The organism is Chitinophaga ginsengisoli (assembly GCF_003014595.1).
Classification (GTDB): domain Bacteria; phylum Bacteroidota; class Bacteroidia; order Chitinophagales; family Chitinophagaceae; genus Chitinophaga; species Chitinophaga ginsengisoli.
Genome location: NZ_PYGK01000023.1, coordinates 1 through 57,671, shown reverse-complemented (window position 1 = coordinate 57,671; position 57,671 = coordinate 1). Strand labels below are relative to the sequence as shown.

The 57,671-nt window shown below is 45.1% G+C and carries 51 protein-coding genes (1 of these 51 running past the window's edge); 21 read left to right on the top strand and 30 right to left on the bottom strand.

What is annotated here, in order from left to right; all coding sequences use genetic code 11:
• From CLV42_RS32055 to CLV42_RS34080, 7 genes are all read left to right on the top strand, one after another.
• Window positions 1–9,804 carry the 3' portion of a non-ribosomal peptide synthetase gene (locus CLV42_RS32055; RefSeq protein WP_106606033.1) on the top strand. Its footprint begins 5,442 nt before the window's first position, so 9,804 of the gene's 15,246 nt are visible here — the last part of the coding sequence; the start codon falls outside the window, past its left edge; it ends in the stop codon at window positions 9,802–9,804.
• Window positions 9,805–9,836: 32 nt separating this feature from the next.
• Entirely contained in the window at window positions 9,837–11,435 is a 1,599-nt protein-coding gene (locus CLV42_RS32050; RefSeq protein ID WP_106606032.1) for an MBL fold metallo-hydrolase, read from the top strand.
• A 26-nt stretch (window positions 11,436–11,461) separates the two neighbouring features.
• Window positions 11,462–12,427, top strand: a complete 966-nt coding sequence (locus tag CLV42_RS32045) for a TauD/TfdA family dioxygenase (protein ID WP_106606031.1) — start codon at window positions 11,462–11,464, stop codon at window positions 12,425–12,427.
• Window positions 12,428–12,474: 47 nt separating this feature from the next.
• A complete protein-coding gene (locus CLV42_RS32040) occupies window positions 12,475–13,794 on the top strand; it encodes a KamA family radical SAM protein (RefSeq protein ID WP_106606030.1) in 1,320 nt (439 codons plus the stop codon).
• A 204-nt stretch (window positions 13,795–13,998) separates the two neighbouring features.
• A complete protein-coding gene (locus CLV42_RS32035; protein ID WP_106606029.1) occupies window positions 13,999–14,583 on the top strand; it encodes a Crp/Fnr family transcriptional regulator in 585 nt (194 codons plus the stop codon).
• Between the two features lie 81 nt (window positions 14,584–14,664).
• The gene (locus CLV42_RS32030; protein WP_106606028.1) at window positions 14,665–15,636 is read left to right on the top strand and encodes a quinone oxidoreductase family protein; all 972 of its coding nucleotides are present in this window, start codon (window positions 14,665–14,667) and stop codon (window positions 15,634–15,636) included.
• Window positions 15,637–15,673: 37 nt separating this feature from the next.
• Window positions 15,674–15,811: a hypothetical protein gene (locus tag CLV42_RS34080; RefSeq protein ID WP_170117726.1), complete on the top strand. Its 138-nt coding sequence runs from the start codon at window positions 15,674–15,676 to the stop codon at window positions 15,809–15,811.
• Between the two features lie 31 nt (window positions 15,812–15,842).
• Here the strand turns inward: CLV42_RS34080 and CLV42_RS32025 are convergent, their stop codons facing one another.
• From CLV42_RS32025 to CLV42_RS31960, 14 genes are all read right to left on the bottom strand, one after another.
• Window positions 15,843–16,169 (bottom strand): MGMT family protein, encoded by a 327-nt coding sequence (locus tag CLV42_RS32025; RefSeq protein WP_245901793.1) that lies wholly within the window; start codon window positions 16,167–16,169, stop codon window positions 15,843–15,845.
• A gap of 128 nt (window positions 16,170–16,297) precedes the next feature.
• Complete coding sequence (locus CLV42_RS32020) at window positions 16,298–17,266, bottom strand: zinc-binding alcohol dehydrogenase family protein (protein ID WP_106606027.1); 969 nt, start codon at window positions 17,264–17,266, stop codon at window positions 16,298–16,300.
• A 21-nt stretch (window positions 17,267–17,287) separates the two neighbouring features.
• Window positions 17,288–17,689, bottom strand: a complete 402-nt coding sequence (locus tag CLV42_RS32015; protein ID WP_106606026.1) for a YybH family protein — start codon at window positions 17,687–17,689, stop codon at window positions 17,288–17,290.
• A gap of 83 nt (window positions 17,690–17,772) precedes the next feature.
• Window positions 17,773–18,378: a Crp/Fnr family transcriptional regulator gene (locus CLV42_RS32010; protein ID WP_106606025.1), complete on the bottom strand. Its 606-nt coding sequence runs from the start codon at window positions 18,376–18,378 to the stop codon at window positions 17,773–17,775.
• Window positions 18,379–18,437: 59 nt separating this feature from the next.
• Window positions 18,438–19,757 (bottom strand): sensor histidine kinase, encoded by a 1,320-nt coding sequence (locus tag CLV42_RS32005; RefSeq protein WP_106606024.1) that lies wholly within the window; start codon window positions 19,755–19,757, stop codon window positions 18,438–18,440.
• A 7-nt stretch (window positions 19,758–19,764) separates the two neighbouring features.
• Complete coding sequence (locus CLV42_RS32000; protein WP_106606023.1) at window positions 19,765–20,439, bottom strand: response regulator transcription factor; 675 nt, start codon at window positions 20,437–20,439, stop codon at window positions 19,765–19,767.
• A 5-nt stretch (window positions 20,440–20,444) separates the two neighbouring features.
• The gene (locus CLV42_RS31995) at window positions 20,445–21,317 is read right to left on the bottom strand and encodes an outer membrane protein (RefSeq protein ID WP_106606022.1); all 873 of its coding nucleotides are present in this window, start codon (window positions 21,315–21,317) and stop codon (window positions 20,445–20,447) included.
• A 22-nt stretch (window positions 21,318–21,339) separates the two neighbouring features.
• Window positions 21,340–21,684 carry a hypothetical protein gene (locus tag CLV42_RS31990; protein WP_146154541.1) on the bottom strand — a complete coding sequence of 115 codons (345 nt, stop codon included), beginning with the start codon at window positions 21,682–21,684 and terminating at the stop codon, window positions 21,340–21,342.
• A gap of 20 nt (window positions 21,685–21,704) precedes the next feature.
• Window positions 21,705–22,331, bottom strand: a complete 627-nt coding sequence (locus tag CLV42_RS31985; protein ID WP_106606020.1) for a hypothetical protein — start codon at window positions 22,329–22,331, stop codon at window positions 21,705–21,707.
• A gap of 169 nt (window positions 22,332–22,500) precedes the next feature.
• Window positions 22,501–23,853: an alkaline phosphatase family protein gene (locus CLV42_RS31980; RefSeq protein ID WP_106606019.1), complete on the bottom strand. Its 1,353-nt coding sequence runs from the start codon at window positions 23,851–23,853 to the stop codon at window positions 22,501–22,503.
• 4 nt (window positions 23,854–23,857) lie between these two features.
• The gene (locus CLV42_RS31975) at window positions 23,858–25,279 is read right to left on the bottom strand and encodes a tetratricopeptide repeat protein (RefSeq protein WP_146154540.1); all 1,422 of its coding nucleotides are present in this window, start codon (window positions 25,277–25,279) and stop codon (window positions 23,858–23,860) included.
• 10 nt (window positions 25,280–25,289) lie between these two features.
• Window positions 25,290–28,505, bottom strand: coding sequence for a TonB-dependent receptor domain-containing protein (locus CLV42_RS31970; RefSeq protein WP_211303571.1), 3,216 nt, complete (start codon window positions 28,503–28,505; stop codon window positions 25,290–25,292).
• Window positions 28,506–28,646: 141 nt separating this feature from the next.
• Window positions 28,647–29,609: a FecR family protein gene (locus CLV42_RS31965; RefSeq protein WP_106606017.1), complete on the bottom strand. Its 963-nt coding sequence runs from the start codon at window positions 29,607–29,609 to the stop codon at window positions 28,647–28,649.
• Between the two features lie 55 nt (window positions 29,610–29,664).
• A complete protein-coding gene (locus tag CLV42_RS31960; protein WP_170117725.1) occupies window positions 29,665–30,264 on the bottom strand; it encodes an RNA polymerase sigma factor in 600 nt (199 codons plus the stop codon).
• A 127-nt stretch (window positions 30,265–30,391) separates the two neighbouring features.
• Between CLV42_RS31960 and CLV42_RS31955 the strand changes: the two genes are divergently transcribed.
• Window positions 30,392–30,862 (top strand): DinB family protein, encoded by a 471-nt coding sequence (locus CLV42_RS31955; protein ID WP_106606015.1) that lies wholly within the window; start codon window positions 30,392–30,394, stop codon window positions 30,860–30,862.
• Between the two features lie 10 nt (window positions 30,863–30,872).
• On the opposite strand, the gene CLV42_RS31950 is transcribed toward CLV42_RS31955, so the two are convergent.
• Window positions 30,873–31,094: a hypothetical protein gene (locus CLV42_RS31950; RefSeq protein ID WP_106606014.1), complete on the bottom strand. Its 222-nt coding sequence runs from the start codon at window positions 31,092–31,094 to the stop codon at window positions 30,873–30,875.
• 181 nt (window positions 31,095–31,275) lie between these two features.
• On the opposite strand from CLV42_RS31950, the gene CLV42_RS31945 reads away from it, so the two are divergent.
• Window positions 31,276–32,001 carry an SDR family oxidoreductase gene (locus tag CLV42_RS31945; RefSeq protein WP_106606013.1) on the top strand — a complete coding sequence of 242 codons (726 nt, stop codon included), beginning with the start codon at window positions 31,276–31,278 and terminating at the stop codon, window positions 31,999–32,001.
• A gap of 154 nt (window positions 32,002–32,155) precedes the next feature.
• Here the strand turns inward: CLV42_RS31945 and CLV42_RS31940 are convergent, their stop codons facing one another.
• Entirely contained in the window at window positions 32,156–32,833 is a 678-nt protein-coding gene (locus CLV42_RS31940; RefSeq protein ID WP_106606012.1) for a DUF1361 domain-containing protein, read from the bottom strand.
• A gap of 21 nt (window positions 32,834–32,854) precedes the next feature.
• On the bottom strand, window positions 32,855–33,601 hold the full coding sequence (locus tag CLV42_RS31935; RefSeq protein WP_106606011.1) for a hypothetical protein: 747 nt from the start codon (window positions 33,599–33,601) through the stop codon (window positions 32,855–32,857).
• A gap of 457 nt (window positions 33,602–34,058) precedes the next feature.
• On the opposite strand from CLV42_RS31935, the gene CLV42_RS31930 reads away from it, so the two are divergent.
• Window positions 34,059–35,150: an amidohydrolase family protein gene (locus CLV42_RS31930; protein ID WP_106606010.1), complete on the top strand. Its 1,092-nt coding sequence runs from the start codon at window positions 34,059–34,061 to the stop codon at window positions 35,148–35,150.
• Window positions 35,151–35,171: 21 nt separating this feature from the next.
• Here CLV42_RS31930 and CLV42_RS34515 read toward each other — a convergent pair whose 3' ends face one another.
• Entirely contained in the window at window positions 35,172–35,291 is a 120-nt protein-coding gene (locus CLV42_RS34515; protein WP_317048025.1) for a DUF6717 family protein, read from the bottom strand.
• A gap of 225 nt (window positions 35,292–35,516) precedes the next feature.
• Window positions 35,517–36,317 carry an alpha/beta fold hydrolase gene (locus CLV42_RS31925; protein ID WP_106606009.1) on the bottom strand — a complete coding sequence of 267 codons (801 nt, stop codon included), beginning with the start codon at window positions 36,315–36,317 and terminating at the stop codon, window positions 35,517–35,519.
• Window positions 36,318–36,402: 85 nt separating this feature from the next.
• On the opposite strand from CLV42_RS31925, the gene CLV42_RS31920 reads away from it, so the two are divergent.
• The gene (locus CLV42_RS31920; RefSeq protein WP_106606008.1) at window positions 36,403–36,792 is read left to right on the top strand and encodes a winged helix-turn-helix transcriptional regulator; all 390 of its coding nucleotides are present in this window, start codon (window positions 36,403–36,405) and stop codon (window positions 36,790–36,792) included.
• Window positions 36,793–36,882: 90 nt separating this feature from the next.
• Here CLV42_RS31920 and CLV42_RS31915 read toward each other — a convergent pair whose 3' ends face one another.
• Window positions 36,883–37,266: a hypothetical protein gene (locus CLV42_RS31915; RefSeq protein ID WP_106606007.1), complete on the bottom strand. Its 384-nt coding sequence runs from the start codon at window positions 37,264–37,266 to the stop codon at window positions 36,883–36,885.
• 160 nt (window positions 37,267–37,426) lie between these two features.
• On the opposite strand from CLV42_RS31915, the gene CLV42_RS31910 reads away from it, so the two are divergent.
• Window positions 37,427–39,409, top strand: coding sequence for a histidine kinase (locus CLV42_RS31910; RefSeq protein ID WP_170117724.1), 1,983 nt, complete (start codon window positions 37,427–37,429; stop codon window positions 39,407–39,409).
• The gene (locus CLV42_RS31905) at window positions 39,399–40,034 is read left to right on the top strand and encodes a response regulator transcription factor (RefSeq protein WP_106606005.1); all 636 of its coding nucleotides are present in this window, start codon (window positions 39,399–39,401) and stop codon (window positions 40,032–40,034) included. The genes CLV42_RS31910 and CLV42_RS31905 overlap by 11 nt, the downstream gene beginning before the upstream one ends.
• 3 nt (window positions 40,035–40,037) lie before the next feature.
• Here CLV42_RS31905 and CLV42_RS31900 read toward each other — a convergent pair whose 3' ends face one another.
• Window positions 40,038–40,298, bottom strand: coding sequence for a hypothetical protein (locus tag CLV42_RS31900; protein WP_106606004.1), 261 nt, complete (start codon window positions 40,296–40,298; stop codon window positions 40,038–40,040).
• A 27-nt stretch (window positions 40,299–40,325) separates the two neighbouring features.
• Between CLV42_RS31900 and CLV42_RS31895 the strand changes: the two genes are divergently transcribed.
• The 6 genes from CLV42_RS31895 (at window position 40,326) to CLV42_RS31870 (ending at window position 46,436) form a co-directional block, all read left to right on the top strand.
• On the top strand, window positions 40,326–40,880 hold the full coding sequence (locus CLV42_RS31895) for an RNA polymerase sigma factor (RefSeq protein ID WP_106606003.1): 555 nt from the start codon (window positions 40,326–40,328) through the stop codon (window positions 40,878–40,880).
• Window positions 40,858–41,517: a hypothetical protein gene (locus CLV42_RS31890; protein WP_106606002.1), complete on the top strand. Its 660-nt coding sequence runs from the start codon at window positions 40,858–40,860 to the stop codon at window positions 41,515–41,517. The genes CLV42_RS31895 and CLV42_RS31890 overlap by 23 nt, the downstream gene beginning before the upstream one ends.
• A gap of 8 nt (window positions 41,518–41,525) precedes the next feature.
• Window positions 41,526–42,632, top strand: a complete 1,107-nt coding sequence (locus CLV42_RS31885; RefSeq protein WP_106606001.1) for a hypothetical protein — start codon at window positions 41,526–41,528, stop codon at window positions 42,630–42,632.
• An 81-nt stretch (window positions 42,633–42,713) separates the two neighbouring features.
• Window positions 42,714–43,532 carry an AraC family transcriptional regulator gene (locus tag CLV42_RS31880; RefSeq protein WP_106606000.1) on the top strand — a complete coding sequence of 273 codons (819 nt, stop codon included), beginning with the start codon at window positions 42,714–42,716 and terminating at the stop codon, window positions 43,530–43,532.
• 97 nt (window positions 43,533–43,629) lie between these two features.
• Window positions 43,630–44,013 (top strand): VOC family protein, encoded by a 384-nt coding sequence (locus CLV42_RS31875; RefSeq protein WP_106605999.1) that lies wholly within the window; start codon window positions 43,630–43,632, stop codon window positions 44,011–44,013.
• A gap of 47 nt (window positions 44,014–44,060) precedes the next feature.
• On the top strand, window positions 44,061–46,436 hold the full coding sequence (locus CLV42_RS31870; protein WP_106605998.1) for a GAF domain-containing protein: 2,376 nt from the start codon (window positions 44,061–44,063) through the stop codon (window positions 46,434–46,436).
• A 120-nt stretch (window positions 46,437–46,556) separates the two neighbouring features.
• Here the strand turns inward: CLV42_RS31870 and CLV42_RS31865 are convergent, their stop codons facing one another.
• From CLV42_RS31865 to surE, 9 genes are all read right to left on the bottom strand, one after another.
• Window positions 46,557–47,033: a Dps family protein gene (locus tag CLV42_RS31865; protein ID WP_106605997.1), complete on the bottom strand. Its 477-nt coding sequence runs from the start codon at window positions 47,031–47,033 to the stop codon at window positions 46,557–46,559.
• A gap of 528 nt (window positions 47,034–47,561) precedes the next feature.
• On the bottom strand, window positions 47,562–48,623 hold the full coding sequence (locus tag CLV42_RS31860) for an aminotransferase-like domain-containing protein (protein WP_106605996.1): 1,062 nt from the start codon (window positions 48,621–48,623) through the stop codon (window positions 47,562–47,564).
• A gap of 32 nt (window positions 48,624–48,655) precedes the next feature.
• Window positions 48,656–49,822 (bottom strand): MFS transporter, encoded by a 1,167-nt coding sequence (locus CLV42_RS31855; protein ID WP_106605995.1) that lies wholly within the window; start codon window positions 49,820–49,822, stop codon window positions 48,656–48,658.
• 6 nt (window positions 49,823–49,828) lie between these two features.
• Entirely contained in the window at window positions 49,829–50,512 is a 684-nt protein-coding gene (locus CLV42_RS31850; RefSeq protein ID WP_106605994.1) for an HAD family hydrolase, read from the bottom strand.
• Between the two features lie 10 nt (window positions 50,513–50,522).
• Window positions 50,523–51,545 carry a zinc-dependent alcohol dehydrogenase gene (locus tag CLV42_RS31845; RefSeq protein WP_106605993.1) on the bottom strand — a complete coding sequence of 341 codons (1,023 nt, stop codon included), beginning with the start codon at window positions 51,543–51,545 and terminating at the stop codon, window positions 50,523–50,525.
• A 12-nt stretch (window positions 51,546–51,557) separates the two neighbouring features.
• A complete protein-coding gene (locus CLV42_RS31840; protein WP_106605992.1) occupies window positions 51,558–52,790 on the bottom strand; it encodes an aspartate aminotransferase family protein in 1,233 nt (410 codons plus the stop codon).
• A gap of 539 nt (window positions 52,791–53,329) precedes the next feature.
• On the bottom strand, window positions 53,330–53,842 hold the full coding sequence (locus CLV42_RS31835) for a hypothetical protein (protein WP_106605991.1): 513 nt from the start codon (window positions 53,840–53,842) through the stop codon (window positions 53,330–53,332).
• A 126-nt stretch (window positions 53,843–53,968) separates the two neighbouring features.
• Complete coding sequence (locus tag CLV42_RS31830; protein ID WP_106605990.1) at window positions 53,969–54,514, bottom strand: hypothetical protein; 546 nt, start codon at window positions 54,512–54,514, stop codon at window positions 53,969–53,971.
• Window positions 54,515–54,764: 250 nt separating this feature from the next.
• Window positions 54,765–55,496, bottom strand: a complete 732-nt coding sequence (gene surE, locus CLV42_RS31825; protein ID WP_106605989.1) for a 5'/3'-nucleotidase SurE — start codon at window positions 55,494–55,496, stop codon at window positions 54,765–54,767.
• Window positions 55,497–55,558: 62 nt separating this feature from the next.
• Here surE and CLV42_RS31820 point away from each other — a divergent pair, with 62 nt between their 5' ends.
• Window positions 55,559–56,452, top strand: coding sequence for a diacylglycerol/lipid kinase family protein (locus CLV42_RS31820; RefSeq protein WP_106605988.1), 894 nt, complete (start codon window positions 55,559–55,561; stop codon window positions 56,450–56,452).
• 68 nt (window positions 56,453–56,520) lie between these two features.
• Window positions 56,521–57,504 carry an ABC transporter ATP-binding protein gene (locus tag CLV42_RS31815; protein WP_106605987.1) on the top strand — a complete coding sequence of 328 codons (984 nt, stop codon included), beginning with the start codon at window positions 56,521–56,523 and terminating at the stop codon, window positions 57,502–57,504.
• Window positions 57,505–57,671: the final 167 nt, after the last annotated feature.

The following is a 57,671-nucleotide window of genomic DNA, read 5'->3' as shown; positions in this document are numbered from 1 at the left end:
GAGGAACTGGATTTTACTATCGTTACGCACGATCTTAGTGGTGACAATAGCACAGTGGAAGAATATAAACAGTTGCTGGCTGCAACGCCGTACTCCCTTAGTCAGGGGCCGTTGTTACGTGTCTGGCTGCTGAAATTATCCGCAGATCAGCATACCCTTTTGCTGGCTGTACATCATATTATTTCTGATGAATGGTCAATACAGGTATTGGTGAAAGAGGTAATTACTGCGTATAATGCCATGCATCGTGGAGAAGCGTACCAACATAAACCACTGCCACTACAGTATAAAGATTATGCAGTATGGCAACAGGAACAACTAAGTGGCGACCTGTTGAAAGATCACCAGAATTTCTGGCGCAATGTACTTTCCGGAGAATTACCCGTATTAGAATTGCCGCTTGATCATCCCCGGGGTAACAATCGCACGTACAATGGAGAGCAGCTACGCTTTCATCTCCCTGCTGCACTCAGAACCTCCCTCGAAGAGGTTACCGGAGCAACAGGTGCTACTTTATTTATGGGATTAGTGGCAGTAGTAAAAGCGCTGCTTTACCGCTACACAGGACAGCATGACCTCATTGTAGGAACCACTGTGGCTGGAAGAGAGCACTTGCAATTGGAAGAGCAGATCGGTTTCTATGTTAATACACTGGCACTGAGAACTATTATTGATGGCGATGCCACTTTCCCCGTATTGCTGGAGCAGGTTAAACGGGTTATGTTGGAGGCATTTGACCACCAGGTATATCCGTTTGATAAGTTGGTGGATGAACTGGATATTCCCCGTGATCTCAGCCGCTTCCCGGTTTTTGATGTGGCCGTGGTAATGCAACAGGGCATGCAGATGGAAGAAAGTGTACCGCAGATGGATGGCCTGCAGGTAGGAGAGGAGAGGGTAGGCGTTACTACCAGCTTATATGATCTTACTTTCTGGTTCCTGGATCGTGGAGATGGCATTACACTGACATTGGAATATAACACAGATCTTTTTTTAAGAGAAAGGATTGAACTGATGGGCCGGCATTTCGAAAATCTGCTGGAACAATTATGTGATGGGGTTACTGTTATGGATGCTGATTTCCTGGAGATAGAGGAGAAGGATAAGCTGTTACATGTATACAATAAGACAATAGCACCAGTTAGCAAAGATACTTTGCCGGAACTCTTCAGTAGTCGTAGTCTGGCATGGGCCGGGCAACCTGCAATAGTATGCGAAGGCCGGCTGCTATCTTTTGCTATACTGGATGACTATACTAACCGTATGGCCGGGTATCTTATCAGCCATTGTGGGGTAAAACCTGGTAATATAGTAGCCCTGCTCTTGCCACGGAATGAGTGGGCAGTTGTATCTATGCTGGCAGTATTGAAAGCCGGTGCGGCCTACGTACCGATGGATATAACTTATCCTGCCCAAAGGGTCAGTTATATACTGAAGGATACGGCGGCAACATTGATGATTACAGAGGAGGATATCCCCGTGGCCGGTGTGCCGGTATTATATACAGCTGTTATCCGCACAGAGATCGCAAAATGGGAGGGTGTTGTATTGCCACTTGTTTCCCCGGATGATGTGGCTTATGTGATGTATACCTCCGGCTCTACAGGGAACCCGAAAGGCGTTATTATACAACATAAAGCATTACTGAATTACCTGTTATGGGCGAATACCTGGTATTTTGATGATCTGCGGGGAAACATTTTCAGTGTGTTTACATCACTATCTTTCGACCTTACTATTACAGGACTCTTTTCGGGATTACTGAGAGGAGATAGTGTACATCTCTTCCCCGGAGAAAATATAGAACAGGTATTGTCTGATACTTTCAACAGTGCTGCTATAAATGCCGTGAAACTGACACCATCCCATATCAGTGTCCTGGAGCTGCTGAATATTGACGCGACTGGCGTGAAAACAATCATCGCCGGAGGTGAAGAACTGCATAACGGACATATCAGCATATTAAGGCAACTCAACCCCGACATAAGGATCTTCAATGAGTACGGTCCTACGGAAACAACAGTAGGATGTACTGTTTATGAGGTGAAAGAAGAGAACCGTATATACATAGGAACGCCTGTGGCCAATGCGCAGATCCTCGTACTGGACGATGAGTTAAGGTTATCGCCCGTAGGTATTGAAGGTGAGATCTTCATTGGAGGTATGGGTGTAGCGGCCGGCTATCTTGGGCAGCCACAGCTCACCGCTGAGAAATTTATACATCATACGTTAACGGATCATCGGTTATATCGCAGCGGCGACCGTGGACGTTGGTATTTCAATGGCCAATTGGGATATGCAGGCAGAAGGGACGAACAGCAGAAGATCCGTGGCTATCGCATAGAAACGGGCGAAATTGCGCAGGCACTGTCTGCTTACTCTGGAGTGAATGAAGTCTTTGTTACAGTGCTGACGCAAAAAGAGGATAAGCAGCTGGTAGCTTATTACACAGCAGCTCATAGTATAGCCGCAACAGACTTGAAGACGCACTTGTCCCGGTCATTGCCTGAATACATGATCCCCACCTGGTATGTACAGCTGGACGCCATGCCACTGAACAATAACGGAAAGGTGGATAAGGCAAAATTACCAGCCCCACTGGCTGCTGCCGGGGGCTCATATATAGCACCCCGCAATAAACTGGAAAAACAGCTGGCAGCAATATGGAAAGACATTCTCGGTGTAGCACAGGTGAGTGTGAACGATGACTTCTTTGTCTGTGGAGGGCATTCATTAAAAGCTATGCAGCTGATAGCAAGGGTATATAAAGAGCTTTCTGTGAAGATTACCCTGAAAGATGTGTTTAAATACCCGGTGCTGGAAGCACAGGCATCCTTTATACAAAGTTCCAGACGTGAACAATATGTTGCCATACCATTAGCAACACCTGCGGCTTATTATCCTGTCTCTTATGCACAGCATAGACTGTGGGTATTACATCAGTTTGATGGTATTGATCTGGCTTATTCTATCACGGAGATATTTGAATACGAGGGCAAGTTAGATACAGTACGTCTTGCGGCTGCATTCGACATCCTTATCAACCGTCATGAAATATTACGTACTGTATTTGATATTGTAGATGGCAAACCGGTGCAGGTGGTGAGAGGAAGTACCGGTTTCCATCTGCATAGTGAATCTGCAGATAGTAACCTACAGGCAAAGATCGCTGCATTCACCCGGCAACCATTTGATCTTGGCAATGGCCCCTTGTTAAGAGCTGCTGTATTTAGTGACAGTGATACTCATCACTATCTGGTGCTTGTTATCCACCACATCATTGCAGATGAATGGTCGCTGCAGGTATTAAAACGTGAGCTGACAACTATTTATACAGCGCTGGAGAATAAGGAAGAGATCCGTTTGCCGGTATTGCCCGTTCAGTATAAAGATTATACAAGTTGGCAGCGGAATAACCGCCATAGTGACTCGCTGTTGGCTCAGCAGGCATATTGGAAGAATAAGTTGCAGGATGATCTGCCCGTACTGGAACTACCTGCAGATTTTCCCCGTCCGCCAGTACAGCGTTTTGAAGGAGGGAATTACTATCATACTATTCCTGCCGAAGTACTCGGCGGATTACAGTCACTGGTGGCCGGTAGCCAGGCTACTTTGTTCATGGGATTAGTAACAGCAGTGAAGTCCCTCCTGTATCGCTATACAGGGCAAACGGATATTGTTGTAGGCACCCCTGTAGCCGGAAGGGAACATCCTGACCTGGAAGACCAGATAGGGTTGTATGTGAATACGCTGGTACTACGCACAACGCTGACAGCAGATGAAGGTTTTACCAGCAATCTGTCGGCTGTAAGAGAAACAGCGTTGGAAGCTTACGCCAACCAGGAGTATCCTTTTAACCTGCTGGTAGAGGATATAGACATTAACCGGGATGTGAGCCACTCAGCTATCTTCGATGTGATGATCGTGCTCAGGGATGCAGATGAGGAAGTACCGGTACGGGGAACGGAGCGTCGTGACGAAGAGCTGGACATGCATCTGGGAGGCAGCAAGTTTGATATTACCTTCTATTTTAAACAACAATCTGACGGGCTGCAATTGCAGATAGAATATAACAGGGAGTTGTTTACACATGCGCGTATCAAACGTATGGGGCAACACCTGCATCAGCTCATGAAAGCAGCAGTGGCTACACCGGGTACGCCTATCTCCAGATTACCGTACCTGAGCGCTGAAGAACAACAGGCATTATTGCATAGTTATAATAATACGGCAGCGGTATTCCCGCCTTTTACGCCACTGGGTACATTGATTGGCAGGCATGCGGCAGCTACACCGGAAGCGATAGCACTTATTACCAGCAACCGGCAAATAACATATGCAGCACTCAATAAACGTGCTGAAAGATTGGCCGCCTACCTGCAGAACAACGGTTACGCAGGCACTAATAAGGTGGTGGCTGTAATGGTAGATCGTAATGAATGGTTGATGATTGCGATACTGGGTATATTGAAATCCGGTGCAGGTTATCTGCCACTTGACATTACTGCTCCGGCAGAAAGATTAAAGTACCTGCTTGAAACCAGTGGAGCAACTGCTGTTGTGGCAGGAGTGGAAGAAGTACCCCTGCTTTCCTTTTATGAAGGAAGCATCATCACAGAAGCATTGTTGTCTGATGCAGTCGTTTGTGATCATGAGATCCAACCAGCTGATCTGGCTTATGTGATCTATACCTCCGGTTCTACTGGTAAGCCCAAGGGAGTAATGATCTCCCATGGATCAGTGTATAATCTGTTCCAGGGGCTAAGCGCGAAGACAGGCATCAGCCATACAGATAAATTACTGGCTGTTACGACAGCCTCGTTTGATATGTCTGTGCTGGAATTGTTGTTGCCATTAATAAATGGGGCTACGGTCGTATTGGCCAGCAGGGAAGAGGTGTATTCTCCTGAAGCACTGCAATTGATGATGCAACAGGGAATCACTTTTATGCAGGCAACGCCAGGTATGTGGCACCTGTTGACTGAAAGCGGCTGGAATGGAACCGAAGGACTGACCATCATCACCGGCGGAGATACGCTGAGTGCATCGCTGGCACAACGCCTGCTGGATAGATGTAAGGTGCTGTGGAATATGTATGGCCCCACGGAGACTACCATATACTGCACATGGCACAGGCTTAACAAAGCGGATGAATCCCCATTATTAGGCGGCGGCTTATCCAACATGTCGGCATATATCCTGGATGCCAACCTGCAATTGTTACCAGCAGGTGTTCCTGGAGTAATATATTTCAGCGGACCAGGTATTGCTACAGGTTACCTGGGGCAACCGGAACTGACAGCCAGTCGCTTTATTGATAATCCTTACAACCCAGGTACAGTAATGTACAATACCGGTGATGTTTGTTCATGGACGGAAGATGGATTGATCCGGTTTAGTGGCAGGGCAGATTTCCAGGTCAAGATCCGTGGTTATCGTATTGAGCCGGGAGAAATTCAGGCATCGATGATAAAGCTGGAGGGTATTACCCATGCTATTGTACTGACCTACGGAAATGGCGCCGATAAATACCTGGCGGCTTACTACGCTACCGACAGAGATATACAGCCGGATACCGTCCGTGAATACCTGCAACGTTTCCTGCCGGATTATATGGTGCCAGCTCACCTGGTACTGTTGGATGCTATTCCACTAAATAGGAATGGGAAAGTGGACCGTGCCCGCCTGCCGGTGCCCGGGCTCACCAAGGTTGCTTATATGGCGCCCGAAACACCAACAGAGAAAGTGCTGGCCGGGATATGGGAAGATGTACTCGGTACAAAGAACATAGGCAGGAATGACAACTTCTTCACTTTGGGAGGGCATTCGCTGAAAGCAATACAAACAGCCTCCCTGATCTATAAACGCCTGGAAGTAAAAGTGCCGCTGAAAGAAATATTCTTGCGGTCAGTATTGTCTGACCTCGCTGCAATGATAGATCAGAGTGGCAAACAGTTGTTCAGTGCTATACCATTGGCGCCTGTACAGGAATATTATCCGCTCTCCAATAGCCAGGAACGCTTGTGGATCCAGCAACAGATGCTCAACAACCTGGAAACGTTCAATATGCCGTATACCTACTGGCTGAGAGGACCGTTTGACCGAACTGCATTTGAAGCCGCTGTGCGTTTGCTGGTGGAGCGTTATGAAATATTACGCTCGGTGATGTTCTTGGTAAATGATAAGCCCGTACAACAGGTAAAACAATATGAAGATTTCGACAACTGGTTGGGCTTTGAAGACCTGAGAGCGCTTCCTGATGCGGAAGAGCAGGGGCTTATCGCGGTGGAAGAATGGGCGGGCATTCCTATCAATCTCAGGAAAGGACCGCTATTAAGACTGAAGTTATGGCAGGTAAAAGATGATCAATACCTTTTCCTGCTATGTATACATCATATTATCGCAGACGAATGGTCCATGCAGGTAATGATGCGAGAACTGGTAATACTGTATTCCGCCTGCCTGGAAGGTAAACAGCATCCGCTTGAACCGCTGCCATTGCAGTTTAAGGACTTTGTGATGTGGACGAAGAACGAAGAGAACGTAGCCCTTATGTCAGAACACCGGGAATACTGGGTGAACCGTTTCTCCGGGGATGTTCCGGTACTGGAACTGCCGGCAGACAGACCAAGACCAGCGGTACCCGATAATACCGGTACCAGGTACTATAGCAGAATGCAGGGGGTACTTAACGGAAAGTTATTCTCACTGATAAAGGAACAGGAAGCCACCCTCATGATGGGACTCGCTGCTATCGTCCAACTCCTGATATACCGTTATACAGGAGATAAGGATATTGTGCTGGGATTGCCTGTTACGGGCAGGGAGCATCCGGACCTGCAAAACCAGATAGGATTCTTCCTGAATACCATACCACTTCGTTCGCAGATCGATGAAGAACACGGATTTGATGAACTGCTCAGGAAGGTAAAGGCTGATGCTATTGCGGCTTATGACCGTATATCTTTCCCCTTTGAAATGCTGGTAGATGCCGTGAATGAATATAAGCCGCTCAATAAGCGTTCGCTGTTCAATGTTATGCTGGTATTACAGGATGAAGACCGGAAAGAAGAAGACTTACTGAACCTGCAGGATATGCTAGTGGAAGAAGCCTCAGTAGCCACTGAGATCAGTAAGTTTGACCTGACATTCTTCTTCAGAAAACAGGGCGATGATCTTTTACTGACGTTGGAATATAGTACGGTATTGTTTGATGAGGTCAGAATGGTTCATCTCTGCGAACATATGCATCAGTTGATCATCAATGCAGGGGAACAACCTGCTTTACCACTGAACCGTATTAAATACCTGCCTGCACAGGAAGAAACGCTGCTGCTGACAACACTGAATGATACCAGCACAAAAATCCTTTCAGGTACTATTGTAGACGCCTTCAGAAAAGTAGCCGCTGCCCTTCCTGATAGTAATGCGCTTGTTACAGGCAAAACAGCTTACACATTCGCAGCATTGGACTTGTTGTCTGATAAACTGGCTGCTTATCTCATACAACACTATCATGTAAAAGCAGGGAATGTGGTTGCAATGATGGTCAGCAGGAATGAGTGGGCACTCATCAGTATTCTGGCCATCCTCAAAGCCGGAGCAGCGTATCTTCCGATAGACAGTTCTCTGCCTGAAGACAGGATCAATTATATCCTGGATGATGCGGCAGCTACATTGCTGATAACGGACCATGACAGATTCTCCTGGAATGGAAGCGTATTGGCGCTGAAGGAGCTTGTAAATGATATAGATCAGATAACACCCCGAACACTGCCAGTAATTAACCAGGCAGCACCTGCCTATGTTATTTATACTTCGGGTTCTACAGGTATGCCGAAAGGAGTGCTGATCTCTCATGCCTCCCTCATGAACTACCTGACATTCGTTAACCGTCATTACTTCGGCAATACTGCCGGTCATGTATTCGGCGTATTCTCTTCATTGTCTTTCGACCTCACCGTTACCAGCCTGCTGAGTGGTTTACTGCGTGGCGATGAAGTGTACCTGACACCGGAAGAAGACATACTGACAGCCCTGAAAGAGGTCTTTACAAATGACAGGCTCACGGCCGTAAAGATCACTCCTGCACACATCCGTGTACTGGCCACCTTACAATTAGAGGAAACAGCTATTAACACGGCGATTGTGGGTGGAGAAGCGCTGTTACCAGACCATGTGCTCATCCTGAGGAAGCTGAATCCACAAATGAGGATCTTCAATGAATATGGTCCGACGGAAACAACAGTAGGTTGTACAGTCAGTGAGATAACAGGAGCAGAGCATATCACCATCGGTAAGCCTATAGATAATACACAGATCTATATTCTCGATGAGTTGCAACAGTTGCAGCCTGTAGGTGTGGAAGGGGAGATCTATATCGGTGGTGCTGGTGTGGCTATAGGATACCTCAACAGGGAGGAACTGACTGCTGCCCGCTTTATTCCTGATCCTTTCGGCCCTGGCAAATTATATCGCAGTGGTGACAAGGGCAGATGGAATCATCAGGGTGAAATTGAGTACGCCGGAAGGGCTGATGAACAGATCAAACTGAATGGATTCCGTATCGAACCAGGAGAAATAGCGTCCGCCATCCTGAAGTACCCGGGTATAAAGGAGGCTGTTGTGATTAAAACATCCATTCAGCGGGAAGATTATCTCGTAGCTTATTACACAGCCCCGGAAGCAATAGACCGGAAAGAACTGCAACAGCATATCGGGAAGTTCTTACCTGCATTTATGGTACCTGCATGGTTCATACTGATACCTGCTGTACCGCTAACCACCAATGGTAAGGTAGATAAGATCTTGCTGCCGGCGCCGGAAATAGATAGTCTTACTGCATTTGTAGCCCCCCGAAATGAACTGGAACACCAGACGGCGGTAATGTGGGCTGAAGTGCTTAACCTGGAAGCGGTTGGTGTTACCAGCAACTTCTTTGAACTGGGAGGGCACTCTATGAGGGCGGTACAACTGGTATCGAGAATGAATAAGGAGCTCAACCTGAGATTGTCACTGCGCGATTTCCTTGGTTATCCTACTATAGAGTCCTTGTTGGCACTGGCTGATACACGTGGTGTACAGAAGGGAACCTTGTTAAGCCTGAACAGGAAAGAGGAAGGGCTACCCCGCATGTACTGCTTTGCTCCTTTGATTGGTACCTCCCTGTTATATATGGAACTGGGTAAGACGCTGCAGGGAATATATAACTGCTATGGCTTACAGGATGCCGGGTTTGATGATGGTAAAGATTTTGATGCCACCATCGAAGAAAAAGTAAGGCGGTTTGCAGCAGCTATACAGGAGAATGAGTCTGGCAGGGAAGTCATGTTAACCGGTTTCTCTTTCGGCGGTACTATCGCTTTCGAAGTGGCGAAAATACTGGAGGAAAAAGGTATACGTACTACCCTGTTGTTGTTGGACAGGGATACAAGAGATAAAAAGAAACGCAAGCAGTCAATAGAGCTGTCAAGAGATGCCATACAGCAGGAAGTTAACTGGTTGCGCGACTGGCTGGCAGATGTGGGGCTGGAAGATACACACAGGGACCACCTGGAGAAACTATTCTATCATAATCTCCGTCTCAGCGAGGCGTATGAGCAGAAAGGAAAGATAAAAGGGGATATTATTGCTTTTAAGGCCAAACAGAATATTCATAATGACTTCCTGCATATGAAAGATTGGGAACGGTACACCAGCGGCCGGTTCACACACCTGTTCACACAGGGAGATCACTATGATGCCATCACATTGCCAAGGAACCTGCAATTGGTGGTAACAAGCATCAGCGAGAAAAATAAGTAACCCGTTTTGTTAACGTTAATATTTAGTTAGTTATGGAAAACGAAGTGGTATACCTCAGACCCAATGTTGTATTGGAACCCTTAGTAGATAAATGGTATGCCTGGACGCATCTGATCTATCCTCCTACTGCGGCTATGAACATACTGTCGAGGCACCTCAGGATCATGAGCTCTTATGTACAGGCGCCACAGGTGCATGCTGCCGCCATCCGCAACCCGAAAATGCTGGGAGGACCGTTCATGAACTATGAAACAAACAGAGCGGAAGATATTAAACAGCTGATAGTCGAAACAAAAGAGAGCAGGAAACACATGCTGGAACTTGCCGAAGCTATTAAAGACCTGGATAACCTGCTGCAGCAGGAAGCCCATGGTTTTTCACTTGATCCCCTGTATGAAAAAGTGCCCGACATATTAAAAGGACTTGTAGAGATCAGTTACGATCTGCATAACAATCCGGGCTTTCGTTTCTTCGAGCAGTTGATGTATAAGAGTGAATATTATAACGAAAATGCGCAGAGTCTGGCTATGTGGCTTACTACTAATGATGAACGTCCCTTTGTGCTGAGCACTGCAAGGCTAAAAGATACTACGAGCATAGAACTGAATATTCCCTTCTCCAGTAGCCTGGTAGACCGCCTGCATCATATGAGGACTTTGCCAGGTAGTTTCGCCGAAATAAAGGAAGCATTGGATATCGCTGATGAAGACCTTGCACTGTTCCAGTCGTTTTTTACAACAGAAGCTCCCCCAAAATATGAGCGTTATACCGGCGATAAGATACGGATGCGTTATTTCGGACATGCCTGTATCCTGGTAGAAACAAAGGAAGTATCCATCCTGGTGGATCCTGTTATCAGCTACTACGGTTACCAGGCAGAGGTGGAAAGATTCTCCTACAGCGATTTGCCAGAGGAAATAGACTATATCCTGATCACACATAATCACCAGGACCATATCCTGTTTGAAACCATGCTCTATCTGCGCCATAAGGTCAAAAAGATCATTGTGCCCAGAGGTAGTATGGGAAATCTGCAGGACCCCAATCTCAAACTGATGTTCAATATGATCGGTTTCCATAATGTAGTGGAGCTGGAAGAAATGGAATCTATTACATTCGGCAACACCACTATTACCGGATTGCCTTTCCTGGGAGAACATGGCGACCTGAATATCCGTTCGAAACTCTGCTATCATGTAAGAATTGGTTCACAGTCGATGCTATTCCTTGCAGACTCCTGCAATATAGAGCCCCGGTTGTATGAGCATGTTGTGAAACAGACAGGTCCTGTGGATATTATTTTCCTGGGCATGGAGTGTGACGGGGCGCCTTTTACGTGGGTGTACGGCCCCCTGATGACAGAAGAGATACAAAGAGAGAAAGATCTTTCCCGCAGGCTGGCGGGTTCTAATTTTCCCCGCGGACAAGCGCTGGTGAATACATTCAAACCCCGTGAACTGTATGTGTATGCGATGGGACTGGAACCCTGGATAGAATTTATCAGCAGTGTAAGGTATCATGAGGATGCCAATCCCATTGTAGCATCCAATAAGCTGATCACCGATTGTGGTGAAAACAATATAGCCGCAGAAAGACTGTTCGGCGAAAAAGAATTATTATATGAAATCTGATTTATAACATCGCTAAATCTTCATGTATGAACTTAACTACATCTATTGCTCACATAGGTGAGGATAAACTGCCCGTGTTCCTGAAATTTGAAGAACAGATAAGCACTGATTTCTTCGCTGACTGGTACCATGAGAACCGTGAACTGATGGACTCGACATTGTTAAGAAATGGCGCTATTCACATAAGAGGTATTAACATAGACTCAATTAACGCTTTTAGTGGGTTAATGAAACGTCTGCATCCTGCATCATCCAGTTTTCTGGATGGCAATTCCAGCAGAAGCAAACATACTTCCAACGTATATAATGCCTCCGAATATGATGCAGGGTCTGTCATCAGGCTGCATACAGAATTCTCTTATTCTAATCTCTGGCCTGCACATATCTTCTTTTGCTGTATCAACAAAGCAGATACAGGAGGTGAAACAACTGTAGGTGATTGCAAAAAGGTACTTGCATTACTTTCTCCCGCTATAGTAGAAGAGTTTGAAGCGAAAGGCATCACTTATATCCGCAATCTGCATGGTGGTTCAGGCCTTGGGCCTTCCTGGCAGGAAGCGTTTGAAACAACAGATAGGCAGTTCATGGAGTCTTACTGCAATGAAAATGGTATCACCGTAAAATGGCAACCTGATGGAGCAGTACGACTGGAACAAACAAGGCCGGCTATCAGAAAACATCCTGTTACCGGCGACCGCTTGTGGTTTAACCAGGTAGATCAGTTTTACCCGGTCATTTACGGGGAAGAGGTATTTGAAACACTAATGTTCCTGGCTAATAATGATCCTAATGGCTTGCCTATGTATGCGCGTTATGGCGATGGTTCAGAAATACAGAAAGAATATATCGATGAAATTATCCGGGTAATGGATGAAGCAACGGTGCCGGTTCCCTGGGAAAATGGTGATCTGCTGATGGTAGATAATATGCTGTCACTGCATGGTCGTCTTCCTTTTACCGGCGATAGAAAGATATTGGTTTCGATGGCCTGAGCCCGGAGGCGCGTCCTTTTTCGTAAACTCCTTTTTAATTTTTTGTAATGTTTAAGTTCAAATCATACAACATCAATCAGCTTGATAAGATTCCCCAATTAATGTTACTGGATCACAGGCAGATGGAGGACATCCGGATAGTCAGCGAGATCTATCCTTTTAAAACGAATAATTATGTATTGGAGAATCTTATTAACTGGACAAATGTTCCCGACGACCCGATCTTTCGCCTGAACTTTCCGCATAAGGAAATGCTGACGGAGTTACATTATGATCAATTGAAATGGGGAAAGCGGAACATGGATGAAGCATCCTACCGTAACCTGGTCCATGATATACGTTTATCACTGAATCCACATCCTGCGGGGCAGGTGGATCATAACACACCTTATTTTCTGGGTGAGAAACTGGAAGGTATGCAACATAAATACCGCAATACCATATTGTTCTTCCCCAGTCATAGTCAAACCTGTCACGCATATTGTACGTTCTGCTTCAGGTGGCCCCAGTTCGTCAATGAGCCTGGCTTCAAGATACAGGCGAAGGAGATAGAACCTTTAGTAGCCTATCTAAGGGCCAATCCGTACATCTCAGATGTATTGCTGACAGGAGGTGATCCTATGGTTATGAGCCCCCATATCCTGGCAAATTATCTGCTGCCGCTGCTGGAAGTAAAGAGCCTGAAAGTGATAAGGATAGGTACCAAATCACTCAGCTACTGGCCTCACAAGTTTGTTACAGATGCCGACAAGGATGAGCTGTTGCAGTTATTGGCCAAAGTAACAGCTGCTGGTAAACACCTGGCCATCATGGCCCATTTTAATCACTATGTGGAGTTCGAGACAGCTGTAGCACAGGAGGCCATATTCAACCTGCGGAAGATAGGAGCTGAGATCCGCACACAGGCACCGCTGCTTAGAAATATCAACAACAAGGTAAGGATCTGGTCAACCATGTGGGAGCGGCAGGTACAGCTGGGGTGTGTACCTTATTATATGTTCCTGCCCAGGGATACAGGTGCACAGCATTACTTTGCTGAATCCCTGGAAACGGCATTACATATTTATCGTGGGGCGATACAGTTAACGGGTGGGTTATGTCGTACAGCCAGAGGCCCGGTGATGTCTATGACCACTGGTAAGGTGGAACTATTAGATATTGAGGATGACGTGTACCAGCTACGCTTCCTGCAACATAGGAATGGCACATTGGCATATAAAACATTTAAAGCCAGGAGTCGGCAGGACCATCCGAAATGGTTCGATGATCTCTCTTGTTACGATGAGCGATACAGGGAATTTTTCAGTGACCAGGATGATTACGACACGAATGAATTACGGTATGATAACATTTCTTTGCAGCTCTAAGAAGCAAAAGTTGATCCGATAAGAAGGATTGTTGTAATAGATATAAATAAAATGCCGCAGGCATATTGCCTGCGGCATTTTAATGTTTAATTCAGTGCCGGTACAAACATTAGTTTTTCCGGTGTAATCCACCCACCGAAATATTCTTTATCAGTCGCTATCGGGAAAAAGAGTTGTTTATCTTATCTTGCATTTAAATAAGCTATGCTTTTTCATTTCAGCAATAGATTTCCACAACTAAACGCATTCTGGGATAAATATCTCCCATTTCAGAAGCGTATGGACGTTCCTGCGAAAACCATTTTGCTGGAAGAGGGAAAGATTTCCCAGAACTACATTTTCATAGAAAAAGGCTGCGTGCGCTTATTCTTTAACAACAATGGAGAAGAGAAAACAGTGCAGTTTTTTTTTGAGAATGAAGGGGTGACCTCTTTTGATAGCTTCGTTAATAATATTCCCAGCCAGTGTGCTATTGAAACGATTGAACCAGCGGTTATTTACATGCTGCCCAAACAGTATGCTATTCAGATGATAGAGGAGTTAATGCTTGAAAGGGACTTTGCACAAATGATGTTGCAGATGTTTGCGCTTCGGCAGACGCACTACGTTAATGAATTCATCTCCTTCATTCGTGATACTCCCGAGCAGCGTTATCAAAATCTGCTGAAGGAACGTCCGCATATCGTGCAACGGGTACCACAGCATTATATCGCTTCTTATCTGGGGGTAACGACTGTGCATCTGAGCCGTATCAAGAGTAAAATAGCAAAAGGGAAAACACATTTCTAGGTCGTCTCCTGACTTAATAACATATGTTATCGTCCACCGACGCTGCACATCCTAATTTTGTTCTAACAAAAAAGGAAAAACATGAAAGCAGCAGTAATGTATCAGCAAGGAGGATTTCCTCAATACGTAGATTTTCCTGAGCCAATCACTCAGCATAATGATGAACTACTAGTTACTGTAAAGGCAGTGGCTATTAAACACTTCGATAAAGCCAGTGCTTCAGGCACACACTATTCAAGTGACGCTCCAAAACAAAATGGCCGGGTAATTGGCGGAGATGGGATATGCCTCCTGGAAGATGGTACAAGAATATATGGCATAGGTATTAGCGGTATGTTGGCGGAAAAAGCAACCATCCGCAAGGATCTTATAGTAAAAGTGCCAGATGCGCTGGATGACGTCACAGCAGCAGCACTGCCTAACGCCGTTATGGGCGCTGCTATGGGCCTTAAATTCAAAGCGGATATTCAACCGGGAGATGTAGTATTGATCAACGGTGCGACAGGTTTTACCGGCCGTGTTGCTGTTCAGATAGCCAAACATTATGGTGCAAAAAAGATCATCGTAACCGGTAGAAATCAGCGGTCGCTGGGAGACCTCTTATCATTAGGGGCGGACGAAACAGTTTCTGTGTTGCAGGATGATGAAAGCTTTAAAAACAGGATTAAGGAAATTCACTCGCAAACACCTATTGATATCATTATTGACTATCTATGGGGACACACGGCAGAAATGATATTAGCTTGCCTCAAAGGCAATGGTGCATTTACCAACAGGATAAGATATGTATCGATTGGTAGTATGGGGGGAGACCTCATACAATTATCAGCAGCAAACCTGAGAAGTGTCGATCTTCAGTTAACAGGATCTGGTCTGGGCTCCTGGTCTAAATCCCAGATTGGTCTGCTCATTAAGGAAATGTTGCCAGAGATGTTTCAGTTGGCTGCTGCCGGCAAACTGAAGGTGGCAGCTACGCAAGTGAAGTTAAAAGATATTGCAGCACTATGGGATCAGGATGTTCCTGACGGGCAACGCCTGGTGGTAACCATTTAAGTAACCCCTTTTTCCCATGTCATAACTACTCATAATTATGATAGCAGCACTATTAATTGCCGTGTGGTCGTTTATTGTACTGAAGGTAAGGAAGTCTACTTTACTGAAGGCAATAATGGCCAGACTGATGAAGTCTGAATATCCGCAGGGTGAGAAAATGAAGGTTGAACAATAATACAATGCCCCTGGCCATTAGGCGAGGGGCTTTATAATTCTTTTGAAGGGTCCCAGAAGAACTTCCTGAAGTTTACCACCTTATCACCTTTTACTTCCACACCTTCCTTCTCAAGTAACTTTTTTCTGGCGGCGATGCCTGCCGCTTCTCCTGTCAGTTGTCCCTGGCTGTTTACTACACGCTGTGCGGGTACAGGAGGTTTCTCATGCCCGCAGGCGCCCATGGCATGTCCTACCATGCGGGAGTAGTTTCCTTTACCTAAAGCCTTTGCAATCGCCCCGTAAGAGGTTACACGGCCTCTTGGAACCAGTCTGGCAATCTCATAAACGAGTTTGTTGAAATCCGGGTCATTCATCATACAGCATAATTAAGCTTTATGAAGGTAGAGAATTCCCGGCAGCGTGCCAACATCGCAAGGTAATCCCTGCTGGTGTGGCTGCCAGTCAGGAATTTTGGGGGATTCTCCTCGATGACGCTGAGTAATATTCACACAACAACGACAATTTTTCCATCTGCTGAATTACTGTCCATCAGTCTATGCGCCGCAGCAATATTATCAAGCTTAAACGTACAGCTGATGCTCAGCTTTATATCACCTGCTTCCACATCACGAATAAACGCCTGGAAATGTTCGCTGTTCACCCTGATCTGGCCAGTGCTGTACGTAGTGAGGCTAACTGTTGCCGGGATATATTCCATAGGCGAAAAATTATTTATTGTCCACTGTTCTGAGAGTATCCCCGTCATGCAGACTGTTCCTCCCTGTGCAGCACATTGGAGTGAGTCTTTTAATGTTGTGGTGCCCACTAATTCAAGTATTTTGTCGATGCCGGCTGGAAATGAAGCTTTAATCCTGGGAGCAAGATTACCATCGTCAATAAATACCTCATCAACGCCATTATCTAAAAGTAGCTGTTCCTTCTCTGGTTTCCTGGTAGTGGCTATTACATACAGCCCGTGCTTTTTTGCCATCTGTGTGGCAAGCATGCCAATAGAAGAAGTGCCTCCTCTGATCAGTAAAGTTTCATTCTTTTTAATTCCCAACGCGAGATGTAATGATCCAAAAACGGTCTGGAACATCTCAGGAATAGCACCCAGCTTTTCCCAGCTCAAATGACTATTGAAAGGAACGAGAATAGCGCTGGGCAGCACCGCATATTCTGCATAGCTGCCATCATATGCTCTTCCCATTTCTCCCATGAACGCAGCTACTTTTTGTCCCTGTTTAAGTTTCCCGGATGGATCATTTTCTACTTCGCCAACACATTCAATGCCTAGTACTCTCGGAAAAACAACGCTTGGCGACAAACCTTTGCGTGTCATTAATTCCGATCTGTTTAAGCCAAAAGCTTTTATTTTCACCAGCACCTGCCCTTCACCCGGAACAGGTATTGGTCTTTCTTCCAGTAAAAAGTTTTCCGGGCCACCTGGGTGGTATAATACTGCTGCTTTCATGTATACTCGTTTAGATAGTTATTAATGCTGCTGACCAGCAACATAATTGAACATATAGCGATAGATCTTCCATGCTTTCCTCTCTTTACGAAACACAAAGAAATCCCTGCTTTGTTTTGTTGATGGCTGTCCTGTTAAAGGATCGTGAGTAGTGGTGATCGCGGTTGCCTGTACAAATGCATACCGGGTATCCAATACAATGTCTTCTACTGTAAAATCGATATGGAACTTTGTTCTTTTGATGTAGCTCCCATTATTCCTGGTTAACAGGTCCTGGAAGGTAAGTGTCTTCATACCAGCTGGCATAAAGAGGCCGTCATCGGTATAAAAGGCGGATATCAGCCCTATATTCGCTGTGTTCAAAGTATCTGCGTATGCAGTTACTAATTGACGCACTGCCTTTATCTCTTCCTGAAAGCTCATGTCTGTCCTTTTTGTAAGGCAAAGATGGCATCGAAAAGCAGGATCAGCCAATGAGGTATCTTAAGAAATACCCTTAATATAGTTTAAGGGTTAGACCGCTGACTCAGGTCTTTACGGATCTTACTGAGAAATTCCGGGGTGATCCCCAGGTAGGAGGCAACCTGTGTATTAGGTAACCGGTTAGAGATATGGGGATATTGCTCCAGAAAAGATTGATACCGCTCTTCTGCTGTTGAGCTGATGTTTTGTAATACCCTGTTCTGCAGGGCGATAAATTTCTGTTCGATGATGATCCTGAAATTGCGGTCAAATTTATGATGGTTGATATAGAGGGAAATCAGATCAGGGTATTTGATCTGTAATATAACAGATGGTTCTATTGCTTCTATATACAGCTGGCTTGGTTTCTCTGAATAAAAGCTGGCCAGATCAGTGATCCAGTCATTTTCCGCCGCAAACTGGATATTGTGCTCTTTTCCATTTTTATCCACTGCGTACATTTTGAAGCAACCGCTAACCACAAATGTAAAGTGGCGGCATACGTCTCCCTGTTGAAGGATAAACCCACGGCGCTTTACTTTACGCTCTGTAAAATGCAGGAATAGCTCATCACGTTCCTTGCTGTTAAGTGGGAAGTAGTTTTTGAAATAGTTTATTAACTGCTTTACTGATGTATTTTCAGTACTCAAAATTCAAAGAATAAAGGTTTATAACGAGATAATAAGTAAAGATAATAAAATCAGCAAAATCAGCTTACTGAAGGGAGTATCACATTAACAGTAGTACCCGTACCTGCTTCCGAAACCACCTTTATTTTGATGCTATGATAATCAGCAATGCTTTTTACAATAGACAGGCCGAGTCCATAGCCTTCACCATCTACCGTATTCTTTTTTCTGAAACGGTTGAATATTGTGTCAATATCTGATGGATCAATTCCGACCCCCGTATCCCTGATGGAAACGGTATAAGCGCCATCTGCGGCCAGCGTATCACTGATATCAATACTTCCATCGGGTTTGTTATACCGGATAGCGTTGTTAATAAGATTGTAGAACAGCTGGAACAACAGGTCATGATTCATTTTATGCAAGGTAATATGCGGCTGCAGGGAAACGCCCATCCGGATATTTTTATCCTCCAGCCGATGTGTCAGTTCCTGTACGATTTCGCTGATCATTTTGCCCGGCTGAATATTATCCTGCCTGGCATATTGGTCATTTTCAATCCTGGAGATCAATAACAGTGAATGAACGATCTTTTTCAGGCGATTAAGGGTCTTCATCATTTCCATGATCTTCTCCATCGTTGTTTCTTCAAGATCATTTGATAGCAGCAGATTCTCCATCTTGGTCTGCAGGATACCAATGGGCGTCATCAGCTCGTGAGATGCATTGGAGGTGAATTCCCTTTCCCTGTCAAAGTCTTCCTTTATCCGATTCATCAGTGCGATGAGGGAGTTGTCAAGATATTTGAAGTCAATGGTCGTAGTACGGATGGAAGGCGGGCTCTCCTTGAAGGGAAAGACAGGATTGATGAGTTTAGTCTGGATGATTGTTTGTAGTGGTTTAAGGAGGATGCGTGTAAAAGAAATATCCGTAAGCAGTGTCAGTATCGTGAGCATACCGAGCACATATAAAGCAATTCTTTGTAAGGGGCCATTATACTGGCTGATAGATGCAATTGTCTTGCCAATTTCCAACTCATACAACTGGTCGTTATATTCGAACGCCTGGTTAAGGATACGGTACATGACAGTATCTCCCTCTATAATTCTTTGTGCTGTCTGAATAGTATCCGGTGAATAGATGTGTTTAGCCCGTTCCAGGGAAATATATTCTTCCCTGAGCAGGGTATAGCTGCCATACGTTGAATCTCCCTGCAAATAATAGTCGATACCGTTAGTCTGTATATTGGTCATTACCTTTTTTGCCTGCTGCTTTAACAGGCGGTTGGTGCTTTGAAAAGCGACCCTGTCAATGAGTACAGGCAACAGTATGATAAAGAGCATGACAGTTGCTATCTTCGACAGGGTGGAGGTAAGCGTAAGTTTGGTAAGCAGCTTCACGATATGATTATAGTTTAATTTTGTACCCTACTCCTCTGATGGTTTGCAACCATTCTGCCGGTCCATATACAGTTAGTTTTTTGCGGATGTTTTTTATATGTACATCTATATAATTGGAATCATAATCATCATCTGAAAAGCTTCCCCAGATGTGCTCACTCAGCTGCATACGCGTCAGCGGGCGATTCTTGTTCAGCAGCATATAACTCAGCAGGTCAAACTCTTTTTTTGACAGGTCAATGTCTGTATCCCCATACAACACCATCCGGGTGTTTAAGTTAACAGTGAAATCGCCCAATTCTACCAGGTTGCCTTTCAGTCCTGATTTCCTGCGACTGATCGCCTGCATACGCGATTGTAATTCCAGCAGGGAAAAAGGCTTGGGGAGATAGTCATCTGCTCCCAGATCGAGACCTCTTATCCGGTCTTCCAGTTTGCCACGGGCAGTAAGAATGATATAAGAGGCTTCCGGGCAGATCTTCTTGGCATCTTCCAGTACCAATAGCCCGTCCTTGTCAGGCAAGCCAAGATCAAGGAGAATAAAGTCATAAGGACCTTCCTCCATGAATTGTCTTGCCTGTTTCGCTGTAAAGGCAAGATCGCAAAGGTATCCTGCCTTTATAAGGAAATCTTCCATTTCCAGCGCCATGCCTCTTTCGTCTTCAATGATCAGTACTTTCATATCATTTAAAACTGGTAGTAAAAGCTTGCGGTGAAAAATGAGTTCGCTTTTCCCGGATCAGATTGGGACTTTTGCCCAAGTAGGGAAAGCTGGTATTCGAACTCTATCATATAGCTGGCCCTGTTGTAAGCCAGGGGCAGTTTAAGGTTGTAGGATAAAAGATCGTAGCTGGTAGTTGCCTGGGTAGTGGTCGTACTACCCGTTCCGCTTCCCGGAGTAGTACCAAGAATAGGAGGAAGAATACCCAGTAAACTATCCCTGATACTTTTTTCCTTTACATAGTATGTGTAAAACCGTTGCGTGCCCGCTGTTACATCTATTAACGGGGTGAGTGTAACGATATCTTTTGAAGTGATGCTAAAGAGATTGATCTGTTTACTCACACCCAGTGTAGAGAAAAAGTCATTGGTCTTTCCAAAAGCATAATCCACGCCCAGCGTAGTTGTTAACCAGCTGCTATGAGTCAGGCCGACAGCTGCTGAATGAGGATTAGCAGCCTGCAGGAAAGGAGAAAGCTTAGGATAAAAAGTATAATTATAACTAAGATCTGCCGACAGACGTTTACTCAGCTTGAAAGAAAAGCCTGCTCCCGCGCTGTAAGCTGAAACAGTATGATCATGATCGTTCAGTAAACGATAGCTTGTGCCTGTCAGTGAGAAGCCCGAACGATGCTGGTATTTCGCTACTGCTGCTACATAAGCCATTCTTTCAGTTGATTTCTGACCGTAATAGTTCGCATTGTTGGCATAACTGGTTCCAATAGTAAGCGTGGATTTTTCAGCAACAGACGCACTGTCCTTTTGTAATGTACTGTCCGTCTGCGCCCGGCAAAAAACACTGATCAATAATATTGGCAGTAAAAAGAATAGCTGTTTCATGGTTTTTCATTGAAGTGCTGTGTTATGGTACACGGACACCTATTTTTTTGATGACAATCTTTGGCTTGATGATTTGCGGAGGCTTTACAGGTGTCACAACCGTTGGAACCGCTATAGGCTTCAGCTGTTTTTTGGACTTGGGCACCTCTTTAATGACAGGTTCCACTGGCAGCTCCTGCTTTTGTTCTACTGTTTCTGTCTCGACCGGCTTTTTAACAGGAATAGTGTCCAGCGGCACGGTATTCACGGGGATTATCCTGTAAGGATGTTGGGGTAGTGTTGCACTACCCCAACTATGGAGGGAAATGATTAATAGTGTAGTAGTTATTCCTACATGGCGATATAAAGCCCCTTTGTTCATTTTCACGACAGTATTTTAATAATGTGTTACCTCAGTCCCACCTTCATATTTGCCCCAATATGAGCGGCAGGTTTGATAGATGGTGCCTTTATGTTATTATGCACAGCTCCTGCAACTTTGATAGATGAGGGAGTGACAGCTTTTGTATGATTCGCTACACCAGCATCTACTGATTTTACAGTTGCTTTTGTACCAACAGCAGTTTGTTTAACGTCACTGTTGACAGTCGCGGCGACATTTTGTGTGCTTTTAACAGTCGCGTTGGTGGCACCTACGGCAGTCTGTTTAATCTCACTATTGACACCAGTGCTAATATGCTGCGTGCTTTTAACAGTCGCATTGGTGGTACTGCTTGCACCATTCTTTAATGCCCCTGCATGTTCACTAGCTGCAGAAATGTTTGTTTTACCCTCAGAAGCAATCGCTGTACCATTTTTAGCATTGATCCCGGTTGAGGTGTTTGCAGTCCCTGCAGCCGCTGTTTTTACATTGCCTGGCTTAATATCAGCCTGGGATGCTGTCTGTGTAGACGCTTTTCCATTCACTGAACTTGTCCCGATAGTCGCTGATTGTGTTGTTTTTACAGTGGCATTCTGGGCAGATACAGCGCCTGAAAATAAAAAAGCAGCCATGACAAAAAGTGTTGTTTTCATACATTTCCAATTTTAAGTTAGTATTTATTGCTTGTTGATACAAACTTAGATGCCCAACATGAAGAAAAAATGAAAAATGGGTTATTGGGGGATGGGGGCAACCTGGATAATATATAATAAAAAAGGAGGGGCAAATCCCCTCCCCGTTACATTGATTGATTATTGCGTGTCAGTTTTGCTTTTTTGAGGGCATTAACATACCAGGATAAAACACGCCGTCAGCCTGCTTCAGTTCCAGCCCCAGTAACTTTGCTATCAGCGGCGCCACATCTTCCAGCCCTATTTCAGGAAACACAGCTCCTTTATTCAGACCAGCTCCCATCGCCACGAAACCTGTACGGATCTCTCTGAAATCAGGAAAATAGCCATGTGCACCTCCTTTGGCAGGTCTTAACTCCGGGCCATCCGCATTGTTATTGAAGGAGATACCCTGTACGCCTGTAATTGCCAGGGCCGCCGCAGGATCGCTGTGTATGCTGTCCATTACAGAGCGGTCTATTATACGGAATAGTTTTCTCACAGATAATGGTTGTTCAGCCAATAGCTGTTTAACCTGCTGTAATGTTTTTTCATCTTTGGGATCTTTCAGATGGAGAAAGGCCGACCCGCCGGATGAATGAAAAGCCGCCTTCCAGTTGCCTCTGTCAGGTGTTGTGCCAATCAATCCTTTCCTGGCCAGCCATACGTTCGGGGCAAGACTGGAATGTGTATCCACAAAGCCATGATCACCGGTGATGATCACCACGGTGCTATCCATGATTCCTGCCTTTTCAATGGCTTCCATAATGTCGCCTATCGCCCTGTCGGCAGCAGCTACCGCTCTTCTTACGCCCTGTCCTTCGCGGCCTTCCTTATGTTGCTCCTCGTCAGTACAAGGCAGGTGTACCGTTACCAGGTTGGGTTTGTATTTCCTGATCAGATAAGCGGTCATTCTACCAAGGTTCTGGTTCATAGACAGGTAGCGCAGGTCCATATCATTGGCTTCCAGGTGACCAGTAGCATTTTCCTGAATCTCCTCAAACAACCCTTTAGGCGTAGCATCCTTGCTGGTCGCCGGCCTGCGGTCGCCGGGAGTATCTTCTGACCATGTTTCAGGTATATTGTAGTCAATCTGTGCACCTACTGATACAGGCCATGATACTGACGCTGTTTTCAGACCAGCATTGTGTGCAGCTTCCCAGATGGTCTGTACCTCGATATCTTTTGATTCTTTAAACCATCTGCCTGACACTCCTTTAGGATCAAAGGGCGTATTATATACAATACCATGTTTCCCGGGCATAGCGCCGGTAATGAGAGTGGTATGCGACGGATAGGTGACTGTAGGAAATATACCTCTTACACCTTCCGCATAGATACCTTTCTCCATCATCTGCTGCATGTTGGGAGCAGGCCAGGATTTGTCCATGTAGAAGTCGGGGCGGAATCCATCCACACTCACCATTACCACATATCTGGCAGTTTGTGCCTGCAGTGTGTTTTGAGCAAATAGCAGTAAACCAGCTATCAATATCTTCTTCATATACTTAGTTGATGAATGGGAAAATTTCTTTTGATTGTTTGTTTGCAATCAGCACTTTGTTCATATCGTACTTCATGGTCACCACACCGTTGGCAACATCGTATGTAAAATCATCCATGCCACGGTTCAGCGGAATGAAAGAAGGGATCTGTGCTTTGATATCGCTATCCTTTACATTCTTATTATTCAGCTGTTCTGTTTGTGATACCGGGAACCTGATACCAAGATCTGTCATACGACGACCTTCAGCCATGAAGATTTCCTGGCGCATTCTGTAAAGCAGGTATAACAGTTGGTCCTGTGTGGTGGCTGCATCGAGTTCTGCACTTGTAACCTTAGTGCCGGACACGGTATAGGCGGTGATATTGCCGGCCTGCCTGTCCAGCACATACGCATCGCGCAGGCTGTCAGTAGTATCGAATTTCACTTTTACCGCTTTCAGCGGATAATCTGTCCTGTTACCGCCATTGCGGGTTTCTTTTTTGTCGTCCAGTTGTACAGTAGGGCGTTTAGCTACTACCTGCGACAGCAGATCTTTTAATGTCTGTCTGCCGGCATCAAGAGCATTCGCAGAGATCTGTGTTTCCGCCAGTATCAGCCATGCCTCTTCCGCTTTCACGATAGTGACAGGTTTCTGGTCTGCACTGATCACTCCAATGTGATAATACTTAGGATCTAGGAAATCAAGCCTTGGAAGTGGAGCAAATTCATTATTCGTAGAAGAGAACAGGAAGGTCTGTATATCATTGCTCACACTATTTACACCATCATATTTTACCTGGCGGAGTAAACTGGCCGATGTCATCGCTGCTGTTGCATATTGAGCCGCATTGGCAGCATCTCCCATACTGTAATATACCCTTGCTTTCAACAGGCTGTAAGCTGCCCTTTCACTGTTGCCTTCAGGTAAAAGCGCAATGGCTTTATTAAGGTTTTCCAGTGCGATGTTTAGATGCTGGCTAGGTGTTAATACCACGCCTCCGGTGCTTCCCGGTAATCCTGTAAACAGCTCTCCGCTCAGGATGTGGGCAAAAGCAAGGGTGAAGTACACCTCAGCAGAATCAGCAGCTTTGGATGATGCATCTTGCGGCAATACTGTCGATAAGCCATATTCCGCCATAGTGCGTAAACCTTGTACCCGCACCTGGGCGGTATTGACATCAAGGTCAAAGTAATCTATCTGCGGAATGTCAAATACTTTACTGCTCTGTGTACGGTTGTTAAAGTAGTTGTCAGACACCAGTTCTGCGTACACCACTACGCTGTTCATGGTAATGCCCAGTTGTCTGCGCAATCCGTTCATCCAGCTGGATGTGGCGCCGGGATTACCGATGTATACTTCTTCGGTAACATTCGGGTTAAGCACATTACAGGATGTACTGCCCAGTAATAATATGATGATGATATATTGAAAGATATTTTTCATTGTCAGCATTTTAGAAGTTTAGCTTTAAAGAACCCAGCCATTGACGTGGTGATGAATAAGTCGCATAGGAGATACCACCAGTTGTAGCCCCGCCTTGTCCCTGTGCTGCACCACTGATGGTGGCTTCAGGATCGAAGCTGGATGACGCGAAATTCAATGGATTCACCGCCATGAATCCAATCACCATCGATTTTACTTTATTGTTCAATAAGCCTCCTTTGATGGAATAAGATGCCCCAATCGTTCTTACCTTGATAAAGTCATTCTTTTCTGTGAACATGTTGGTGATGTTCAGCCAGTTGGTACGTTTGTTCTTGTCGATCTCTGCCTGTGGAATACCCTCATTGCCGGCGCCATAGTTGAAACGGAACTGCCTGTCGAATGAATTTGCATACGCACCTTTCTGATAGTCGCCATTGGCATACAACTCGAAACGTTTAAACCGGAAGTTTAGTCCGAGGCTACCAAAAAGGGTAGGAATAGTTGTGCCAAGGTTCTGCTGTGCTTTGGTCGATGCCAGTGTACCATCCGGACCGAAAACACCGTAATTTCCTCTCAGGAACCCGATAGGATTGCCTTCCTGCACAACTGTCTGAAGGGTACGGGCACTGAAGCCGTTGATATTGAAAGGCGCTACGCCACCAGAACTGAGCACTGTATTATACAATGTATTCACGGAGGCATTCAGGCGTAAGTCGATATCTTTTGTTTGTATTGGGATCACTACAACATTGAACTCAAATCCACGGTTGAGGATCTTACCCACGTTATAGAGTTGTGATTGCAGCTCTCCGCTGGATGGTGTAGGCGGTACAAAGAACAATGCGTCGCGGGTGAGCGCACGATAATAACCTGCAGTCAACAGGATACGGTCATTCACGAAACCCAGGTCCATAGCACCTTCTGCTGTCTGTGTCTTTTCCGGTTTCAGATTATTGTTGCCCGGCTGACCAAAGTATGCCGCCTGCTCTCCCAGGTATCCGCTGAATGCGATGGTGCGCTGATTAGCGAAGGCATTGGGAAGATTACCTGCCAGACCATAACTTCCTCTTATCTTGGCAGAAGATATAACGGCTGATATGGCATCGAACCAGGGTTCTGCACTGGGAACGTAGGAAATACCCGCCTTAGGATAATACTGCACACCGATATTCTCACCAAACGCCGGATTGCCGTCGCCTCTCACACCGAAGTCTACGAATAGTTTGTTTTTGAACCCGATATTTTCCTGAAGGTATACGCCATAGTTTACCACCTGGAGATAATATTCATTACTGGTTTTAAGCGCCGCATTGGTAATAGTGCGCGAACCATCCCTGATGTTACTGCCGTTATAAACGATCTGCTGGTCTTCATTACGGAATAACTGCCAGCCACCGGTAGTTACAAAAGAGAAGTCTCCTGCTTTCGCTTCATATTGTCCGTTCAGTTCCAGTGTGATGCCGAAGTATTTACGATCGGCGTTTGAAATGCTTCCCTGATCGGTAACAGTAGTGTTGGTAGTAAAAGACAGGTACTTGTTGGTGGTGATCACCTGGTTACGTTGTATACGGTAGTCAATACCGCCGGTAGCTTTGAAGACCAGGTTTTTCAGAGGGGTATACTTAAACACCTGTGAAGTATTGAACCTGTTGACAGTAATGCTATTGTCCTGGAGGCGTTCTGCTGTATGCACAAAGTCTTTTATCTTCTGAAAGGATGCCTCGGATAAGGTATCGAGATTAGGATTGAACCTGGGACCTGTAATAGCTGAAGCACCGCCTTCGGCGAACCAGAGGCCGGTATAACCACCCTGGTCGCCGTTACGGTTGCGTTTGTAGCTATTATTGACATAGGACAATGAGCTTTCATAGCTGACCTTCTTACCCAGCGCTGCGCGGAAACCACTGCTGAAATCAATCCGCCTGTTACTGTTCTGGTTGAAGATCTGCACGCCTTCGCTGTTGCTGTAGTTGCCGGCGAAGCTGTATCCAAAATTGTCTTTTCCGCCATTTAATGACAGATGCTGCCGCTGATAGAAGCCGTTCTGCATCAGCAGTTCTTTTGTACGTTTGAAGTGCAGGAAATCGGCAGTGGGGGTTTCAACACCCATCTGCGATTCTACAGTGATGTTTAGTTTATCTCCGCCGCCTTTTTTGGTGAAGATCTGTATCACACCGTTCGCCGCATCAGAGCCGTACATCGTGGTGGCAGCGCCTCCGTTGATGTATTCTATACGCTCAATGTTATCCATCGGAATGTCTGAAATAGAGCTGACACCAGCACTGCTTGAGCTTCCGCCTGCAAGCTTTGAAGCCGTATTGAGGTTGTCCATTCTTACGCCATCTACATAAATGATAGGCGTTGAGTTGATAAAGGCAGAGTTGAAACCCCTGGAACGTATGATGGAAGTAGCGCCTGCCTGACCGCCTGTAAGACGGATCTGGGCATTGGGCAACTTGCTTTGCAGCAGCTGGTCAAGGCGATTGGATGGCGCCTCGTCCAGTTCTTTTGTATTGATACTTACTACGTTGGTAGAGAGCCTTCTTTTGCTGATATCCAGTCCCTGACCGGTCACAACCACTTCGTCCAGACCCAGTCTGTCTGCCTCGAGTGCAATATGTAAAGGAGTGGCTGCGGATGCTTTATGAATGGTCAGCTCCTGTTTCTTATATCCAAGATAATATACTACCAGTGTCACCGCTTCTACATCCTGTGGAAAGCGTAGCTGGAAGTTGCCCTGTGCATCGGTAATGGTACCCAATGTGGTGCCTTTTATGCCAATGCTGACACCAGGAAGCATTTCTCCAGAAGGTTTTCCGCTTACTTTACCCGTGATGACTACCTGCTGCTGCAACAATAATTTGAGCGCATAGCTCACTTCATTGAGCACAATATATTTGTCATTCACCTGTTTCGCAATAACGGGGTATTTTGACAGCAGTTCGGACAATACCTCGCTGACAGGCTTGTTTGTAGCTGAATAGCTAACCCTGTTGCTATCAGGTATATTATCCCTGTTATAGCCAATGATAAAGGAGGATTGCTGTTCGATGAGGTTGATGGCCTCTTTCAGAGATCTGCCCTGGATATGCAGACTGATTTTTACATCATTCATGGATTGTCCCGCCCCGCTGGATGCGAAGGACAATGCAGATGAAAATAGTAACAGGAAGCTTGTAATTCTCATTTTCAGTGAAAAAAGCTTTTTGAACAGGTTGTAGTAACCTGTAAAAATTTTGTGCATCTTTGACATGTTTTTAATGTGTGTTAGATCCGTTAAAAATGCTGCCCGCTGTTATCAGCGCGCAATCCATAGCCGGAAGTGCCGCAAACACTTCCGGCTTTTTAGTTCGCATATTGTCCCTTATTTATATTCCATGATGTGTTATTTTTTTATATGAATAAGCACCTTGTCTGACGCTATTTTATAAGTAATGCCCGTAAGGCCGGCAAGGACTTTTAATACTTCAGATAATGGTTCACGCGAAAAACTGATCTTATAATGCCCCTTGTCTTTTCCTGCGCCGCTAACAATGACTGGAATGTTATACTGTCGTTGTAATTCTGCGCCTATTTCCGCCAGCGTACTGTTATTAAAATAGAAGATATTCCTGCGCCATGCGCCGGCTATTCCCTCAGGAAGATGATTGATCACTGCTTCCCTGGTAAGTGGGTCATAGGCCAGTTGCACGTTTGCTGTCAGAGAGTCTGCGAGTGAACGGTTGGTTTGTGCATCAGCGACTTTCACCTTGCCGGATATGACGGCTATATCATATTCCTGTTGTCCTTTATAAGCCCTGATATTAAAGGAAGTACCCAGTACGGTAGTATGCAGGTTTTCTGACTCAATGATAAAGGGATGCGCCGGATCGGGAGCTACGTCAAAAAAAGCCTCGCCGGACAATATGATACGTCGTTCGGTCGATCCAAAGTCGCCGGGAATGGTCAGTGCAGTAGCTGCATTCAAATGTATCACAGTACCATCTGATAAAGTCACCTGTTTCCGCTCACCGGCAGGAGTAGATATCAGTTGTGCAGCTGCAATAGGTGGTTGCTTCCTGTTGATAGTATAAAGTCCGGCAATAGTTACTGCAATGAGTACTACGGCAGCCGCTGACCACCAGTATATAGTACGTCTGCGTGGAGGCGCCTGTATATGCTGAATAACACCCGACAGGATCTGCTGGTGTAAACGTTCCTTTTCATGCGGGTCCAGTAGTATACCTTCCTCTGTAAAGGAAGCATACCACTGCTCTACCTGTTGTATTTCGGCAGGTGTAGCGGTGCCTTGTATATATTTATTTAATACGGCTTTGAGGGTGGCCGTTGCTAACTGTTTTTTATCCATACACCATATATATCCCCGTTGCGATATGGTGGTACTGATATTCTATGTTAAGGAATTATGAAGGAAAAGAAAGGATCGTGATCAGCAATACAACAGGTATTTCATTTTGTGTATGCATGTAGCTACGGAGAATGCGTAACGTAGTAGATATATTGTTTTTAACTGTCTGTTCTGATACAGATAGCCTGGCCGCAATTTCCCGGTTACTGAGATGCTGATACCTGCTCAGGCGATAGGGGAGATGTAGTCTTTCCGGCATCTGGTCTAATGCCGCATGTACCTTTTCTTCCATTTCCTTTACTACCAGCAGTTCATGCGAAGATGTAGTATATTGCCCTGAAAGGAAATCACTCAGTATTTCTTCATTGTAAATAATTGCCTGTGGCCTTCCGAAGTGGTTGATAACACGATAACGCGCTGCCTGGAACAGGTAATTTTTTATACCATTTTCTTCTTCAATTATTATGGTGTCCCTGTTCTTCCAAACGGAGATAAAGATCTCCTGTAAGATATCTTTGGTATCTTCCTCATGACGGAGCCTGGCATAAATATGCCTGTATAGTTGCTCCCAGTAACGGTTGATCAATGCAGTAAATGCATGATTGTTCCCCTCTCTGACCAACTCCATCAGCCTGTTGTCTGAAAGCTTTTCCATTGGTACAAACATAATACCTGGATGTAAACTCAATATTAATATTCCGGCACCGGAAGAGAGGAGCTTATAAAAGTACCGGATGCTGGTAAAATAATATCAGCTATCTTTATGTAACAACGTTACTGCTATGAATATTCTTACACAAATATCCACACACCTGCTTGATACGCTTGAAGGAGAGAACTGGACTGACATAAATGTAATGGATAGCCTGAAGGACGTAACAGTACAGGAAGCTACTTTGAAAACAAAGGCTTCGCCTAATACAATTGCCTCCCTCGTAAATCATCTTATTTATTGGAACCGGGTAATGATACAACGGATAAATGGTATCAAGGTAAATATACCTGATGTCAATGGATTCGATGTTCCCAACTTAACAAGTGAGCAGGACTGGACAAATCTGAAGAATGAGTTGGTTACATCTACATATGAACTGGCCAACGCGATTAGAACGGTGGATGAAAACAGACTTGAGGAACCAATCCTGCCAGACCACTCAGCTATCTATAAAAGCCTGCACGGGATGGTGGAGCATTTACATTATCACCTGGGGCAGATCGTGATCCTGAAAAAGTTAATTAAGGCCGGCAATTAGCTGTACGACCTTAATCATTCTCTTCTTCTTCCTGTTTTTCCTTTTTTACTTTTTCAGGATTATCTTTTTCATCGTTTTCCCCTGCTTCCTCTCCAATCTTTCTGACAATAGAAGATACAGGCCCTTTCATATGCTCCTCGGGGTTTGGTCCAAGTGTTTCCGGGTCTGGTTGTATGTTGGAATCTTCCTTTTCCTTTTTAACGTCTTTATCTTTTGGATTTTCCTGTATCATAAAAGTTCATTTACTATCCCCCGCAACAAAATCATGCCAATGCATGAACAGGTTTCCCGGGTTTCCTTAGGTAATTAATATGGGTTGTTTGAATTTTGCAAATGATGGTTTGATGTTCGTAATGGCTATAACATGGCTCCTTCTTAATTTTGACTATTATTCAACGTAAACAGATGAATTCATGAAACTAACAGGAAATAAAATTTTAATTACCGGCGGTGCCAGCGGTATCGGACTGGGACTTGCAGAAAGATTTCTACAGGAAGGCAATACCGTGTTGATCTGTGGCAGACGTGAAGCTGCGTTGAAAGAAATTTCAGATAAATATCCATCCATTATTACCAAAGTATGCGATTTATCTGCGGAAGCCGGACGGGAAGAGCTGTATAACTGGATATCCACCCATCACAGTGATCTGAACGTACTGGTGAATAATGCCGGTATCCAGAACTGGACGAACATCACAGATGCGGATTTTTATCAGCTTGCAAAAAATGAGATAGCTACGAACATTGAAGCTCCGGTACATTTAACAGCGCTTTTCATCAATCTGAAATCACTGAATGCAATCATGAATGTTACCTCAGGACTGTCTTTTGTACCATTAACTAAAGTTCCCGTTTACAGTGCTACCAAGGCATTCTTCCACTCATTCACACGTTCATCACAATACCTGCTCAAAGCAAAAGGTATAGAAGTGATCGAAGTGATACCGCCTGCATTGAATACCGACCTTGGTGGAAAGGGTCTGCACGATGCTGCGCCTCCGGTTAGCGATTTTATAGAAGCAGTATTTAAACAGCTGAAAGAAGGTAAAACAGAACTGACTTTCGGATTTAGTGAGGCTATGTCAAAAGCTAATCCTGAAGAGTTGACTAGCGCTTTTAACAGGATGAATCCAAGCTGAGGACCCATAGCACAAGGATGTTCCTGACGGGCTTATTTATGTTTTATCGGATGCTGTGTTTATAGCAAATGCCATCAATAAATCACAATAGGACTCCGTCAGGAATCCCGTTGTTTGTAGCGCGTGGTGACAATCCCGGAGATACGGAATGGCTTCAACCCCGGGAAAACGGAATGGTGACAATCCCCGGACGTGTGGTCACAGCGGACAATTGTTTCAGCGTGAAATAGGTAATGCCAAACATAGTTCCAAACAGAAAGGTGAATGCCCACATCATGATGTGTTCCTGTGGCCTGAGAATATGCAGGGAGAAGGTATACAAAAGCTTTTGCGGTTCGGTAACAGCATCCCAGCTGTTAAAACGCAGATACCTGCCAACATAGACGCCGTAGCCGCATAACATAAAGCTTATCATCACGGTGATCTTTACCCATCTTTCCTTCAGGTACCTGGCCAAAAACTGTTCTATCTGCATGAGCGATACGATCCCCAATAAAAGACCGTTCCATGCTGCAGATGTTACCAGCAACAGATCAAACCATTTGGGAACCGGAGGTTTTTCTGTATAGTGGAAAAGATCTGTTATCATGTAAGGAGCATTGGGGAAGAATGCCAGCCAGCAGCCTAATAACAGTATGGCCCTGAGATTAAACCGGTTCAGACGGATCAGGAACCGGCTGAATAATAAAGGCAATACCGCCAGGAAGGTATTCCAGACATAAAAACAGTACGCCAGTTCTTTTGTATAAACGAACCTGGTGAACAACAACAGCATGGTAAAGGACACGGAAACCAGCAGCATTCTTTCGAGAGAGGAAATCTTCTTTAACATATTGGTATTATTGTTTAATCCCTAGTGTGCAATAGCATTGTTGTTAAATGCAGCGCTGTTTGCCGTTACACGATTGATAATTCTGTTGTACTTGTATCTCATCTTGATCATATATTTCCTGAACGTATTACCGCCCGCTTTGAATAACTTTTTGTGGGCCATCCATACTACGCATGCGGTAGAGAAGTAGAATAGATAATATGCCTTAATGGAGATGGCTTTCCCTAAAGCGGTCTTGTTGTTGTAGATGATAGAAAGGCGCTCTGTCTGAAACTCAATATGAGGTGCTTCATCGATAAGTATATCGGTACAGATCTGCTTGAGTAATTTACAGTTGCTTGCATCCTTCATGGATTGATAGAATATCTGAGCAGTACTTTCTACAACAGTAACTGTCAGCGTCCATATTTCCATATTAGCATTGAAATACCTTACTTTTCTAAAAAGTGTATCTCCGAGATCCGCTTTGATCCTTGGTTTACCTATTCTATCGAGGTATATGCCCAGGTTGTTGCCATGTTTCTGTTCTTCCTTTATGAACAGGGCGGTAGCTTCAATATAAGCCAGATCATTGATCTGGTTGGCATACCTGGTCACTGCCTTCAGTAAATGTCTCCCGTCTGATGTCTCTCCCAGTTGCCAGGCCTGAAGGGAACTTAATATTGCTGCAATTTCCTTTTCAGAAATCTCTGCTTTCAAAGACCAGTCAATACGTTGCCTTTTTGCGTTTTCCTTAAAGTACAGAATCCACTGATTACTTGTCTTCATATGTCATGTTTTATCATAGTTAGTACAGGTCGATATTGTTCTTTAAATATGCTTTGTATTTCAAAGTGTAAGCCCAAAAAAATGGCAGGACAATGCCCTGATCGGACTATCAGCATTGTGCCTGTCACGATCCAATGAACCGGGTTATTGAAAGTGTTTAGATGTTGCGGATAACATCGGGTCCAGGTACCACTATATACTCCCTGATGGAGAAGCTACCGGCAATAGGCAAACAGAAAGATATGCAGTTAACCGCATCGCTGTTAACAGGTTGCAATACATGCGGACTGCCATTTCTTCATCCGTATAAAGTGATTTTAAAGCACTTTGAATAACAAAGTAAATGAATAATTTTAACTTTAAACAAAATATTTTTCCCCTCCACTTACCGCTCATAAAGCTTACCTTTTCATACTTCTGATCTTTTTATAAATTAGATTAAACTACTCTACAACATATGCGTAAACTGTCTATTGTCGCCTGTGCCTTAATATGTACCAGTTCTATGTGTTATGGCCAGGAAAGACCCACCATTGATTTTGAAAAATACGATCCGCCTTCCTCCCTGGTAGTACCGGAACATAAGCTGACAAGGGCGAAGTTCCCTTTCATAGATGTACATAATCACCAGAACGGTTTGTCATCGGGAAACCTGCGGGACCTGCTACAGGATATGGATGCCCTGAATATGAAAGTAATGGTGAACCTTAGTGGAGGTAACGGCAGCGGGCTGAAAGCGCAGACAGATAATGTGAAGAGTAAGGCGCCTAACCGGTTCATCATTTTTGCGAATATTGATTTCAGCGGCATAGGAGAGGAGGGATGGACAGAGAAAGCAGTTCGTCAGCTGACGGAAGATGTGAAGAATGGTGCAAACGGCCTGAAGGTATTTAAGAACCTGGGGCTTAGTGTACGTGATAATAAAGGCAAGCGGGTCGCTATTGATGATCCCCGCCTGGATGCTATATGGGACCAATGCGGTAAACTGAAGATCCCTGTACTGATACATGCGGCTGATCCGAAACAATTCTGGCAACCAGCAGATTATAACAACGAACGCTGGCTGGAATTGATCACTCATCCGGGACGCAAGCGTAGTGATACGGATCCCGCGCCCTGGGAGCAGATTATTGAAGAGCAACACCGGATGTTTAAGAAACATCCGGGTACGACCTTCATAAACGCCCACTTTGGCTGGTATGGGAGCGATCTGGCGCATTTATCGCAGTTGATGGACGAGATACCGAATATGTATGTTGAATTCGGAGCAGTGATTGCTGAACTGGGACGACAGCCGAGAGCGGCAAGACAGTTCTTTGAGAAGTATCAGAACAGGATCCTTTTCGGTAAGGATTCCTGGCAGCCGGAAGAATATACTACCTATTTCCGTGTGCTCGAAACAGCAGATGAATACTTTCCTTACCACAAAAAATACCATGCCTTCTGGCGGATGTATGGTATGGCATTGCCGGATGATATATTGAGGAAGGTGTATTATCAGAACGCATTGAAGATCATTCCGGGGATAGATAAGCGCTTGTTTGAATAATACGGTAATGGGGCTGAGAAATCAGCCCCATACTTTATCACCGTCCACCATTTCCAGCTCGCCAATACCACCTTCCCAACCGGGAAGATCAATATACCATCTGTTTGATGAAGTTTTGTAAAATCTGAATGTGTGTCTCATGTTTTGGAGTTTAAAAGGATGCAAAGATAATGCAGTTATATGTATGACAATTTCATATCATATGGGAAGGTCTTGTAACCCGACTTGAAAGAGTGCTCTTTTCCCTGCTTGATACCTGTTTGATACCTCTTATCCTCCCTTAATCCTCCCTTTCGAAGGGAGGATTAAGGGAGGATAAGAGGTATCAAACAGGTATCAAAGCATTGTATGTATAGCTTAACCCCGTCATTTCGCAAACGATTCCAGCAAAGCCGCCGTTTTCCCCGGTTCTGTGATCATCGCATCATGCCCTGTCGCCAGTGCATAATATTGCCAATCCTTACTGTTTTTTGTCTTTTCCGCAAAAGGAACTATCGCCGGCAGCATTTTTACGGTACAGGCGATATAGATCAAGGGAAGATGATTGCCGTAAGGATGTTGCAACACCAGTGGCTGTGTAAATGTCCTGAAAGGCTGACCTGCCAGTCGTGCATTCACCCAACTGATATCTGTCGGATTGCTTACACCGAATGTCTCAGCAGACCATGCCGGAAGCGTCAGTCCGTCGTCTTTTTCTGCGGCTTTAGCCATGGCATCCTGTACTGCTTTAGGTTGAATAGAGAATGCGCTTTGCCCGTTCTCCGGTAATATGGCATCCAGGAATACCAGTTTACTCAATCGCTCCGGAATCCTGTCTGCAACACCGGCAATCACTGTACCCGCATAGCTATGACCTACAAGTATCACATTATGAAGATCTTCCATTTCTATCAGGTTGACGATATCTGAGATATGCGTTTCCAGGTTGACGGCGGGACTCAGTATGTTTTTATGCTCTCCCAGTCCGCTGAGTGTAGGCGTATAAACAATATCACCGTGTTCTCTAAGCAGGTTGCTCACCCGCTGCCAGCACCAGCCACCATGCCAGGCACCATGCACCAGCACATATACAGGATGTTTGGACGAAGTAGATTGTGCGTAGGTATCCGTAAATACAAAAACGGATGCTAACAGGAGTAGTGCCAGCCTGATTTTTCTTATTTTCATAATGTTTATTTTTGAAGGCAAATTTATCCCGGCCGCGAATGGCCGGCAATAACTCACCCGAAAGTGAGTCGTTAAATGAATCTATATGGCGAGCAAGATCAAGGAGACTTCTACCAATGCATATAACCTGAAAGTATTGGCAGCTTCATGTGAAGTGAATGATATGCTGAAGATGATCAGTCCCAGATGGAAGATGCAGATCCTCTACTGCATCTCACAGGGCGTGCGGCAGTTCAGCCGCCTGAAGGAAGTTTTCCCTTCATTGTCTGATCAGGTATTGGGGAAGAGGTTAAAAGAGTTGGTAGATGAAGGATTGGCTGAGAAAACAATATTGAATGAGACAGTTCCTCCACAGGTTATCTATACACATACCGAAAAAGGAGCAGCCTTACTGGCTATTGTACTGGACTTGCATCTGTGGGGAAAAAGAGACTGGGGAACTGGCCCTCTGGAATTCTGCAAATATTCCAGATAGAAAAAGGCAGCATTTTTCTGCTGCCTTTTTTGTTGGGATTGTAACAAAAGATGTCACTTTTTAAGTTCAGTACATCATGATAACGCCATGTTAGAAGCCATAACTAACCGATGCACTGAGAATTTGCCCCGTGGAAGTACCCTCTTTCTTTAATTCACCGTCTACATAGATCTGCACTTTTAACGATGAAGATGCATTTGCGCCAGACGCACTAACAGCTGCTGTTGCCATTACGGTGCCTGCCGGAACGGTAATCTCAGGACTCGTCCAGGTAGTGCCGGTAAGGCTGGTAGCAGTTGTCTGATTGGCATCATAAGCGTAAACAGCTACCGAGATGTTGGAACCCGTACTGGCAGTTGCCTTGAAAATTACTTTATGGGATTTGGATGCTGGTTTGTTATCATCGTCTTTAGAACAGCCAGTAAAAGCTGAGGCTAACATTAATGCCAGGAGTGCGTTTCTTAAGAATTTCATACATGCAAAGTTTGGTAAAATGCCTACTCTTTCAGTTAATCAGTTTTCGGCGTCCCTGTTATCGAAAAGCAAAGTTATACCTGACCGTTAGGCGTGACAATACCGGGAACCCATGATTTATTTCTACCTGTTTCCAGGTATTTTTTTAATTTTACTGACCATGATCCGTTTACTTAACCTGATAATATTATTCGTAATCATTTCTGTATGTTGTAAAGCCCAGTTGCCTCTTGATCAGCAGAGATATTATGATAGCCTGACCACCATATTGCAGAAGACCACCTCCGATAGTTTAAAGGCAAGGGCCCAATATGGACTGATATATTATTGGGTGCCCAGAGACACAGCAAAGGCAAGACAATGCCTGGATGAAGCCCGTAGACTCAGTAAACAGTATCCCTTCCTCCTGGCTGTTTCCTATGCACATGAAGGATATCTCTATTACAGTGCTGATATAGACAGGAGTGATGCCGCCTTTGCAAAGGCAGATAGCCTTTTAAACAACTTTACTACAAAGGAAGCATATCAGTCAAGAGCAAACGTGTGGATAAACCGTGCCGCCATCAGACAGCGAAAAGACGACGATAGGGCCTATATTGATATTATACTGAACAAAGCCATTCCATATGCGCTCAAAGCAGGAGATAGTGCTATCGTAGCATCCCAGTATGCAGGTATAGGCACCGCCTTTATGAACCTGGAGGAATATGACAAAGCTGAACCTTACTATGATCGGGCTATTCAGATCTTTCGATCGACCAATGCACAGCCTTCAAGATTGGTGGCGGCGCTGAACAGGGCAGGAGAGAATTACACCTACCTGAAGAAATATGATGAAGCGAAGAAAACAGTGGCGGCCGTAAAGACATTACTTGCTCCCTATCCGGAATCAGAACTATATGCAGTACACTATATGGTAGAGGGATTGTGTTATTTACATGATCAGCAATATACGCAGGCAGAGACCAGTTTTGATAAAGGAATAGCGGCTGCCAAAGGGCCCAATAAAGCGTATGTGATACAGGAACTGCTGTTCTATAAGGTCAAAGCATTGCTGGCGAATAAGAAATATGAACCGGTAAAACAGATCCTCCTGGAGCTTTCCAAAGATGAAGAAGTAATGGAGCTGGGTAGCAGCAGGTTGGAAGTGTACGAAGGACTGGCAGCAAGTTATGCAGGACTGGGGCAAATGAAGCCTGCTTATGAGTGGATGAAGCAGTCGCGTCATCTGAGCGACAGTCTGCATGAGAGTGATGTTGCTAATGATATCAATGAACTAGAGATGAAATATCAGCGTGCCGAAAGCCAGAAAGAGATCATTACACTGAAAGCAAAGAACGAACAGGCTGCACTCTCGGCAAGGAACAGCCGTTTATATATTTTACTCCTTGCCTCCACTGCTTTGCTCTTATTGATAGTAGCCATATTTGCGTTGTTGTACTATCGTAGTAACAGGAAATTGTTGTTGCAGAAAGAACTGAATCATCAGCAGGAATTGAAGGATATAGAACAACAGCAACGCCTCCGGTTCGGGCAGGCGGTGTTACAGGGTGAGGAACAGGAGCGCCGCAGATTGGCCAGGGACCTGCACGATGGCCTGGGAGGGGCGTTAGCAGGCGTGAAATTAAACCTGTCAGGTCAGGTTGATAAAATAGCTGCTGAACAGCAGCACGAACTCCGGAGGACAATCAGCCAGCTGGATGATTCCCTGACTGAGTTGCGCCGTATTGCACATAATATGATGCCGGCAAACCTGCTGAAGTTTGGCCTGCAAACTGCATTGAAAGACTTATGTGAGTCAGCGATGACGAATGCTTTGAAGATAGACTTCCAGGCTTATGGTATTGAACCAGCTATGCCGGAACAGACACAGATCAACATCTACCGCATTGTACAGGAATTGCTGGCAAATGCGATCCGTCATGCTGCTGCAAGTAATATTATCCTGCAATGCAGCCAGGACGGAGATACATTCCTGATCACACAGGAAGACAATGGAAAAGGTTTTGATACAGCCATCAACGGGAAAGGTATAGGGCTCAGTAACATAAGGAACAGGGTGGGTTTCCTCAGGGGAACAATGGACATTACATCCGTTATCAACGAAGGAACCACGATAAACATAGCATTACATGTCGGATAATAAGACCACACTCGCCATTGTGGATGATCATCCAATTGTACAGGAGGGATTGCAGAAGCTACTGGTGAATGCAGCAGATATCACTATTGTGGGTTGCTTTACCACAGGGACAGACTTTGTCCATTTCCTGAAGGATCATCCTGTAAATATCGTTCTGCTGGATATCAGCCTGCCCGATGTCAGCGGTATCGACCTTTGCAGGGAAATAAAGAAACGCTCGCCCGATACCTGTGTACTGGCACTGAGCAATCACAGTGAACGCAGTATGGTGCTGCAGATGTTACAGAACGGTGCGACAGGATACCTGCTGAAAAATATCTCCGGAGAGGAATTAATAGCCTGTATTAATGAGGCTTTGAACGGACGGGTTAGTTTCAGTCATGCAGTGAAAGAGATCATGTCAAGACCCTCGGTAAATGAGTTGAAGGATGTGCCCCGGCTCACCAAAAGAGAAAAGGAGATTCTGCAACTTATTGCAGATGGTATGACTACTACTGATATCGCCGGAACATTACATTTAAGCCCGTTGACAGTAGAGACACATCGCAAAAGCCTGCTACAGAAATTTGATGTGAAAAATGTGGCAGCAATGATCAGGGCAGCTATAGAGCAGAAGCTGATATAAGCATTATAATTTCCAGCCTTTCTTTTGCAGATAAGCGGCGCACTTTTTACAGAACGCCTTTTCTTCTCCTGTAGGGTCGCCACCTTTGGCATCGCGCATATAGCAGGTAGGAACGGGGCAATGTTGTAATCCCATATTATGCCCCAGTTCATGAATAACCAATTTGTAGAAATTCTCTTTGTTTTTTAAGCGAGGCAACCCCGCCATAATATTCCCCTCAGGAAAATTTATTTGACGAGGCAACCCTTTCTCTGTAAACTGCATTTATAGAAGTACAAACCCGCTGTTCTCTTGACTATACCAGAACTCATAAAAGAAGCTAAAAAAGGCAGTACGGCCGCCCAGCGCTATCTGTTTGACCTGTTGTCGGACAAGATGCTGATGGTATGCCGCCGCTATGTCAGGAACCAGCAGGATGCTGAAGAGCTGTTGCTGGATGGCTTTTATAAGTTCTTTAAATCTCTGCCGGACCTGAGTTACCAGGGAGATGCCGCCCTGCACAGTTGGGTGAAGCGGATCATGATCAATGAATGCCTGATGTTTCTGCGAAAGAAGAGCGCATTTGTGGTAGTGTCAGAACATGTAGCGGAAACAGTGGCCCTGGAAGAAGATGTACTGAACAACCTGTCGGCCGCAGAGATCTTCAACCTTGTCATACAATTGCCGGCAGGTTACAGAACGGTATTCAACCTGTACGTCATTGAGGGCATGAATCACGGGGAAATAGCGGGACTACTGGGAATATCGGAGGGTACCTCCAAGTCCCAGTTAAGCAAGGCCAAATCTTTATTACAGAAAATGCTTGTGCAGCAAAATATTGAGTATGTCAAACGAAAAACACAGTAATAGCTGGATAGGTAAGCTGGATGAATTGGAAAGTTTGCCAGGTGAGGCGCCGCTTGATAAAGTGGCTGCATGGGACCGTTTGCATCAGCGGATGGACGGAAAAAAAATTAAAAAGAGGGGGGCTTGGTATTGGGCAGCGGCCTGTTTATTCCTGGCTGTTATAGGGCTGCTTCTCCTGAAACTGGAACGTAAAGGAAACTTCCCGCCTCCGGCATCATATGTAGCGAATCCGTATAAAAAGAAGATGCAGGAGAAGGAATCGGATATAAAGGAAACACCTGTTATCGTGAAAAGCCCCGCAGTACCAACTCCGATGGATAGCCCTACAGGAAAAAAGCCGCTTCATGTAAAGGAAAAAACACCTGCTATAATATCGGATGTAGCCACCATATTACCACCCATTATAAAGGCAATTCCTCATCCCGATACTATGCTGGCAGAGACGACGACAGTAGCGGCGGCACCCAAAAAAATGCGGGTGGTGCATATCAATGACGTCGGTGGTGATGTGATCGGCAACGCCTATGTATATCCTGAACACAAACAATTTAAAATAGGCCTTAGCGGTCCTGCTGGTTTTGCCAGCCAGATAGTGGCCGATAAGACACAGAAAACAACACTCTCGCCCAAAAATTAAATAGTAACATGAAGACGAACATTTACTTTCTGATGCTCTTTATGAGCATCACCGGGGTAGCGTATGCCCAGGAGAATCAATCCGCCGCGAATGAAGACCGGGTCTTTGACCTGCCCACGAACGAGATCAATAAGCGCTTTTTCATCGCCCTCGATAAGGGTGATAAAATGCAGGTAGAACTGGTAGATATGAGAGACCTTGCCCACGTTGGAAATATCGATTCATTGCTGAAGATCTTTCTGAAAGATCTGAGCCCACTGAAAGATTCCCTGTCCGACGAACTTTCCGTAAAACGTATCGATTATGTAATGGAACCACCTGCAGCAAAGAAGATCCGTATCAGGCAGGCAAGACCTGCCGGCAAGAGTTTCCTCATACAACAGAATGATGTGGCCGCATTGAAACTGGAACAGGATACCGTGCATTTCATTGGTGTAGTACCTGTACCTGGCGCCAAAACTATCCACCGTTACAGGATCAGTTTCTTTCTGAACCGCCTGGATGATCTTGCCACTTATGCAGATGGGCGTTTACAGGCAAGGCTGGTCAGCCTCCGCGAAAATGTATACTCCAACTGGGTGAAAGGCGATAAAGGCATGATGCATCTCAAAAAGGACTATACTATATCGTCTAAAATGCCGGCAGGTTCGATTTATTCCCACGGCGACTACCTGGCCTTCACGCCGACGGCCAATATCCAGAACTACAAAAATTACTTTGTGCCATCTTTCAGCCTGGGCGCTACCGTCATAACCGGCACCATGGGTAGTACAGGTAGAACACACGAATTTGGGATCTACTGGGAACCTAACTTCTTCTTTGGAAAGAATAGTGAAGGCAAAGTGAAAACCTACCGGAACGACTTCCTGACACTGGTATATGGCGGAGGACCGGGAAGGAAGGAAGTGGAAAAAAAGGAGCCTTATCTGCAATATGTCTTTTCTGTGAGTTATCTTATTCACCGCAGTGGGGATTATTTTGACAAACATACTTTCCGGGCAGGTGTAGGACGGATGTCGCTATTTGAAGGAAAAACGAAGATAGAGCCTGTCCTGTATTTTCATGAATTCTTTAAAGGAGTTACACCCGGTATAAGACTGATACAAAGCTTTTAACAGACTTCTTTATACACCTCCATTTTATAGAACCGTTTAACCGGAAACAGAGAATTACGGGAATTCCCGTAATTTTCGCCTATGTATACAAGGAACCTTACACAGCAGCTGGAAATCGATTATGTGATCACCGACAAATGGCCCTTGCCCCTGCATAAACATACCCACTATGAACTGCTCTTTATTATGCGGGGAAAAGGGCAGCACATGATCAACGGCCATGGTTATAACTATGAAAAGGGAGATCTGTTCATCCTTGCTCCGCAGGATAGCCACTTCTTTATTTTTCAGGAGAAAACAGCAGTCTGCCTGGTAAAGTTCCATGAAGACTTCTTCCAGGATTACCTGCAGGATGCCAGGTTTAAAGAGCTTTTTAACCGCCTTTCTTCACCATACCGTAAACTGTCTGCTACAAGCAATAATAAACAGCATATTGTACCGCTGATGGAACTGATCATTACTGAGCACCGTAAGGATACGCCTTATCAGCAGATCATCATTAAAAATGCATTATCGCTGATCATGGCCCTGACAGTAAGAAATGCAGGCGAGCACACGCCTACTGCTAAAGATGACAAGATCCAGTCAGTCCTTAACTATATCCACCAGCATATTGCAGATAAACATTTGCTGGCCGTACAAAAGATGGCGGATACTTTTCATATCAGCAAAAGTTACTTTAACCAGTACTTCAAAAATGCCACTGGCTCCACTTATAAAAAGTATGTACAGGAATATGCATTGAAACTGATTGCTCAACAACTGGTAGAAAGAAATAAGACGGTATCCCAGCTGGCAGAAGAATTCGGGTATAGCGACGAAAGTCACCTGAACAGGTCATTTAAAGCGTATTTTAAGCAGACGCCTTCTGCGTTTAAGAAGCAGCAACAAGCGCTTTAAGTCATCCTCTGTTTGTACAGGATAATCATTGTTTCGTTCAACTTTCCATCCCTGGCATTATCTCAACTTTGTACAGGATAATTTAAAAACGAGGCATATGCACATCGACCATACTACCCTGCGAACAGATCATCTGGAGGAAACAAGAGATTTTTTTATCCGCGTTTTTGACATGGTGGAAGGACCAAGACCAGCCTCTATTGCCAGGGCCATGCCGGGGTATTGGTTATATTGGAAAGATACGCCGCTGGTGCATCTTATACCCAGCTCATTTTATCATGACAGAAGTGGAAATAGCGCTGCGGAAGCAATTGATCATACTGCTTTTTACATGGAAGACTATGAGGGATTTAAACAAAGACTGATCGATCTGAAAATAAAATTTTCACCCATGGATCTGCCGGATATAGGCGAGCGGCGGATCTTCCTGCGTACGCCGGCAGGGATATTGCTGGAGACGGTGTTTAGGGTGGATAAGTAGTGTATGTTCCCTAAATTTGTACCAAACGCTCCAAAGAGATCTACGCCATGAGAAAAAACATACTGGACCTTTCCGGCAACAAAGGCCTCCCTTTACCGCTGGACGCGGCCATTTCCTTTACTCCCTTCATTAACTACCTCCGTAAACGGGTAGCTGGAGAGAAAACGGCCAAGGCTGGTATATACAGGAATGCACTCACATTGTTTGATAAGCACAATGTACAGGACCCTGACCTTACGCTTGAGAACATTCATGAATATGAAGAGTTGTTGGAACAGATGTACGTCTGTTTATCCCCTCCCTTGGCAGATGAATATGAAATAGCCTGGGGACTTGGTATCCCATTCCAGCCAATTATCTGTTATGGCACTAGCTTGCTGTATGATTTAATGCAGAATACTGTAGCAGATCAGGATAAGTATGTGGTGACTAAAACACCTGAACAATACCATCAAAGCCGGCTGCAGATCGTATATTCTTTCATCCTGCAGCGCCTGTATAACTTCCGCATTCCTGTACCGGCAGAACAATACCATGCAGGTGTCAATACAGAAACAGGGCTGCTGCAATACTTTGCGGTGCATATCAATACCGATTTCCTGGAAGTAGTACCCGTAGGCGCATTGCCAACGCCCGACTTCACAGAACTGTCCGTGCGTATGGCGGAAGAGGAAGGATATGAGGTCTTTGAAAAGCTGCTGCCTTTGTCGATGTTTAAGTTCAGAGGGATAACGATGGTAACTATATCAGATGTTACTGCTGCGAAGGCCGTTGAAAATATAGAGAGCGTGCGACTGGCAAGAACACCGGATAACGATGAGACCAGCTATCAGCACGTTATCCAGTCGCTCAAAACGATAGTAGGAAATAAAAAGATAGAATTTGACCTGTTCCCACTGGTAACAGTGAATAATGAACCGGTATATGGATACAAGAAAGGGGGCACAGGCATCCTGTTTGAAGTATGGGGAGAACGGCTGTCGCCGGAAGTTTTCCGTAAGCAGGCCAAAGGCTACTTCTCCAATCCGAACTCCTTTTTCTCTAAAGATCTTTTTGCTGCGAAGGAGATGGAGGTCAGTTTCCTGGATCATTTCCGGAAACTAAAGGTCAGATCCCTTGCGCTGATGCCGGTATTTTATAACCGCCAGGCAGTAGGAGTGCTGGCAATGCATACCTGGGGCGATGATACATTTGATGAAGGAGCTGTTTCATTACTGGAACCGGCATTAGCGGCCATAGGAAGCCTGATGCAGGTCTATATTGATGAATTTAACCTGGAGATAGAAAGTATCATCAAGGAGAAATTTACCTCCATACAGCCCTCTGTACAGTGGAAATTTAATGAGGTGGCCTGGCACTACCTGTATAACAGGAAGAGAGGCCTGCCGGAAAAAGCAGAAACCATCCATTTCAATGAGGTATATCCGTTATATGGCGCCATCGATATCAGGAATTCCACTGTGGAAAGGAATAAGGCCATCATTTCCGACCTGGATAACCATCTGAACCTGCTGATGAACACCTTAACAGCTTTGCAGGTGGAACATCATTCTGTGTTGCAGGAAGAGATGATCTATAAATGTAGTAAGTGGAAAGAGGTATTGAAACAGGAACAGCTGAATGGCAGTGATGAGAATAAACTGGTAACCTTCTTCCGGGAAGAGACAACGCCTTATCTGACGCACCTGTCAAAACATAATGGCGATAATGCCTTGCTGGCGGATTATATGACAGCGCTGGAAAAGTTCAATAGTAACGTGTATGGCAACAAACATGCACTGGAGCTGTCTATGCAGATGATCAATAATGTGGTCAATAACTACTTTGAATCAGAGAAAGACCAGCTACAGAATTCATATCCCTGTTATTTTGAAAAGTTCAGAACAGACGGAGTGGAATATGACATCTACATAGGGCAATCCTTTTCTCCCAATCATCCATTCAATCACTTCCACCTGAAAAATCTGCGCTTATGGCAGCTGTCTTCTATGGCGGCAGTAGCACAGCTGACGGCGTCGTTACTACCGGATATGCCGATCGCGCTGCATACCACGCAGCTGATCTTCGTGCACAATCATACCATTGATATCAGTTTCAGGGCCGATGAAAGAAAGTTTGATGTGGAGGGCGCCTATAACATCCGATACCAGATGATCAAAAAGCGGATCGATAAGGTACATATCCATAATTCTGAAGAGCGGTTAACGCAGCCAGGAAAGATCGTACTGATTTATTTTGATAAGAAGGACATTGAAGACTATCTCCCTTTTATTCACTATCTGCAGGAGAAAGGGACCTTGAACAATGACCTGGAAGAGCTGGAACTGGAAAACCTCCAGGGACTGACCGGGTTAAGGGCGCTAAGGGTAGGGGTTGCCCCCATAAATTTTCAGGAGATACCAAAAAGGGGACGCGCCAATTAGCGACATATCGACAACAATTGGCCCTGAATTTTCATCATAAATATTTGACCAGCATTCATATAAATGGGAATCCCGCAGCATTCAGGCCGCGGGATTCTTTTATAGAGAGTAGGTTGGTAATTATTTGCGGTAGTGCGCACGTAACATCCAGGCCATCTTCTCATGCGTTTCCATCAATCCTGTGATGTAATCACTGGTACCTGCATCTTTATAAGTATTGGCAAATGCATCAATGTTACCTCTCAGGAACTCGATAATGCTTTCGTGATCTCCCAGTAATTCTTTAATGAAGCCCATACTGTCATTTGGCTGTTCGCTGTATTCTGTCAGGTGAGTCAGTTCCAGGAAGCTTTTCAGGGTAGCCGGAGCATAGTGACCGAGCGTACGGATCCTTTCTGCTACGCTGTCCATGATCTCATCCAGTTCATTGTACTGTGCTTCGAAGAACAGATGCATGGAGTGAAAATCGGGCCCTTCTACATTCCAGTGTGCGTTACGGGTCTTAGTATAAAGTAGGAACTCGTCAGCCAGTAATTTGGCCAGCTGGTTAGTAACCTGCTGTCTGTTTGCTTCGGTAATACCAATATTCGTATTCATATGTCGCTTGTTTAATATTGCGAAGGTAGAACATTCTTGCCTCTCTAAATTCCTCTGGCTATAATTAACACATCATTTACAGTAATGTTTACAACAGCAAAGGTTTCTCCATACCATCATAAGGAAATGGTGTGATAGTACAACCATATAACAGTATAGCGGCATAACAGTATAACGGCATAGCAGTATAACGGTATAACAGTATAGCGGCATAGCAGTATAACGGCACGACAGTACAATCGAATAACGGTATTATAGTCCAGACAATAATAAAGGAACCGCATAACCATTAATAGCGACAGCGAAAGTAGCAAGCGGTTTCAGATGGGAATGGCGGGCCTTCGGCTCTCCGGTGACACGACCGGTGCTGCCCAATAGATATCCCAGGCCCTATTCGCTTGACAACGCCAAATGGCGTTCCAGAGAGGCGCCGACCGCCATCCCATACTGAAACCGGAGCTACTTAGCGTTAACCCCGAAGCTACTTAGCGTTAACCCCAGAGCGTTAAATAATAACGAATACGCGAATCACCGAAGCATCTTTTTAATAATCTCAAGCCCTTCTACCACCCTGTTCATATCCCGCTCAGCACCCATCGCTATTCTGATATACTCGTCTGTACTAACACCCGGCGCGGCAAAGATAGTACCCGGCATTACCTCGACCCCTGCCTGCAACAGAGAAGCATATAACACCGCCGCTGTAATACCCGCAGGTAGTTTCAGCCAGCAATGGAAGCCATTATCATGTCCATATACTTCAAACCCGGAGAGCACGGCTCTTGTCTCGGTCTGTCTGTATTTCCCTTCCTCACGTTTCCTGAGGACCAGGTTCTCCAACTCCCCGCTGGTAATAGCCGTCGACACGAATCTGGTAAAGAAAGTGGATGGATTGCTGGACGTTAATTTCAGCATCATGATAATCTGCTCCCTGTATTGCTCAGGAGCAGCAATGAATGCCACCTTAACATCAGGAGCGAATGGTTTGGACAGGCTGTAAATATACCAGCCCAGGTCTGGCGCCAGTTGTGCGAAGTTAGCAGGAGGATTATCATCCAGGAAACCATAGGCATCATCATCGATAATAATCTGTCCGTTCTTGCGGGCAATATCGATCAGTTCAAGGCGGCGTTCCAATGGCATAACGACACCGGTAGGGTTATTGACAGTAGGCATGATGTAGATGCCCCTGATATGGTGTTGTGCGCTGGCGGCTTCCAATGCCGAAGGCAACATGCCCTTGTCATCTGTTTTGCAGCCGATCAGCTGTATATTCAGCAATCGCGCAATGGTCAGAAAATTGGAATAGGTAAACTCATCAACCGCAATAGCCGTACCCTGCAAAGAGGCAGCAAGCAATGCCACGATAATAGCCTGGTGACCGGAGATGGCCATGAATACACGATCTTCACTGATAACAGGTCCGCCGTGCGATATCCATCCGGCTGCTATTTGTCGGTCTTCCAGGTTACCAGCAGCAGGTTTAACGGTAAACCACTCCTTGTAAGTTGTGCAATGGCTCTCTATAATAGATTTGAATACGGCCTGTTGGTCGGCCAGTACCGGGTAATTTGAACTTAGCGATATCATGGAGGCGAGGATTTGGATCGCCAAAAGTACAACTATTTCTCTTCAGAGATCTTACCCGCCTGTGATGCCAGTAATGTAATGCCTGAACTCAGCAATGCAATCAAGGCAAAAGACCAGCGCAGACTGGTAGCTTCAGAGATGAAACCGATCATCGGAGGTCCCAGTAAAAAACCCAGAAATCCGACGGTAGAAACCGCAGCAATCGCTACACCGGGAGCCAGTGTTTTAGACTTACCTGACAATGCCAGCACCAGTGGTACTACGGATGATACACCGATACCCACCAGCAGGAATCCAATAGTAGCAGTGACGAGATAGGGAAAACAGATCGCCAGCAATAAACCGGAGCTGGCCATCAAACCACTGGCCTGTAATACTTTTTTGGTGCCCAGTTGTGTCACAAAGCGGTCGGCAATGAATCTGCCACCGGCCATGGTGCTCATAAAGGCGATATACCCCGCTGTAGTAAGATGTTCCGGCACTTCAACGATCTTCTGAAAATAGATACCGCTCCAGTCAAACATGGTGCCTTCTGTCACCAGGCTGCAAAAAGCGATCAACCCCAGTTTCAGGATGCTGCTATCCGGTTTGGCAAAGATGGGTTGTGAACTGTCTGAAACTTCATCCGCCGGCAAAAGGTATCGATAAAAGATCAATACCAATGCCCAGCAAATGATGCAGATGAAGACGAAATGTTGTAACACCGGCAACTCCATGTTAATAGCGATAGTGCCGAGCCCTACCCCGGCAAAACCTGCTAAACTCCACAGACCGTGGAAGGACGCCATAATGGACCTGCCATACAACGCCTCTATTCCAACGGCCTGTGTGTTCATGGATATTTCAAAAACATTGTTCATAAAGCCAAAACAGAACAGCAGGATCACTAACTGCCATATAGCTGAAGCCAGTCCGATCGCAGAAAGCATAAGAGGGAATAACAATCCGGCACTGATCAGCATTTTCCTGCTGCCCAGGCGGGTCACCAGCCAGCCCGATACTGGCAAACTCACCATCAGGCCGATAGGCAGGGCAAACAACACACCGCCCAATGCGGCATTGTTCAGCCGGAAAATAGCCTTGATATCATGTATCCGGCAGGCCCAGCTGGAATAGGTCAGTCCGGCGATGAAAAAGAAAACGCTTGCTGCAATACGGTGCGACCGCTTCAGGTTAAGATGGACAGTCAGATCTTTCATAAATCATTACGAGGTTAAGGTCATAAGGCCTATATGCTGCTCCAGTTCATCATAATCCGAAATCTTGACGATGTCGTTGATATGAGCCAGCTTCTTGTTATCAATACCGATAAACTTTATGCCAAGTTGCTGCGTGGCCTGGTAATCCCAGTTGCCATCACCGACATAAATAATATCGGAAAGCTCGGGCGATTCATTATGCCGCTTGTTCATCTTTTCGATAGTATGACTGATGATGTCACGTCTTGCAAAAGCATCCTGTGCAAAAGATGCCGCGCTGCACTCTTCAATATTGATGCCCGCACACTGCAATTTAAATAAAGCAGATTGTTTCCATCCACCGGTGGCCAGACCTATCCTCAGGTCTTCATTACGCGCCAGTGTGTCGATGATCTTCCCTGCTTTGGGAATCTCCTGGAAGTGACCGGCCTGTTTCTCATAAGCGGCTTCCAGTAATGTGCAGAAGCAATCAATGAAGTTTTCGATCTCTGTAACTGTGCACGGACGGTTCCTGCGTTCAATTGATAACTGGTTCAGGATGCCGGAATCGGTCGTATTCTCGTAATGCCCGTAGTTGGTATTAAAATCAGAGAAATTAAAAGTAGCAGCAATGGCCTGTGTAAAACAGAGGTCATCTATCTCTGTCGTGTTGGTCAGTGTGCCATCTATATCAAAAATAATGTACTTCATAAAAATAGTTTTAAAACTTGATGACAGATTTCAGGCTGGAGATGTCATTGTTACGCTGACGTTTGGCAACGTTACATCCCAGGTCTGATACAGCATCTTTGAATTCATCGATGCCGTATGCCTTTGTGATGATCTTCTCCAGTCCCAGCACCTGGTTGTTGATAAGGTCTACAGCATGTTTAAAGGTGTCTTGTGAATCAATGGAGCCGATGATGGAAATACTGCGGTCGGTGATCTCACGCGGATTGATAGTCTGCTGATTATTACGCAATCCTATCAATGCAATCTTTCCGCCATCGGCTACTGCATCGATTGATTTTTCCAGCATGCTGCCTGTCGTATCCACGATCAGGTCATACTGGTGTTTACGAGGTGCAAAATGACCGGACAGGTACCAGCCGGAGGTGAGAATATCATTACTCGTGATAAGCTCAGTTCTGTTGGCAGAAGTCTCATAGATAGTACCTGCCTGTATACCGTATTGTTTTAAAGCCAGGTAGAACAGCAGTCCGATAGGACCACCACCCAGGATGGCTACATTGTAGAAAGGAGTGACTGCCAGTTTTTTTACAGCTGTCAATACACAGCTGAGTGGTTCAGACATAGCACCCTGTTCGAATGGCACATCATCCGCCAGGGGATAAATAAACCGTTTCGTCGTCTTGAAGTATTTGGTGAACGTGCCGTCAATAGAAACACCTGCTTCGGTGCTCGATTTCAGGAAACAGTGATTGCGTAATCCTTTCCTGCAGTTCTCGCAATAACCACAGTAATAGGTAGGGTCGATGATAACACGGTCGCCTACATTGAAGTTCTCAACGCCCCGGCCTTTTTCAACGATCACACCGGCAGATTCGTGACCGATGATCACTTTCTCTTTTGCATTATATTCTCCGGAGATGATGCTGAGATCTGTACCACAGATGCCGGTGGCGCGGATCTCCACGATGACTTCATCAGGCAATGTGATAGCGGGTTCTTCCCGCTCTTCAAGTTGAATATTCCAGGGACCGTGATAAACGATAGCTTGCATGGGTAACAATTTTTAAAGCTGACTGAATAATTTGTCCAGCCTGTCGCAGATCTCCTGTACATCGTCGACAGTAGCTGTGAGCGCAGGTCTTACTTTTACAACATTGCCAAAGCCATACCTGGAACTTCTGAGAATGAGTCTCTGTTCTTCCAGTGCTTTGTCAATGATCCTATTGGTCAGAGGCACATCCGGGGCGCCGTCTTTGTCAACGATCTCCAGGCCCCACATATATCCCATACCTCTTACGTCGCCGATGAAGTGGCCATACTTCTCTTTCAATCCGTTCAGCAGTTGGCCGAGTACTACGCCGTTATCGCGCACGTGCTGGAGGAATCCTTCACGGGATACAATCTCCATCGTTTTTTGCGCAGCGGCCAGAGACAGCAGGTTACCACCGGAAGTATAGGAGTGCTCAAATTTCTCCAGCACCGCAAATTCAGGTCTGTAGAGGATAGCAGCCGTAGGTATGCCTATGCCGCCTAATCCTTTTGCAAGCGTGATGATATCAGGTTGCATATCAAAATGCTCACTGGCAAACATATAACCTGTTCTGCCGATGCCGGTTTGTACTTCGTCAGAGATGAGAACGATGTCCAGTTCATCACAGATCTTTTTGATCCTTTCAAAATATCCCGGCGGCGGTACAATGTTCCCGCCATTGCCCAGGATAGGTTCCATGATGATGCAGGATACGTTGCCGGAGCCGCCGTATTCTACATAGTCATAGATAGCTTCTGTACATAAGTAACCGCAATTGGGATACTTGGCAGCATAAGGGCACCGGTAACAGTAAGGTGCAGGTACAATAGCGTGTTTGTTAGAGATGGTGTTGGAGAATGACTTTCTTCTGAAAGCATTCCCTGAAATACTGGTAGTGAAAAGCGTTTGTCCGTGATGGGAAAGGGACAGGCTGAGTACTTCATTTTTACCATTGAACTTGTTGGCTATTTTAACAGCACCTTCATTGGCCGTGGAACCAATGATATCACGCATCCAGCCATCAGTGATACCTTCGGGAGCATGTTCCAGAATGCTGTTCAGCACATTGGAAGCAAGTTCGCCGGTAAATGAGGAGGAAACATGTATCAGGTCTTCTACCTGTTGCTGCAGGATCTCTACCACTTCAGGATGACTGTATCCGAGAGAGAGGTTAAAGGTACCTGAAACGGCATCGATGTACTCTTCGTCATGCGAAGTATAAAGGCGTATGCCACTGCCTTTAGTAAACTGAATGTTAACAGACATGGGGGTTGGGTTTTACATAAGAAAAACAAAATGGTGGAATGGCGTAAGATAACGGGTCACATGGTGAACTGAGTTACATAACGAACAAATGTTTCTTGAACTTCCTGCAGGGAATCCGGGTTATACAATTTTTTTTAGACGTCGTGGAAATGAAAATGTGTCTGGCTTCATTATCAAAATTCACGATGCCAAAGTAGAATGTATTTGTGAGAATTTATTTTTTTTGTTTAAACTGAAACCTTTATTTTTTATTAAATAGGATTGTAAATTGTAGCTATTGGTGAGGAAAGAGTGTCTGCTATAATGCTTTGCTGTAAAAGGTTTCATGGCTTCGCTGCATTGGTGTTGCATGCGATGGACCTGTTGCATTGCTGCATTTATTATATGGTATAACAGCGTTATAAAACGGCAACTGAAATGATGTTGCGGCCATGTGTTGATGACTGCGAAAAACACGAATGGCTATCCCGGTTTTATGCGGAACAGCCATTCCTGTATTATTTTCATTTCTCTGTTTATCAGAACAACGCTTAGCGTCGTTATTCTATTACTGTAACCTTCCCTTTGTAAACACCTGTAATACGTCGCTCACCAAATTCAAGTACATACGTGAAGGTTTGATAGTCAGGGCCCTGTACAAAAGTGAGACTGCCTCCTGTTGGTTTACTGAGGATCTCACCTGTTCCTGTTACTTCCAGTCCCTCTTTATAGGTGACATTCTGATAGAGTAATGCCACATCAAAATTTTTGTCCCTGTCAAATGCCGCTGAATCAGAAGGCATGTAAGTGTAAGTAACTTTATCAGACAATGTTTCCAGCAGGAATTGAACAGTATGCACTTTGCCGGAATAGGATGCGGATTGTTTCATGTCAGTAAAGGCAATTTCAACACCGCCCGTCCAGTTTTTCCTAATAGCATACTCCGTTCGGACCAGGGAACCATTCAATACAAAACCATTACGGGGATTTACACCGTCATTGCCTCCGTATACGCATCCTGAAAAGTATAAAAATAGTATAGCAGCCACGAGGCTGAGAGTTGACGTCTTCATTAGTTGTAGGTTTCTTGTAGTCTATACTGATTATAACACAAATATATAAATAGTTTCTGATGAGCGGAATAAAAAAAAGACTGCCCATGAACAGGCAGCCTTCCTTAAGTATGAGAATCTTATTAGTTACAGTGGCCGAATGTTCACGGTATCCTTGAACTGGCCTTTGACAGTAAGATCGTTTTTGAATTTCAGCTCATATACAATGTCATAAACCTTCTCAGTCTTCTTAACAGTGATAGAACCACTGATCAGCGAACTGGTATTCAGGCGGTTGTCTTCAGCCTCTTTAGTGAAATCGCCATTGGCAAATGGCTGTTTGTAGTAGCCGTAGATATAGGAGAAATTTTTGGCTTTGTCGAAGCCCGCAGCACCAGATGACTTATAAGTATAAGTCGTGTTTAATACAATCTCGGTAGTGTCGAAAGAAATACCGAAGACAGTGACATTGCCGGTATAATTGCTATCCTTACCAAATAACGCTTTATCCGTAAAATTTATTTGCCTTCCAGCTAAATCCTCATGGACGATGTTACAATAAGGAGTCGCCAGAAATTCCCCATTGTAAGTGAGTCCATTTACAGGAGATTGGTCAGGAGTTTTCTCGTCGTCTTTGCTACATGCAGCAAAGAATACAGTTGCGGCCAGCAGGCTGAGTGCTAATTTTTTCATGGTTTGTGAATAGTTTTATGGGTATAGGTTAAACATCGTCACTATGACGAATAGCATTGGCTTCCTTTTCTTATCAGTTGAACAATACAGTAAAACGGTGATCCTCTGTATGGGCGGAATACAATCACGACAATCTTACTGGGGTTGCGGGCGCAAATATAGTAAGATTATTTATAATACAAATGGGCGGAGTAAAAAGTATGTCCTGGCGGCTGGCAACGATCGCCAGAACGGGAAAATGCATGGTTTATCAGGATTGGCCATTAAGGGCCGCTTGTAATTCTGCCTCGTTTGTCAGATCGAGCCGTAAGGGCGTAATAGACACATAGTCATTCTCCACAGCCCATCTGTCAGTACCTTCCTCTGCGGGTTCCAGCGGAGTAACAGTGAACCAGTAGTGCTTGCGGTTCATGGGGTCGGTACCCGGTACGATCTTTCCGTCGTAGAGACGTACCGATTGCCGGGTCCAACGGATACCTTTGGGTTGCGGTGGAAAATTGACGTTAAACAGGCTCAATCCGGGCTTTTCCAGCAACAGTTGAAGCACCATTTCCACATAATTCTCAAAAGCCGGAAAATTGGGTTCTGACTTACCCACAGGCGTACTTAATGCAATGCCTTTAATGCCAAGTAGTACAGCCTGCTTTGCGGCAGCCAATGTACCAGAATGCCACATACCGTTACCGAGATTAGGCCCCATATTGATGCCCGAAAGCACAACGTCCGTCTTTGTGTACAAGTGAGTGCCCAATGCCACACAGTCGGCCGGAGTACCATTCACCCTATACGCCTCAATACCTTCAAAGTTAATAGGAGAGGCCTTGAAGGAAAGTGGGCGGGAATGTGTGACCGCATGTCCCATAGAAGACTGTTCCACATCAGGCGCTACTATCCTTACCTCTCCAAACTTCCTTGCCACCTTTGCAAGGAAAGCTATGCCGGGACTGTAAATGCCGTCGTCGTTGGTAATTAGTATTCTCATACCTATGCGGCCTCCAAATTCATGCCATCAGGGCATGGTATCCTTTTTGCAAATAATATGTTATGAAAGCGCATTTACTGCACAACCCCAAAGCGGGCGACAAAGACCATTCTGAAAATGAGCTGAAAAAACAGATCACTGCTCATGGCTTTCGGTGTATATATTCGAATGTAAAAAAGGACTGGATCAAAGAACTTACGCCCGATACGGATTTTGTGATCATTGCAGGAGGAGATGGTACGGTCAGAAAGGTCATCCTCGAATTTCTCAATGGTAAAGCGGCTGATAAAAGATATCCCATTGCATTATTGCCGATGGGCACTGCCAACAATATCAGCAGATCGCTTAACCTGAGAGATGATGCAGAGCATATCATTGAATCCTGGCATCAGCAGCATATGCAGAAATTCGATGTAGGCAGGATCGCTGGTTTTCACGAGGAAATGTTCTTCCTTGAAGGCTTCGGATTTGGTGTGTTTCCAGTGCTGATGGCGGCCATGAAACAACTGGAGGAACCGGAAGAACCGGAAGAGAAGATGAAAATGGCCCTGGAAACCTTGCATGATGTTATCGACGATTATACCGCCCGGGAATGCCGGCTCGAAATTGATGGTGTGGACCATTCCGGCAAATACCTGATGGTAGAGGTCATGAATATTCGTTCTATCGGACCCGGATTAACCCTCAATGCAGATGCAGCGGTAGGAGATGGCGAAATGGAAGTGATATTACTGGGAGAAGATAAAAGAAAAGGTTTTGCGGCCTATATCAGGGACAGGATCACTTCCGCTGCAGATAAAGATTATGATCTTCCTGTTATCAAAGGGAAAAGTATAAAGATAAGCTGGGAAGACGAACATGCCCATATTGACGATGAACTGATAAAAGCAGGGAAGGGCAAAAGCTACATTGTCAGTATTTTGAAGCGGGAGCTGGACTTTTTAGTCCCTGCCTGAGCATACATTGTTTGCTTCCTGCCCGTATAAGTGGTAATTTGCAGCTTTTTATGTGATATTAGCTTTATATGAATCTGTTAGAAGTATCGGGCGTGCGTAAGCAGGAAGGAGATCAGGAGGTGCTGAAAGGTGTCAGCTTCACACAAAAGGAATTCCAGAAAATAGCCATAGTGGGAGAGTCAGGGTCTGGTAAAAGTACCTTACTGAAAATAATAGGCGGACTCACACAAGGGGATGGTGGAGAAGTGCTGTTTGAGAACGTGCGTGTGAAAGGTCCGCTGGAAAGGTTATTACCAGGACAGCCAGGTATCGCTTATCTTTCCCAGCACTATGAGTTGCGCAACCATTACAGGATGGAAGAGATCCTGTCTTACGCCAATACGTTATCCGACGAAGAAGCGGAAACACTCTATGAAGTATGTCACATCAGTCACCTGATGAAAAGAAAGAATGATCAGCTGTCAGGAGGTGAGAAACAGCGTGTGGCGCTGGCCCGTTTGCTCACTACTGCTCCCCGTCTGCTCATCCTCGATGAACCTTACTCCAACCTTGATCCAATCCATAAGAACACCTTAAAAAAGGTGATCCATGAAATAGGCAAACGTCTCGATATCACCTGCCTGATGGTATCACACGATCCCGTGGATACCTTGTCCTGGGCGGATGAGATCATCATCATGAAAGATGGACAGATCATCCAGCAGGGGCCACCTCAGCAGGTGTACAGCCAGCCGGTAAACGAATATGCTGCCGCCCTGTTCGGTGCTTACAACCTGATTCCTCCGGCAGCTGCAAAAGACTTCAAAAGCCTTCCTGGTATCAATGTCAATGGTAAAAGCCTCTACATCCGTCCCGAACGTTTTGAGATCACAGATAAGACAGCACACGCACTGAAGGGAAAAATAACCGAAGTACACTTCATGGGAAGCATCTATGAAATAGCTGTACAACTACCATCCAGTGTAGTCACTGTCAAAACAGGCAACAGCCACCACCGCATCGGAGAAGAGATCTATCTGTCTTTATCCCCCGATGATGTATGGTATGCCTAACAACAAACCATAATGAGGGTGTCTCAAAAATAAAGAGGCACCCTCTTTATTTTTATATACGGCAGTATAGAGTGCTATATATTGATTGTTATTTATCTGGGACAAATCTAGCTGGAATGCGGTATAGTGTATTATATAGATATTGGGCAGATATTTGAGTGTTATTT

Bases quoted from the DNA above. Each gene is read 5' to 3' on its own strand.
- CLV42_RS32025 (WP_245901793.1), bottom strand. From the start codon at position 16,169: ATGATGAATGACCCGGATTTCAACAAACTCGTTTATGAGATTGCCAGA.
- CLV42_RS31840 (WP_106605992.1), bottom strand. From the start codon at position 52,790: ATGTCTGTTAACATTCAGTTTACTAAAGGCAGTGGCATACGCCTTTAT.
- CLV42_RS31965 (WP_106606017.1), bottom strand. From the start codon at position 29,609: ATGGATAAAAAACAGTTAGCAACGGCCACCCTCAAAGCCGTATTAAAT.
- CLV42_RS31955 (WP_106606015.1), top strand. From the start codon at position 30,392: ATGAATATTCTTACACAAATATCCACACACCTGCTTGATACGCTTGAA.
- CLV42_RS31910 (WP_170117724.1), top strand. From the start codon at position 37,427: ATGATCCGTTTACTTAACCTGATAATATTATTCGTAATCATTTCTGTA.
- CLV42_RS31855 (WP_106605995.1), bottom strand. From the start codon at position 49,822: ATGAAAGATCTGACTGTCCATCTTAACCTGAAGCGGTCGCACCGTATT.
- CLV42_RS32035 (WP_106606029.1), top strand. From the start codon at position 13,999: ATGCTTTTTCATTTCAGCAATAGATTTCCACAACTAAACGCATTCTGG.
- CLV42_RS31830 (WP_106605990.1), bottom strand. From the start codon at position 54,514: ATGAAAAAATTAGCACTCAGCCTGCTGGCCGCAACTGTATTCTTTGCT.
- CLV42_RS31865 (WP_106605997.1), bottom strand. From the start codon at position 47,033: ATGAATACGAATATTGGTATTACCGAAGCAAACAGACAGCAGGTTACT.
- CLV42_RS31980 (WP_106606019.1), bottom strand. From the start codon at position 23,853: ATGAAGAAGATATTGATAGCTGGTTTACTGCTATTTGCTCAAAACACA.
- CLV42_RS31815 (WP_106605987.1), top strand. From the start codon at position 56,521: ATGAATCTGTTAGAAGTATCGGGCGTGCGTAAGCAGGAAGGAGATCAG.
- CLV42_RS31885 (WP_106606001.1), top strand. From the start codon at position 41,526: ATGAAGACGAACATTTACTTTCTGATGCTCTTTATGAGCATCACCGGG.
- CLV42_RS31985 (WP_106606020.1), bottom strand. From the start codon at position 22,331: ATGAAAACAACACTTTTTGTCATGGCTGCTTTTTTATTTTCAGGCGCT.
- CLV42_RS31900 (WP_106606004.1), bottom strand. From the start codon at position 40,298: ATGCAGTTTACAGAGAAAGGGTTGCCTCGTCAAATAAATTTTCCTGAG.
- CLV42_RS31875 (WP_106605999.1), top strand. From the start codon at position 43,630: ATGCACATCGACCATACTACCCTGCGAACAGATCATCTGGAGGAAACA.
- surE (WP_106605989.1), bottom strand. From the start codon at position 55,496: ATGAGAATACTAATTACCAACGACGACGGCATTTACAGTCCCGGCATA.
- CLV42_RS34080 (WP_170117726.1), top strand. From the start codon at position 15,674: ATGATAGCAGCACTATTAATTGCCGTGTGGTCGTTTATTGTACTGAAG.
- CLV42_RS31905 (WP_106606005.1), top strand. From the start codon at position 39,399: ATGTCGGATAATAAGACCACACTCGCCATTGTGGATGATCATCCAATT.
- CLV42_RS31945 (WP_106606013.1), top strand. From the start codon at position 31,276: ATGAAACTAACAGGAAATAAAATTTTAATTACCGGCGGTGCCAGCGGT.
- CLV42_RS32030 (WP_106606028.1), top strand. From the start codon at position 14,665: ATGAAAGCAGCAGTAATGTATCAGCAAGGAGGATTTCCTCAATACGTA.
- CLV42_RS31975 (WP_146154540.1), bottom strand. From the start codon at position 25,279: ATGAAAAATATCTTTCAATATATCATCATCATATTATTACTGGGCAGT.
- CLV42_RS32000 (WP_106606023.1), bottom strand. From the start codon at position 20,439: ATGAAAGTACTGATCATTGAAGACGAAAGAGGCATGGCGCTGGAAATG.
- CLV42_RS31960 (WP_170117725.1), bottom strand. From the start codon at position 30,264: ATGGAAAAGCTTTCAGACAACAGGCTGATGGAGTTGGTCAGAGAGGGG.
- CLV42_RS31925 (WP_106606009.1), bottom strand. From the start codon at position 36,317: ATGAAAATAAGAAAAATCAGGCTGGCACTACTCCTGTTAGCATCCGTT.
- CLV42_RS32050 (WP_106606032.1), top strand. From the start codon at position 9,837: ATGGAAAACGAAGTGGTATACCTCAGACCCAATGTTGTATTGGAACCC.
- CLV42_RS32045 (WP_106606031.1), top strand. From the start codon at position 11,462: ATGAACTTAACTACATCTATTGCTCACATAGGTGAGGATAAACTGCCC.
- CLV42_RS31860 (WP_106605996.1), bottom strand. From the start codon at position 48,623: ATGATATCGCTAAGTTCAAATTACCCGGTACTGGCCGACCAACAGGCC.
- CLV42_RS31920 (WP_106606008.1), top strand. From the start codon at position 36,403: ATGGCGAGCAAGATCAAGGAGACTTCTACCAATGCATATAACCTGAAA.
- CLV42_RS31950 (WP_106606014.1), bottom strand. From the start codon at position 31,094: ATGATACAGGAAAATCCAAAAGATAAAGACGTTAAAAAGGAAAAGGAA.
- CLV42_RS31835 (WP_106605991.1), bottom strand. From the start codon at position 53,842: ATGAAGACGTCAACTCTCAGCCTCGTGGCTGCTATACTATTTTTATAC.
- CLV42_RS32040 (WP_106606030.1), top strand. From the start codon at position 12,475: ATGTTTAAGTTCAAATCATACAACATCAATCAGCTTGATAAGATTCCC.
- CLV42_RS31880 (WP_106606000.1), top strand. From the start codon at position 42,714: ATGTATACAAGGAACCTTACACAGCAGCTGGAAATCGATTATGTGATC.
- CLV42_RS31930 (WP_106606010.1), top strand. From the start codon at position 34,059: ATGCGTAAACTGTCTATTGTCGCCTGTGCCTTAATATGTACCAGTTCT.
- CLV42_RS31850 (WP_106605994.1), bottom strand. From the start codon at position 50,512: ATGAAGTACATTATTTTTGATATAGATGGCACACTGACCAACACGACA.
- CLV42_RS32020 (WP_106606027.1), bottom strand. From the start codon at position 17,266: ATGAAAGCAGCAGTATTATACCACCCAGGTGGCCCGGAAAACTTTTTA.
- CLV42_RS31995 (WP_106606022.1), bottom strand. From the start codon at position 21,317: ATGAAACAGCTATTCTTTTTACTGCCAATATTATTGATCAGTGTTTTT.
- CLV42_RS34515 (WP_317048025.1), bottom strand. From the start codon at position 35,291: ATGAGACACACATTCAGATTTTACAAAACTTCATCAAACAGATGGTAT.
- CLV42_RS31970 (WP_211303571.1), bottom strand. From the start codon at position 28,505: ATGCACAAAATTTTTACAGGTTACTACAACCTGTTCAAAAAGCTTTTT.
- CLV42_RS31940 (WP_106606012.1), bottom strand. From the start codon at position 32,833: ATGTTAAAGAAGATTTCCTCTCTCGAAAGAATGCTGCTGGTTTCCGTG.
- CLV42_RS31935 (WP_106606011.1), bottom strand. From the start codon at position 33,601: ATGAAGACAAGTAATCAGTGGATTCTGTACTTTAAGGAAAACGCAAAA.
- CLV42_RS31890 (WP_106606002.1), top strand. From the start codon at position 40,858: ATGTCAAACGAAAAACACAGTAATAGCTGGATAGGTAAGCTGGATGAA.
- CLV42_RS31915 (WP_106606007.1), bottom strand. From the start codon at position 37,266: ATGAAATTCTTAAGAAACGCACTCCTGGCATTAATGTTAGCCTCAGCT.
- CLV42_RS32015 (WP_106606026.1), bottom strand. From the start codon at position 17,689: ATGAGCTTTCAGGAAGAGATAAAGGCAGTGCGTCAATTAGTAACTGCA.
- CLV42_RS31845 (WP_106605993.1), bottom strand. From the start codon at position 51,545: ATGCAAGCTATCGTTTATCACGGTCCCTGGAATATTCAACTTGAAGAG.
- CLV42_RS31820 (WP_106605988.1), top strand. From the start codon at position 55,559: ATGAAAGCGCATTTACTGCACAACCCCAAAGCGGGCGACAAAGACCAT.
- CLV42_RS31870 (WP_106605998.1), top strand. From the start codon at position 44,061: ATGAGAAAAAACATACTGGACCTTTCCGGCAACAAAGGCCTCCCTTTA.